Source organism: Halobacterium sp. DL1, from assembly GCA_000230955.3.
GTDB lineage: Archaea > Halobacteriota > Halobacteria > Halobacteriales > Halobacteriaceae > Halobacterium.
On sequence record CP007060.1, the window covers coordinates 56219 to 109693 of the forward strand.

Below are 53475 nucleotides of genomic sequence, written 5' to 3' on the forward strand. Positions count from 1 at the left end.
CGAACTTCTGGAGGTCGTCGTACCCCTGTCCGGTGCCCAGGAAGAGAATCGGCTTGCCGGTGACCTGCGCGACGGAGATGGCGGCGCCGCCCTGGCTGTCGGCGTCCGCCATCGTCAGAATCGTGCCGTCGACGGACGCCGCTTCGTCGAACTCGCGGGCGCGGTTGACCGCGTCCTGGCCCGCCACCGCCTCGTCGACGAACAGCGTGAGGTCGGGGTCGACGACGCGGCCGAGCTTCTCCAGCTGGCTCATCAGGTCGTTCGACGTGTGCAGGCGGCCCGCCGTGTCGCCGAGCACGACGTCGACGTCGTTGGCCTCGGCGTACTCCACGGCGTCGTAGATGACCGCCGTCGGGTCGCCGCCCTGCTCGTGGCGGATGAGCTTCAGCCCGAGGTTGTCGGCGTGTTCCTGTATCTGCTCGTTCGCGCCGGCGCGGTACGTGTCGCCGTTCGCCAGCACGGTCGAGTAGCCGCGGTCCTCGAGGTACTTCCCGAGTTTCGCGATGGAGGTCGTCTTCCCGACGCCGTTGACGCCCGTGAAGACGACGGTGACTGGTTTCTCGGCGGTCGCGATGGCCTCGTCGAAGTCGAAGTGCCCCACGTCGATGACCGACAGCAGGGCGTCACGGAGCGCATCCTCGACGAGTTCGTCGGTGCTCTCCGTGAACTTCCGCTCGGCGCCGACGAGGTCCTCGCGGATGGTCTCGACGATTTCGTCGGCGACGCTCATCTCCACGTCGCTCTCCAGGAGCGCGAACTCCAGTTCCCGGAGCGGTTCCTCGAGGTCGTCCTCGTGGATTTTGACGCGCCCCTTCGCGAACGAGGTGGCGGAACTCAAGAAGCCGCCGGAGTCGTCGTCGCTCTCTTCGGCATCGTCCGCAGGAGTGTCGTCCGACTCGCCCGCGTCCGCATCGGCTGCGGAGTCGGCGTCCGCGTCTGCGTCGGTGGACGCCTCGGGTTCGTCCGCTTCCGCGGTCGCCGCCGGCTCCTCGACGGATTCGTCGTCCGTGGTTCCCGGGGCCGCGTCGGTGTCCGCTGCGGCTGCCTCGGCGTCCTCCGGCGCTGCCGCTTCCTCGTCGTCGAGTTCTTCCGCGTTCTCCTCGGCGACCTCCTCTGCGTCCTCCCGGAAGTCCGAGAGTTTGTCCTTCAGACCGTCGAACATGCCCTTATTCGCCGTTCTGCTGCTGCTCCTGGGCCTGCATCTGCTGCTGCATCATCTGCTGCTGGGCCTGCTGAGCCTGCTGTTCGAGCGAGGACTGCTCCTCCTCGACCGTCGAAATCTCCTCGCGCACGTCGTCGATCTGGTCGTCGACGGCGTCCTTGCGCTCCTCGAGCACGTCGACGGCGTCGTCGCTGGACTGCTCCGCAGCGTAGCCGCCGCCGAGGCTGACAACGACCTCGTCGATGTCCTGGATCTCGGCGCGCACGTAGGCGTCGCCGCCGAGGGGGACCTGCACCGTCGACCCCGTCTCGAGGACGTCGAGGGCCTCCTTGGCCTCCTCGATTTCGGCCTTCTCGGCCTGGAGCGCTTCGATGTCGTTCTCAAGCTCCTCTTTCTCCTCCTCGAGGGCCTGAATTTCCTGGGACAACTGCTGCAACTGCTGTTGACCGCCGCCTCCAAGACTCATGGGGGAAAATCGGAGAGCGAGCGGGAAGTATCTTCCCTTCCCAGGACTCGTGTCGCCGCGCCGACGCCGGCAAACACTGACAACCCGGGACGACGAACGGCGGCAGTGTGCCCCCCGACGACGACCCCATCGCGGAGGACGCCTACGACGAACTCGCCGACGAGTACGACGAGGACGTGAAGTCGAACGCGTACAACGCCCACCTCGAGTTCCCGGCGACTAGTTCGCTCGTCCCGGACGTGGAGGGCAAACAGATCCTCGACGCTGGCTGTGGCACGGGCGTCTACACGGCGTGGCTGCTCGACCAGGGCGCCGACGTCGTCGGCGTCGACGTGAGCGAGGCGATGCTGGCCCGAGCCAGGGAGAACACCGGCGGCCGGGCGGACCTCCAGAGAGCCGACCTCGGAGCGCCGCTGCCGGTCGCCGAGGACTCCTTCGACGGCGTCCTCAGCGCGCTCGCCCTCGACTACGTCGAGCAGTGGGAGGCTCCGCTCTCGGAGTTCGCGCGGCTGGTGCGACCGGGTGCCTTTCTCGTCTTCTCGGTCGCCCACCCACTGGACGTCTTCGAGGAGGGCGGGGAGTCGAACTACTTCGCGGTCGAACGCCAGACGAAGGAGTGGGCGGTCGACGTGCCGTACTACCGCCGGCCGTTCTCGGCGGTCGTCGAGCCACTGCTCGACGCCGGGTTCGACCTGGAGCGCGTCGTCGAACCCCAGCCCACCGAGGCGTTCAGAGAACTGCGGCCGGAGCGCTACGAGAAGGAATCGCGGAATCCCGTCTTTCTCTGCGTTCGGGCGCGGCTGGCGGAGTGAGTGCCGGGAGAAACCGCTCCGTCAGTCGATGTAGCCGAGGGCGTCGTCGATGCGGCCGAGCTCCGGGCCGGTGGTGTCCTGCCCGACGACGTAGCCGTTCTCGTTGGCGACCAGACCGGAACCGACGAGCGGCGCGCCGTAGTTGATGGTGCCGATGTCCGCGTGGACGCCGAGGGCGTCCTCGATAGCGTCGAGTTCGTCGTCCGTGGACTTCGGGTGGCAGAGCACGCCGTCGTTCGTCGCGACGGCGGCGGTGCCGACGGTGTTGACGCCCGCGAGGCGGCCGCGGGTCACGGGCACGTCGAGGGCGTCTTCGACGGCCTCCACGGCGTCCCGGGTGAGTTCGGAGTGGACGTAGGCGCCGTTGTCGTTGGCGACGACGACGTTCCCGGCGGCGTTGACGCGGCCGGGGAGTTCGCCGACGGTCACGCCCACCTGGTCGTCGATGCGGTCGAGTTCGCGCTGCCGGACGCGGCCGCTGACGAGCAGTCCGTTGCCGTTACCGGCGACCAGTGAGCCGACGGTCGTCGACCCGCCGATGGTCGTCTCTACGGCGGGGACGCCGAGTTCGTCGGCCACGTCCGCGGTCAGGTCGTCGTCGAGGTCCTGTCTGAGGAGGACGCAGTCGTCGGTGGCGCGGGCGAACACACCGACGTACGGGGACCCGATGAAAGCAGCGCGTAGCAAACTTTACTCTTCGAGTTCGGCTTCGACGACCGTCTCGCCGTCCTCGACGAAGCGGGCGGCGTGGACGCGGAGCTTCCGCGGCGGGTTCTTCTGGCCCTTGTCCCAGACCGCCTCGTTGATGGAGGGGTCGAGGCGGACCTCGTCGTTCTCGACGGCGAAGTGCTTCGCGAGGTGCTCGCGCACGATGGTCATCGCCTGCCCGGCCTGCTCGTGCTTTGGCACCTTCGTCACGTCGCGGAGCGGTACGGTGACGATGCGCTCCTCGAAGTCGCTGGCACTCATTATTCGTCGGTGTCGTTACGCCGCCAGTTGCGGCGCTTCGGGTTTCGCTGGACCTCACGGTTCGTCTTCATCATGACCCACGCCGGCACGCGGCTGTTCTGCCGCTCGAGCTTCGCCAGGCGCTTCTTCTTCGCCTTCGACTTCTTGCCCATAGTACCCGCTTCTACCCTCGCCGACGTTAAAACCTTGTTCTTCTGTGGCCGGCTCAGAGACGCACTGCGCGCACCGTCTCGTAGTTCGGTCCGTCGGCTGTGAGCCTGCTCTCCGTGAGCCGGACCGCCGAGACGCGCACCGTCCCGACCGTAGGGTCGCGCTCGCGGACGACGTCCTGGACGAGTTCCTTCCCGCCGGCGTGCTCCATCCGCGCGAGCGTGACGTGTGGCGTGAACTCGTGGTCCTCCCGGCCGAAGCCGTGTTCCTGCACGAACTCCCGCTCGATGGCCTCGTGGAGCCGTGTCAGCTCTGCACTGCCGTCGCCGACGCCGAGCCACACCACGGAGATGTACTCCAGACTCGGGAAGACGCCCAGCCCCTCGAAGGTGGCCTCGAACGGCTCGACGTCCGCCCGTTCGACGGCAGTCTCCAGGGCGTCACCGACCGCCTCGACACGGGTGTCCGGGACGTCGCCGAGGAACTTCAGCGTGACGTGGGCCTGCTCGGGGTCCACGAAGTTCAGCCCGCTCGCACCCGCGAGTTCCTCTTGTACGTCTGCCACCGCGTCGGCGAGCGCGTCGGGCAGGTCGACGCTGACGAACAGCCGCATACCCCCACGTTCGGCGTGCGTTGCCCTTAACCACCCGCCTCTCGTATCCGCTCGCATGACCGACCGAGAGGACCACGACCACGACTTCTCCGAGGGGCAGGGGTTCGACGACCCCTACGAGGGGTTCGACCTCGACCCGCCGGAGCTCGAAGTCGACCCGTCGCAGGTCGACCCCGTCGACACGCGCGTCGTCACTGACTCGCTCGACGAACGCATCACGCAGAACGACGACGTCGACGCCGACGAACTCGTCGACGTCGGCCTCAGCTACCTCGGCATCAACCGCCACGAGCAGGCCGCCGACGCCTTCGAGCGCGCCGCCCGCTTCACCGACGACGAGGACCTCGAGCAGGAGGCGTGGGTGAACAAGGGCATCGCTCACGGCCAGATGGAGGAGTGGGACGACGCCGTCGGCGCCCACCGCGAGGCGCTGTTCGTCGCCGAGGACGGCGACTTCGAGGCCGAGGCCCACACGAACCTCGCGTACGCGCTCTGGGAACTCGGCGAGGACGAGCAGGCCTACGACCACGCCGAGAAGGCCGTCCGCGCGAACGAGCGCCTCCCGCAGGCGTGGTACAATCTCGGCTTCATCGAGAACGAGAGCGCCCGCCACGAGCAGGCCCTCGACGCCCTCGACAACGCCATTCGCCTGGGCTTCCAGCAGGCCGACGTCTACGAGGAGAAGACCCGCGCCCTCGAGGCGCTCGGCCGCGACGAGGAGGCCCAGCAGGTCGCCGAACACGCCGAGGAACTCCGCGAGGCCAAGGAGCGCGACCTCGTCCAGGAATGATCCTCACGGAGCGCCGGACCGACCGCGGACTGCTCGTCACCGTCTGCGACGCGGACGTGCTCGGCGAGACGTTCGAGAACGGCGAGGTCGAGTTCACGGTCAACGAGGAGTTCTACGGCGGCGACGAGGCAGACGAGGCAGCCGTCCGGGACTCACTCGCCCGCGCGAACGTAGCCAACCTCGTCGGCGGCGGCGTGGTGGACATCGCTATCGAGGAGGGGTACGTCGAGGAGGGCAACGTCCTCGACCTCGACGGCACCGTTCACGCGCAGTTCATGCGGCTGTAGTCGCTGTTCTTCTGGAGTCCTGAATCGGAGCCGACTACGTGTAGAAAGCCCCGACCGCCTCGACTCGGGGGACTTGCTGCGCGCTCTCCCTGCGGTCGAGTGCTTGCGTCGTCCGCCAGCGCCGAGGCGGTCGCCCCTTTCAGTCCCACCCTCTCGGACGTCGAGTGAGGCTGGAACGCGTCGGCTGCCGGGTCGCAGCGAGCGACGTCGTAGTTCGGGATAGGCTCCATCTTCCCCGGCACCGAAGGACAGTTGAAGCCACGCTCCCTACTTCCCGGCAATGAAAGCGAGCGAACAGGAGCCGCTCGACGTCGAGCGCATCCGCGAGGACTTCCCCATCCTCGAGCGCGAGGTATCCGACGGGAAGCAACTCGTCTACCTCGACAACGCGGCGACCGCGCAGACGCCCGACCAGGTCGTCGACGTCATCGCGGACTACTACCGGCGGTACAACGCGAACGTCCACCGCGGCATCCACCAGTTGAGCCAGGAGGCCTCCGTCGCCTACGAGGACGCCCACGACCGCCTCGCGGAGTTCGTCGGCGCCGACGGCCGCGAGGAGATGGTGTTCACGAAGAACACCACGGAGTGCGAGAACCTCGTCGCAGGCGCGTGGGGACTGAACGAACTCGGGCCCGGCGACGAGGTCGTGCTCACGGAGATGGAACACCACGCCTCCCTCGTCACGTGGCAGCAGGTCGCCAAGCGCACGGGCGCCGAGGTGAAGTACATCCCCGTCACCGACGAGGGCTACCTCGACATGGACGCGGCCGCGGAACTCATCACCGACGACACCCAGCTGGTCAACGCCGTCCACGTCTCGAACACCCTCGGGACCGTCAACCCGGTCGCCGACCTCGCGGACCTCGCCCACGACCACGACGCGCTGTTCTTCGTCGACGGCGCGCAGTCCGCTCCCACCCGCCCCGTCGACGTCAAGGAGATGGACGCGGACTTCTTCGCGTTCTCCGGCCACAAGATGCTCGGCCCGACCGGCATCGGCTGTCTGTACGGCAAGCGCCACCTCCTCGAGGAGATGGAGCCCCACCTCTACGGCGGCAGTATGATCGAACGCGTCACCTTCGAGGACTCGACGTGGGCGGACCTCCCGTGGAAGTTCGAGGCCGGCACGCCCGTCATCGCGCAGGGTATCGCGCTCTCGGCGGCCGTCGACTACCTCGACGACGTCGGCATGGAGCGCATCCAGGCCCACGAGGAGCGCCTGACGGGGTACGCCTACGACCAGCTGGACGCCCACGACGACGTCGACATCCTCGGCCCGCCGGGCGACGACCGCGGCGCCGTCGTCTCGTTCAACGTCGACGGCATCCACGCCCACGACCTCTCGACCATCCTCAACGACTACGGCGTCGCCATCCGCGCGGGCGACCACTGTACCCAGCCACTCCACCAGAAACTCGGCATCCCCGCGTCCACCCGTGCGTCGTTCTACCTCTACAACACGAAGTCGGAGGTGGACGCGCTCGTCGAGGGCGTCGACGCAGCCCGCGATATCTTTAACTGAGCACTTTTTCCAGCGCTCGCGGCCTCCGGCCGCTCGCTTGCAAAAACTTGCGGAAAAACCACTCCTCGCTCCCGTCGCGCCCTCCGGGCGCGCTGGTCACTCGTCGGCCCGCGCTCACTACGTTCGCGCGGTGAATCTCTTCGCTCGGGCTTTCCAAGCCGCTCGCTCGAGAATGCGAGACCAGTGGGCAGTCTCGGCCGCGCGGAACGCTTTTAGGGCGTTCTACCCTACCAGCAGTCAAGATGAGTATGGGCTCGGACATGTACCGGCAGCAGATTCTGGACCACTACCGCAACCCCCGGAATCACGGTGAACTCGGCGACCCGACGTTCAGCCACGAGGGGTACAACCCGTCCTGTGGCGACGAACTGGAGTTCGACGTGGAACTCACCGAGGACGGGGAGACCATCGAGCGCGTGGCGTTCCGCGGCGAGGGCTGTGCCATCAGCCAGGCCTCCGCGAGCATGCTCTCCCAGGAACTCCCGGGGATGACGCTCGACGAGGTCGCCGACCTCGACCGCGACGACGTCCTCGAGATGCTCGGCGTCGAGGTGACGCCGATGCGCATCAAGTGTGCGGTGCTCGCGGAGAAGGTCGTCCAGGACGGCGCGCGGATCTACGAGGGCGAGGCCGAGGTCGACCAGACGACCACCGAGGACGACGCGTAGCCCGACACCCACCCGAATTCTTTTGTCGAGCGGCTGTGATGTAGCACCCGTATGCCCTCCAGACGGCTCGCAGCGGCCCTCGTAGCGATGGTGCTGCTCTCCGGTTGTTCGATGCTTCCCGGTGGCGGCGGTGGTGACGCGCCCGCGGAACGGACCAGCCCGAACTACCACGAACTCGCGTTCTACTCGCACACGGACGGCGCGCCCTACGACGGCACGCTCACCGTGACGAAGGACGGCGAACCAGTCCACGAGACCACCCTCGACGGTGACGGAAACGGAACCTACCTAAACGTCACCAGGTTCGACGAACCCGGTCCGTACACTGTTGTCGTGGACACGTCGTTACCGGAGGCCGGCGGCGGCACGATGCACGAGGAGTTCACCGTGAACGGCACGCTCGGCAACGCCACCGTGGTCACGATGGACTACCAGACCGCCGAGGTCACGTCGTACGCGCTCGGCGGCGACGTCGACGGCGCACTCTACCTCGACAAGCGCCACACCGACCCGGTCCCGTACCCGATTCGGGTCGGGTTCGAGGGTGAGACTATCGTCGACACGACCGTCGAGGAGGAGGGGGCCACGCCGTTCGAGGTGGCGGCGCTCCGCGGGCCCGGCGTCTACCGGGTCGAGGCGCAGGGACTGAACGAGCGGTGGACGAACGAGACGATCGTCGTGACGGACTCTGGGGCAAAAATCGCGGTTCACGGCTCCACACCGCCCGAACTCGTGGCGTACGGTCCCGACGAGCAGGTGGTCGACGACCCGTAGCGGCGGACTAGCCGCTCACTCGGGCTTCAGGCCGCCGTCCTGGACGCGCATGACGGCTTCGCCGTCCGCCAGGTTCGGCGCGTCGACGAGCTTCACGATGCGCTTGTCGTTCTTGGACTTCCGCAGGTACATGCGGAACGTCGACTTGTGCCCGAGGATGTTCCCCCCGATGGGCTTCGTCGGGTCGCCGAAGAACGAGTCGGGGTTCGACTGCACCTGGTTCGTGACCACGACGGCGGCGTTGTAGAGGTTGCCGACCTTGTCGAGGTCGTGGAGGTGCTTGTTGAGCTTCTGCTGGCGGTCCGCGAGTTCGCCACGGCCGACGTACTCCGCGCGGAAGTGGGCGGTCAGCGAGTCGACGCAGAGCAGGCGGACGGGGTACTCGTCCTCCTCGAACTCGCCGGCGATCTCCTGGGCCTTCTCGGCGAGGAGCATCTGGTGGTTGGAGTTGAACCCCTTCGCGACGTGGATCTTGTCGAGGAAGCTCTCGACGAGCTCCTCCATCGTCTCCTCGTCGTCGAGGCTCCCCTCGATGCCGCGCTGCTCCATGGCGGCCTCGAGCTGTTCGTCGGAGAGGCCGCGCACCATGTCGTCGATGCGCTCCGGCCGGAACGTGTCCTCGGAGTCGATGAAGACCGCGCGGCCGTGGAGGCCGCCGTGCTCCTGGGGGAGCTGAATGTTCACGGAGAGCTGGTGGGTCACCTGGGACTTGCCGGCGCCGAACTTGCCGTACACCTCGGTGATCGACTGGGTCTCGACGCCGCCGCCAAGCATCTCGTCGATCTCGGGGACGTTCCAGGAGAGCTTCCCGATCTGTTCGCGGCGCTCGAGCACTGTCGCGCCGGTCTCGAAGCCGCCGACGTCGGCGGCCTCGCGGGCCGCCTGCACGACGTCCGCGGCGGTGCTGTCGCCGACGTCCGCGGCGTTCGCGAGTTCGCCGGACGACGCGACGGCTAGGCTCTGGAACGATTCGAATCCGTTCTCTCGGAGTTTCTCCGCGGTCGCGGGTCCGACACCGGGGAGTTCCTCGAGGTCTGCTTCGGGCATGTACTCCTGGCTTGGCCCCTCCACCGTATAAAGGCTCGTATACACCGGACTGAAAGTGAAACTGGGGCCTGACGTGGCAGCACACTTATTGTTCCAGTCCGGCTCGAATAGGGCGATGCCCTCCAGACGGCTCGCAGTGACTCTCGCAGCGATGGTACTGCTCTCCGGTTGCTCGATGCTCCCCGACAGTGGTGGCGGCGACCAGGCGGCCACACCTGAACCCCCGGACCACCACGAACTCGTGTTCGCGTCGGATACCGGCGGCCACGCGTACGAGGCGACGGTTAGCGTCGAACGGAACGGCGAGACGGTCTTCTCGGAGAACGTTACCTCCGACGGGGACGGCCACTACGCGAACCTCACGACGCTCGACGACCCCGGGCCGTACACGATAACGGTAAACACGACACTCCCCGACACCGGTGGCGGTACCAAGAGCGTGCGCTTCGAAACAGACGGCGACCCCGGGAACGCGACCGCGGTCCGCCTCAACTACCAGGGGGTCGAGCACGCGACGTTCGAGCTACCCCGCCGCGACCTCGAACACGAACTCGGGGTCTCCTCAGACCGCACGTCCATCGACGGGCCACAGCCCACGGACCTCCACCTTCGGGTGGCGTACCGCGGCGAGGTGGTGGCCGACAACACGACGACCGTGCAGGGCAGTGAACTCACGCGCTCGGTCGACCTCGCGCAGACCGGCGTCTACAACGTCGCGGTGCGCATCGACGGCGAGACGTGGGTGAACGACAGCGTCGTCGTCGCCACGCCCGCCCAGCACGTCGCGGTCACCGTCAACACTCACGGCGACGACGTGAGCATCGAGGTCCAGCGGCCGTTCCAGTGGAACTGAGGCCGCATCGCCCCGTCCCGTGACGCGTGACTTAACACGCTCGGCGGCCTACGCCGCGGTATGACCGACGCAGGGACCTCTTTCTGCCCGCGCTGTGGCGACCCCATCGCCGAAGACGGCGAGGGGGCGACCCGCCGCGAGCGCTCGCTCTGTGACGCCTGCTACTTCTCCGACTTCGACCTCGTGGACGCGCCCGACCGCATCGAGGTCCGGGTGTGCGCGCGCTGTGGCGCCGTCTACCGCGGCAACCGCTGGGTGGACGTCGGCGCGATGGACTACACCGACGTCGCCATCGAGGAGACCAGCGAGGCCCTCGGCGTCCACGTCGAGGCCGAGGACGTCGAGTGGGAGGTGCGCCCGGAGCAACTCGACGAGAACAGCATCCGGATGCACTGCCTGTTCTCGGGTGTCGTCCGGGGCACCGTCCAGACCGAGGAGGTCGTGGTGCCCGTGCGGGTGAGCCGCCAGACCTGCACGCGCTGTGGCCGCATCGCCGGCGACTACTACGCCTCGACGGTCCAGGTGCGCGCGAACGGCCGCGACCCGAACAGCGAGGAGACCGACCGGGCGCGAGAACTCGCCCACAGCATCGTCGCCGACATGGAGTCGACGGGCGACCGGAACGCCTTCGTCACGGAGATAACGGACGCCGAGTCAGGCATCGACATCAAGCTCTCGACGAACAAGATCGGGCTGAAGCTCTCCCGGAAACTCGTCGAGGAGTTCGGCGGCGGCTTCGAGGACCACGAGACGCTCGTCACGGAGGACGAGGACGGCAACGAGGTGTACCGGGTGACGTACGCGGTCCGCTTCCCCGAGTTCCAGTCCGGCGACGTCATCGACCTCGCGGACGACGACGGCGGCCCGGTGCTCGTGCGCTCCGTGCGCGGGAACCTGAAGGGCGTCCGGGTTACCACCGGCGACCCCTACGAGGCGAGCTACGAGGACGGCGACAGCCCCGAGGCCCGGAAACTCGGCGCCCGCGAGGACGCCGCCGACGCCACCGTCGTCACCGTCGAGGACGACAACTCCGTCCAGATTCTCGACCCCGAGACGTACGAGTCGAAGACCGTTCCGCGGCCGGACTACGTGGACGCTGACGCCAGCACCGTCCGCGCGCTGAAGTCCCGCGCCGGCCTCCACGTCCTCCCCGAAGCGTGACTGCGCCGACCGACCTCGCCGTCGTCGTCCCGAAACCCGACGCCGAGGACCGCATCGCCGCCCTGGAGAGCGAGGGCGTCTACGACGACACCCGGCAGGTCAGAGAACGCGACGCGGACCACGTCGAACTCCCCGTGACCGAGCGACCCACGGAGACGGCGTTCGACCACACCGTCGAGCAGGCCGACCCCGAACTGCGCTCCCCGGACCTCGACGCATTGCTCCGCGAGCGCGGGTGGACCGACGAAGAAATTGCGCGAGCGCCGTCCTCGTGGGCGGTAATCGGGACAGTCGTCCTCGCGTCGTTCGGTGACTGCCCGCGTCCGGAGGAAGTGGGCGAGGCGCTGCTCGAACTCCACGGCGAGGCCGACACGGTGCTCGACCGCCGCGGGGTCAGCGGGGAGCACCGCGAACCGGACGTGGCATTCGTCGCGGGCGCGGGCGACACCGAGACCATCCACACCGAGGACGGCACGCGGTACGCGATGGACCTCGCCCGCGTGATGTTCGCGCCCGGCAACGAGGCCGAGCGTGTGCGGATGGGAGGAGTGGTCGAGGCCGACGAGCGCGTCCTGGACATGTTCGCGGGCATCGGCTACTTCGCGCTCCCGATGGCGAGGGCGGGCGCCGACGTCACCGCCGTCGAGGCGAACCCCGAGGCGTTCCGCTTCCTCGCGGAGAACGCCCAGCTGAACGATGTCGCCGACCGCCTCAGTTGCGTGCTCGGTGACTGCCGGGACGTCGAGACGACGGCCGACCGCGTCGTGATGGGCTACTACGACGCGCTCGGCGGCGGCCCGGTCCACGGCGAGGGCGACGACCCGCGCTACCTCGCGGCGGCCCTCGACAACCTCGTCCCCGGCGGCACCCTCCACGTCCACGCGGTCGCACCGGAGGCTGAACTCCCAGACCGACCGGAGGCGGCGCTCCGGGAGGGCTGCGAGCGCGCGGGCCGCGACGTCGACATCGAGGCTGTGCGCCGCGTGAAGTCCCACAGCGAGGGCGTCTACCACGTCGTCCTCGACGCCCGCGTCGACTGACGACTTCGGGGCAGTCGCTCTCGACGCGCGCGTGGACTGACCAGCAGGTCTTTGGGCGGACAGTTCTACGTGCCGGGTATGACCCGGAAGCAGTTGCTGGCCATCTTCCTCGTGGTGCTGATGCTCGGCTCGTCGGTCGTGTACGGCCTCTCGTTCATCTAGGCCACCCTATTCGGTGTTCCAGACGTCCGCCATCGGGCCGGAGACCGACGGCTGGTCGTTCTTCTCGTCGTCACCGTCGCCGCTCTCTGCCGACGCGCCAGTCGCCGCTCTGCCGCCGCTCCCGGTCGCGTTGCCGCCCGAGGAAGACGGCGCCTCCACCTGGTCGACGCCACCGGTCGTGTCGCCGAGCGCGGCGTCCGCGTCCACCTCGGGCAGGTCGGGGACGCTCATTCGGTCGACCTGCTCGCGGAACCACGGCGGCATGTCGGTGCGGGCGCGCTCGAAGAGGTCGAGGATGCTCGTGTCCGCGACGTAGGTCGCGCCGCGGTCGTCGGGCGCGCGGACGACCCGACCGCAGGCCTGGATGACGGTCCGCAGGGCGGTCCGGTAGTACCACGCCCACTGGCCGTCGGCGAGGCGGGCGGCGACCCGGGAGTCGTTGGTGTTGAGGAACGGCGCCTTGCAGAGCACCTGCCAGCGCCCGAGGTCGTAGGCCAGGTCGAGAGCCTCCTCCATCTTCACGGCGATAAACACCTCGGGGTCGTCGCTGGCCTTCCAGCGCTCCAGTTCCGCGTCCCGGGTGTCGCTGTCGTGGGTGCGCACGCGGTCGCCGACGCCGAACTTCCGGAGGTGGCCCGCGAGATTCTCCGCGATGTCGTAGGAGTGGGCGTGGATGATGCCCTTCTCGTCGGGGTGGTTCGCCATCACGCGCACCACCGTCTCCGCGACCTTCGGGAGCGTCTCGTCGCGGTGCTCGTAGGTCATCTTCCCCTGGGTGACGTCGTACAGCGGCCGGTTCTCCACGGGGAACGTGTGCTCGACGTCGACGAGCGCGACGTTCGACGGGTCGAGGCCGACGCTCCGGCAGAACGCCTCCTTGTTGAGGATGGTCGCCGAGAGCAGCGCGTGCCTGTTCGCGCGGTCCCACACCGTGTGCTTGAGGTAGCGCTCGGGGTCCATCGGCTTCACCGTCACTCCCCTGTCGTCGGCGTCGACCACCCACGTCGTCGCGGACTCCGGGTCGTTGTAGTCCTCGACGAACCAGTTCAGCTCCGAGATGAGTTCCTGCAGGCGGTCGCGCTCCCCGGCCTCCTCGGCGGTGAGTTCGTCCTGGCCGAGCAACTCGTCCTTGGCGGCCTCGCAGACCCGCGTGAGGTGTTCGGCGAAGTTCACCGCGGCGTCAACGTCGCCGTCGAGGTCGGGCACCCGCACCTCTTCCCAGACGGGGACGGTGCGCTCGTTCAGGTCGATTGTGGCGTACATCTCTGCCCACTCCGCGAGGCCGTGGGCCTCGTCGATGACGCAGACGTCGCGGGTTCGGAACACCTCCGAGCCCGCCGTCCGCATGAAGTACGCTAGCGTCATCGCGGCGTAGTCCCGCGAGGAGGCGATGGCGCGGTCCGAGAAGTACGGGCAGCGGTGCTTGACCGCGCAGTCGTAGCCCCGCTCGCGGGCGCAGGGCGCGCGGTCGACTGGCGTCGTCTCCTCGTTCGGGAGGATGCAGCTGTAGTTCGACTTCCCGCGGATGAGTTTCAGGTCGTCCAGCAGGTCGTCCTCGGCCACGTCGTCTAGCTGGCTCACCTGCGGCGTGGTGTAGTAGGCGCCGGTGGCGTCCGTCGGGTCGGCCTCCTCGACGGTGCGGGCACAGCCCATGATGGCGCGGGCGACGAGGCTCTTCCCGCTGCCCGTCGGCGCGCGCACCAGCACCACGTCGTTGCCGTCCTCGAAGGCCGCGCGCACGTCCCGGAGCGCCTGTTCCTGCGCGCCGCGGAACTCCGGCGCGGGGAACTCCCCGACGATGCGACCTGGTTTCACTGTCCGACGGCACGCGGGCCGTCGGGTTAACCTCACCGCTCGACGGTGGCCGACCCACTCCGGATTGACCACCGAAGCCTGCCACAGTTTAACACGTTCGCGACCGTTGGTGGTGGTGGTATGTCCGAGGACGACTTCGAATCCGAACTGACGGGCAGTCGCGAGGAGATCGCAGCGGCACTGAGCGGCGTGACGGACGGGATTCTCGCCGGCTCGGTCCGGCTGGGCGAGGACGCGGACGCCGTCACCGTCGACGTGCCCGAGGAGGTTACACTGGAGGTCGAACTGGAGCACGAGGACGGCGAGTTGAGCCTCGAACTCGAGGTGGAGTGGGACGCGCCCGAGGGCGACTCGGGGGCGGCGCCCGTCGACGAACCGCCGGAAGCGGAGGAGACGGAGATACCCGGCGGTGAGGACGTCGCCGTCCCGGTGGCCGCGGCCGACGCCTCGCAGTCGCTGGCGCGCTTCGAGGTGTTCCGCGACCGGGCCAGCGAGTGGCGCTGGCGGCTCCGCCACCGCAACGGCAACGTCATCGCGACCAGCGGCGAGGGGTACACGCGCAAGCACAACGCCTGGAAGGGACTTCAGAGCGTGATGCAGAACGCGCCCGAGGCGGAGGTCCAGGAGGACTGACGCGGAGCGGGCCCTGCTTCCGGACCTGCAGGGGGTCGAACTGCGTCTAGCCGAACCGTTTTCCCCCGGACTCCCCCAGTCGGGACATGGACCTCTCTGTCGTCGACCTCTCTCCCGTCCCCGAGGGCGGCACTGCGGCCGACGCCTACGCGAACACGGTGGAGGCGGCCCAGCAGGCCGAGCGTCTCGGCTACTCGCGGTTCTGGGTCGCCGAACACCACGGGATGGCCGAGCGCATCGCGGGCACGACGCCCGAAGTCCTCCTCGGCCACCTCGCCGCCGAGACCGACTCGATGCGCCTCGGCTCGGGAGCGGTGTTGCTCAACCACTACAGCCCGTTCAAGGTCGCCGAGCAGTTCGGCGCGCTGGACGGCCTCGCGCCAGGGCGAATCGACGCTGGACTCGGACGAGCGAACGCGTCGCCGGCCAGCGACCGCGCGCTCGGCACGGAACGCCACGTCCAGAACCCCGACGAGGACCACGCCGAGAAGGTCGAGGCCGTCGTCAACCATCTCTACGACACCTACCCGGACGACCACCCCTACGCCGACCTGACGATTCCGCACTCCGGCGCCGAGACGCCGGTTCCGTGGGTGCTCGGGTCGAGTCCCTCCAGCGCGAAGATCGCGGCCGACCTCGGCCTGCGCTACTGCTTCGCGGCGTTCATCCGGCCCCAGTTCGCCGTCCACACGTTCGAGGAGTACCGCGAGCGGTTCCAGTCCTCGCGGCTCGCCGGTGGCACCGACGAGCCCGACGCGATGGTCGCGGTGAACGCGGTCTGCGCGGAGACGGACGAGCAAGCCGCGCGGCTGCGAGCGGTCGCAGAGGCGTCCTACAGGCGGATGAAACGCGGGGAGGTCGGAACCACGCCGTCGGTCGAGGAGGCCATCGACGAACTCGGCGGCGTCCCGGAGCCGACACCCGCCACCCTCGACGACGAGGAGTGGCCGCGCGCGATTTCGGGGAGTCCGGAGACGCTCGCCGGGCTGCTCGACCAGCTCGCCGACCGCGTCGGCGTCGACGAGGTGATGATACAGCACGTCGTCGCCGACCACGAGGACGCGCTCCGCTCCCACGAACTGCTGGCGGAAGGCGTCGGACTCGACTCTCGGTAACGGTCAGTCGCGGAGCGCCGCCACGTCGCTCGCTCCGGGGTCGTCCGGCAGCGCGTCGATGCAGTCGAAACAGAGGAAGAACTCGGTGTCGTCCGTGAACTCCAGGGTCATCCCGCCGGTGCGGGTCTGCTCGCTCGCCCAGATGCCCGCGATGCCGCCCGCGAGTCGGACCTCCCCGGCACACCCCTCGCACTGTTCGGCCATGGTTCTGGTACGTACGTCTCGCCCATACAGTTTCGGCTCTAGGCGGAGGTCCTGCCGGTTCGGACTGCAACGTGAACCCGACCTCGAAAGCCCCGGGTGGCTCGACTCGGGAGCCTCGCTGCGGTCCTCGGCCTACGGCCTGCGGTCCTTTCGTTGGCTGCCTTCGCCCCCAGTCTCGGGGCTTTCAAGGAGGAGTTACAGCGTGAGGCCCGCTTCTGACGATACTTAACTTGGCGCTACAAACAAATCCACGCGTCACGAACCACCGAACATGAAGGTGGACTGCGAGAACTGCGCCGGTTGCTGCGTGGACTGGCGTGCGCTCGCGGACGTCCCCGACCACGAGCGCCGCGGCCCGCAGGAACCGCTCGACGACACGTACAACCTCGTGCCGCTCACCCGCGAGGACGTGCGGGCGTTCCTCGACGCAGGGCTGGGGGACGCGATGACGCCGCGGCTCTGGCGCGCTCGCGACGGGCCGAGCGTCGATGTGGACGGCTACGAGGTCGCGGCGGTCGCGGGCAAGCCCGCGTTCTTCGTCGGCCTCCGGACGGTTCCGAAACCGGTCGGCCCGTTCGACACCGACCCGCGGTGGCTGCCGACCTGTGCGTTCCTCGACCCGGAGACGCTCCAGTGTCGTATCCACGACACCCCCGAGTACCCCACCGAGTGCGCGACCTACCCCGGCCACCACCTCGCGCTCGACGTCGAGACGGAGTGCGAGCGCGTCGAGGAACACGTCGGCGGCGACCGCCTGCTCGACGACGCGCCGCCCGAGGTGACGGATAGCCTGCTTTTTGGCCCGGAGGCGGTCGGCCAAACGGTGTTCGTCTACCCGGACCCCGACGACATCGAGGACGGCCTCCTCGACCGCCTCGTCGCGGGAACTCTGACCGACGCGGACCGCGCGCGGTTCGTCGCCGTCGCCGCAGCGAGCGCTCCCGGCACCACCGCGGTCGAACCGACGAAACGCGAGCGAGCGTACGAGGCGGCCGTCGAGGCGGACTCCTGGGTCGGGCGCGCGGCGGCGGACTGGGTGACTCGCGCCGAGAGCGAGGCCCCCGACCCGGCGCTGGGCGAGCGCGTAGAGGAAGCGAGAGGAGCGCCAGAGACGCCCGGGTGGGACGCGCTGCGCTCGGAGTGAGCGCCGTCAGTAGACCAGCGCCGCGTCGTTCTCCACGAGGTAGAGCGTGCGGGCAGCGACGTTGACCCCGTGGTCGGCCACGCGCTCGAGGTCGCGTATCGTGAGCAACAGCGTGGAGACGTCGTCGAGCACTTCCTCGGCGCTCCACGGGCCGTCGCCCGCCGCCTCACGCTCGATGAGGTCGCGGACGACGCGTTCGCTCGCGCGCTGGCAGAGCGCGTCGATGTCGTCGTCCCGTTCGGCGATTTCGTGGCACGCGGCGGCGTCCCCGGTCGCGTACGCGTCGAGGGCGTCTGCGACCAGTGCGCGGGCGTCGACTCCGATGTCGTGGACGTCCACGTCCCAGACGCGCCGGCCGTCCGCCGCGAGCGCGTAGCGCACGAGGTTCGCCGCGAGGTCGCCGACCCGTTCGAGGTCGGTGAGAATCTTGAACGACGCCGCGACGAACCGGAGGTCGCTCGCGACCGGCTGCTGGAGCGCGAACAGGTCGATGCAGTCCGCCTCGAGGTCGAGGTAAAGTCGGTTGACCGCGTCGTCGCCGTCGACGACCTGCTGTGCGACGGCTTCGTCGTCGTGTTCGAGCGCGTACAGCCCGCGGTCGAGGCGTTCCAGGACGAGGTCGCCCAGCTGCTGGACGTTTGCGCGGAGTTCGTCGAGGGAGGCCTGGTACTCGTTTCGTGGCATACTGTCACCCGAACTTGCCGGTGATGTAGTCCTCGACCCGCTGGCTCTGCGGGTGCTCGAATATCTGGTCGGTCTCGCCGTACTCGACGAGTTCGCCGCCCGTGAGGAAGACGGCGGTCTGGTCGCTGATTCGCGCGGCCTGCTGCATGTTGTGGGTGACGATGACGACGGTGTACTCCTCGGCGAGTTCCTCGATGAGGTCCTCGATCTTCGCGGTCGCGATGGGGTCGAGCGCGGAGGCGGGTTCGTCCATCAGGATGACCTCGGGGTCGACCGCGAGACAGCGCGCGATGCAGAGTCGCTGCTGCTGGCCGCCGGAGAGGCCGAGCGCGTTGTCGCCGAGGCGGTCGCTCACCTCCGCCCAGAGCGCGGCCTGCCGGAGCGAGCGCTCGACGAGTTCGGCCTCCGCGTCGCTGTCGTCGCGCCCGAGCAGGCGGGCGACGAGGCCAGTGTCCATGTCGCCGTGCTTGCGCGGGCCGTAGGCGATGTTGTCTCGGATGGACTTCGGGAACGGGTTGGGCGCCTGGAACACCATCCCGACGCGCTTGCGCAACTCGACGAGGTTCACGTCGCTGTCGTACAGTTCCTGGCCGTCGAGTTCGACCGACCCCTCGACGCGGGCGCTGTCGATGCGGTCGTTCATCCGGTTGAGACAGCGGAGAAACGTCGACTTCCCGCAGCCAGAGGGACCGATGAGCGCCGTCACGCTCTCCTCGGGGACGTCGATGGCGATGTCCCGAAGCGCGTGGTCGTCGCCGTAGTGGACGTTCAGGTCCTCGACGGAGAGTTTGGCGTCGCCCTCGAAGCCGTACTCCGTCCACTCCTCGCGGACGTCCTCTGCGGTCTCGCCGCTGGTCGTCGATGGCTGTGCGTGCTGAGTGGGGCCGTGGTTCGTCTGGGTGTTACTCATTGGTGTAATCTCCGCCGGAAGTAGAGGCGGCTGGCGACGCCGACGGCGTAGAGGCCGACGACGACGAGCAGGAGGACGAGCGCGGTCCCCCAGCCGAACTCGGCGTTGGTGAAGACGTCCTTCGGGAAGACGCCCGCCGTGATGGTCGAGTAGAGCTGGTAGGGGAGCGCGCTGGCGGGCGACAGCAGGACGTCGTTCGTGACGAACGGGGGCTGCGCGCTGAACTCGAAGGCGCCGATGACGTCGGGCGTGCTGTTCGGGTACGGGGCGCCGCCGAAGACGAGCAGCAGCGGCGCCGTCTCGCCGGCGATGCGGCCGACGCCGAGGATGACGCCCGTGATGGTGCCCGGCATCGCGGCCGGGACAACGACGCTGCGGATGGTCTCCCACTTCGTGACGCCGAGCGCGGCGCTGGCGCCGCGGTGGTCGTCCGGGACCGCGAGGATGGCCTCCCGGCTCGTGATGAGCACCAGCGGGAGCAGCATGAATCCGAGGACGAGCTGGCCGACGAAGATGGAGTTCCCGCCGCTGATACGGGGCACGAGGAACGCCAGACCGAACAGCCCGAAGACGATGCTCGGGGTGCTCCAGAGGCCGTTGGTCGCCACCTCGACGATCTGCGTGACCCGCTCGCGTTCGGCGTACTCCGTGAGGAAGACGGCCGTGCCGACGCCGAGCGGGACGGCGAAGAGGACCGCGCCGAACACCAGCCAGAGCGTCCCCACCACCGCGGGGAGGACGCCCGGAATCTCGACGAACAGCCCGCCCGTGTCGTTCAGGAGGAACGGGAACTCGACCCAGGGGAGCGTCACGCCGACCACGGGGACCGCGAGATGGCCGCCGAGGCCGGCGCCGGTGAGCATCGTGTCGACGCCGTTCACGACGATGAACCCGACGAGCAGCGCGAGCACGCCGAGCATCCCGAACACCATCGTGCGGACGAGGTAGAACGCGCCCGCCTGACGCCCCGTCGCGCCGAAGCCCGCCCTGGCTTTCGCCGCGCTCCACGCCCCGAGCAGCGACCCGAAGACGACGAGCAGGGGGACGAGTTCGCTGCCGGGGAACACCGCGGAGGACCACGCGGGCGCCCACGTCCAGCCGGCGTCGAGGCCGCCCACTCCGATGGCCGCGCCGAGCAGCCCCAGGACGACCGCGACGGGGACGGTGGAGCCGACGTCCTCGCGTGGCAACACCGACGCGAGCAGCCCGAGACCACCGAACACGACCGCCACCGGGAGCCACGCGAGCACGGCGTTCCCGAGCACGAGCGTGCCGAGGACGCCGCCGAGGACGGCCCACAGCAGTCCGAAGACGACGCCGACCGTCGCGCCGGCCGTCGCCGACGGCGTCGTGTCGACGTAGCCGAGCCGCGACCCGACGCCGACGCCCGCGACGCCGACGCCGAGGACGACGAGCACGCCGCCCAGCAGGTCCAGGACGCGAATGCCGACGTAGACCGCCGTCTCGTCGACCCACTGGAAGATGAGCAGCCACGACGCGACGAACGCGAGGAACGCGGCGCCGAGCACCGCCGTGGCGACCAGTTCGCCGGTGGCCGACGTGGCGGTGGACAGTTCGGAGCGTCGGACGTTGCTCACTGCTGGTCACCCCCGAGCTTGCGGTGCATCCGCCACTCGACGTACTGGGAGGCGACGCTCAACACCATCACCATCCCGAACAGCACGACGCCGCCCGCGAACAGCGCGCTCATGTGGATGCCGCTGGCGTTGCCACCCTCGAACGCGATGACGGTCGTGAGCGTCTCCCCGTAGTTGCTGAACACGTCGAAGACGGGCGACGGGAACCCCTTGGTGTGCGAGAGCATCACCGTCGCCGCCATCGTCTCGCCCATCGCGCGGCCGACGCCGAGCAGGACGCCCGCGGAGACCCCCGAGAGGCCCGCGGGGAGGGTGACGCTCTTGGTCGTCTGCCACTGCGTCGACCCCATCGCGAGCGACCCGCTCTTGATGGACTCGGGCACCGTGGACAGCGCGTCCTCGGCGACGGTGACGACCGTCGGCAGCGCCATCAGCCCGATGACCACGCCGGCCGAGAAGTACATCCCGATGGTCGGCGTCCGGAACTCGGCGTAGAAGTACTGGTTGATGATGGTGAGTCCGATGAACCCGTACGTGATCGAGGGGATGCCGGCCATCAACTCGATGCCGGGCTTGACGACCTCGCGGACGCGGTCGGAGGCGATTTCGCTGACGTAGACGGCGCCCGCGACGCCCAGCGGTGCGGCGATTGCGGTGGCGATGACCGTCGTCAGCGCGGTGCCGACCATCATCGGTGCGAGCGAGTAGACGCCGCCCTCGTTCGACGTCCACAGCGGCGCTTCGGTGCGCGTCAGCAGGTCGAGGCCCATGTGGCGCACGATGGGCTCCGAGCGGAACAGGAGGAAGGCGACGATCAGTGTGAGTATCGAAACGGTCGCGACGGTCGTGAGGAACGTCAGCGCCTTCGCGGCCTCCGCCTGGTGGCGGAGCCAGCCGACGGTCAGCGTCGCGAGGAATCCCAGGACGGGGACGACAGTCCACTGCGATCCGTCCAGGAACAGCGCGAACGTCGCGACGACGCAGACCGTGACGAGGGCGTGCATCGCGATGGCGCCGTCGGCAGTCCGCGACCGGTAGTCGCTGGCCCCCTGGGTCAGCCGCTCGCCGGAGTCCGCGACGCGTCCGCGGAGACGCCCCGGGAGTCCCTCCACTCGCCGCCGTAGTTGTCGAATCATGGTCGATTTGTGGTGGCCGAAAGTGTCGCGTCAGTCCGTGGCCCGGTCGAACTCACTCGTAGTTCGACGCGGCGACCTTCTCGCGCTGGGTCGCGAGGCGGTCGGCCGGGAGCTGGAAGTAGTTGTTCCCGGAGACGAACACCTCCTGGCCGAAGTCGCTCAGCAGGAAGTTGGTGAAGGCGGCCTCCTTCCGGGAGGTGCCCTCCCACGTGTACGCGTGGAGGTCCCGGGAGAGCGGGTAGTCCTGTGCGCCGAGGTTCTTCCCGTACTCGTAGCGGGTGCCGTCGATTTCGAGGCCGATGGGCGGCGTGGCGCCGTCGGCCTCGACGAACGCCAGCGCGATGTACGCGATGGCGTTGTCGGCCTGCCCGATGGCCTGCTGGAGCTGCTGGTTCTGGCCGAAGCGCTGCTCGGGGCTGATGGGCGCGTTCGGGTCGCCGAAGACGTTGTTGCGGAACGCGGTATCGGTGCCCGACCCCTCGGCGCGGCCGAGCGCGAGGATGTCACGGTCGGGTCCGCCGACTTCCGACCAGTTCGTGATCTCCTGGCGGTAGATGGCGCGCAGTTCCTCGATGGTGATGCTCTCGACGCCGGCGTCGGTGATTTCACGGCTGACGACGATGGGCTGGCCGTCGACGCCGACGACGTGGTCGGTGAACTTGTCGAGGGTCGCCTGGGAGACGTCGCTGCCGGCGAGTTCGGCCTCGGCTGGCGCACTGGAGTCGCCGATGTCGACGCGGCCCTCCATGACGCCCTCGACGCCCGTCCCGGAGTGGCTGAGCGCGATGCTCGCGCGGAACGGCGGGTTCGAGCGCTCGCCGGTCGGCTCGTAGCCGTACTGGCTCGCGAAGTAGTCCGCGAGGCGCATGTCGGTGCCGTACTCCTCGGCCCACTCGGTCGGCCAGTAGTCGCCGTCGCCGGCCTCCGGATTGGAGTTCCAGTAGCTCCCGCCGGTGTTCGTGATGGGGAACACCGTCGAGGAGCCGTCGGCCGTCAGGACGCTGGTGTCCATCTGGTTCGACTGCTCGCCCGCCGTCGTCTCCTGGTCGCTCCCGGAGTCGGTGGTCTGTGTGTCCGCGTCGCCGGACTCTTCGGTGGTGTCGTCGCCACCGCCGCTCGAACAGCCCGCGACTGCCGCAACCCCCGAGGCCCCCACCGTCGCGATGAATTTCCGCCGTGATACCAGGTCGGACAGACGCTCTGAGTCAGGCGTCATCGCCTGGAGAGGGGTGGTGAACTACTAAACTCGTTTATAATAGGGGTACGGTCGGCTCTGACGGCTACTGACCGTACCTTGGGGTTCAGAACGGTACCCGTCCAGCAGTACCTCTATATAGCACACACTCGCCGAGCGTCCCGACGCGAGGCCCGAGACTTAACCCCGCGTCGCCCGATGCGACGAGCGTGCACGTACTCGTCACGGGCGCGACGGGCTTCGTCGGCGGCCGTCTCGTCCCGGAACTCGTCGCGGCCGGCCACGACGTCCGGGCGCTCGTCCGCGACCCCTCGCGGTACGACCCGCCCGAGGGCGTGGAGGTCGTCCGGGGTGACCTGCTGGATTCGGCGTCGCTGGCCGGCGCTTTCGAGGGAGTCGACGCCGCCTACTACCTCGTCCACTCGATGGGCACCGGCGGGGACTTCGCCGAACGGGACCGCCGCGCCGCCCGGAACTTCGTCGACGCCGCGGACGGCACCGGAGTCGACCGTGTCGTCTACCTCGGCGGTCTCGGCGAGGATCGGGACGACCTCTCCCCGCACCTCCGCTCGCGCCGCGAAGTCGAGGCCGTCCTCGCCGACGCGGCGTTCGACCTGACGACGCTGCGCGCCGCGGTCATCGTCGGCGCCGGCAGCGCGAGCTTCGACCTGGTGATCCAGCTCATCGACCGCCTCCCCGTGATGGTGGCGCCGAAGTGGGTGCGAACGCCCTGTCAGCCGATAGCAGTGCGGGACGTGGTCGCCTACCTGGTCGGCGTCCTCGACGCGCCCGAGAGCGCCGGCGAGACGTACGAGGTCGGCGGCCCCGAGGTACTCTCCTACCAGGTGATGCTGGAGCGCACGGCGAAGCTAGCGGGCAGACGCCTCTTCGTCGTCCCGGTCCCCGTGCTCTCCCCGACGCTCTCGACGTACTGGGTCGACCTCGTCACGGACGTGCCCCGGAGCGTCGCCCACCCGCTCATCCACGGTCTGAAGAACCCTGTCGTCGTCTCCGACGACAGCATCCGGGACGTCGTCGACGTGGAGTTGACGCCGTTCGACGAGGCCGCGCGCGCAGCGCTCGACGGCTACGGGGTACCTGTCGATGACTGAGGCGGACGCCGGGCCGGCAGCGACCGCGTCCACGGGCGCTACGGTGTACGGCGAGGCGTGGGTGTACGAGAGCATCGTCGGCGCGGTTCCGGGCGTCGACGTCTCGGACCGGACGGCCGTCCTCCTGCAGTTCCTCGTCTTCGAGGTGGGCGTCCTCGCGCTCGCGGCCGTCTACGACCTCCCCGGTGCAGTGTTGCCGGGGACGGCCGCGGTGGTCGTGGCGGCCGCGGGGAGCGCGTTCATGCTCGACATCGGGGCCCGCGCCCGCGAGCCAGGCGTCCCCGAGCAGTATCGCCGTCTGCTGTTCTCCTCGAGCATCGAGGTGGTGCTCGGCGTCGTCTCCTACGTCGCGCTCCTCACCTACCTGTTCGTCTGGGACCCGCGGGACGGCGCGACGCTGTTCGTGGCGCTGCTCGGCGAGCGACCGCCGGTGTTGCCCGCGGCGCTCGCGCTGCTCGTGCTCTGGGACGTCTGTTACCGCATCGGCACGGGGTGGTGGGCGGCCATCGTCGCGCTCTGGCGGTCGGTCGTCGGCGACATCGACGAGGCGGCGGCCGCGTCGCTGGCGACGGTCGACCGCCGAACGCGGCAGTTCGGCCTGCTTCAGGCGGTGCTGGTACCGTTCGTCTGGGGACACGACCTGCTGGTCGTCGCCGTCGCGGGTCACGTAGTGGCGGTGGTTGTCGTCACTACCGCGTCGCAGTACGCGCTAAAACAGCCGGACTAGTTCTTCATCTGCTGGAACTTGTCGAGGAGTTCGTCCGCGGAGTCGCCGGAGTCGAACTCGACGGAGCCCTCGTAGGTCGTCCGGGTGTCGTCGTCGGCGACTTCGACGTTGTTGTTCTTCGCCTCGCGGCGTTCGTGCTCGTCATCATCATAGGCACCCATTGACATGGTACTTACCCACACGTTTGTAGCTGGTAACCATGAATGTAACGGACGTTCACACCCTGGCTGGTCAGAACGAGACCTGGTCGGGGCCGTCGACGCCCATCGGCGTGGGGTCGCGGTCGCTGTAGCCGACGCGCCCGACGGCGTCCTGGCCGACGGCGCCGTAGACGGCGAACGTCGCGTCGAGGGCGCTGTCGAACTCCCGGTCGCCGCTTCGCTCGATGACGTCGCGTAGCGTCTCGCCGCCGTCGGCCTCGTCGAGTTCGTGGTCGCCGCAGGCCGCGACGAGTTCGCTGGCAGTCAGCGGGTACGACTGGGAGGCGAGCAGGTCGGTGGTGTCTCTGAGCGTCATCATCCGTGCTGTGGGTGACGCCACACAAGTAGATTCTGGATGAACAATAATGAATGTTCTAGGGGCCTTAGTTCCGGGCCGGACCGGGCGGTTTAGGTGTCGCCGCGCCGCCAACCCGGTATGGTCTACGCGGACCTCCACGTCCACACCGACAACTCGGACGGCACGCTGGCGCTCGCGGAGGTACCAGCCGCCGCCCGCGAGGCCGGCGTCGAGGCAGTCGCCATCACCGACCACGACCGCCTCCACCCCGACCTCGACGACCCCGTTACCGAGCGCGACGGCGTCGAACTCGTCAACGGCATCGAGCTCCGCGTGGACGCCGGCGACCAGCGCCTCGACCTGCTGGGCTACGGCGTCACCGCGACCGACGCGCTCGCCGCCGAGACCGAACGCATCCAGCGCGACCGCGTCGAGCGCGGCCGCCGCATCATCGAGAACGTCGAGGCCGAACTCGGCGTCACCCTCGACGTCGAACCCCGGGAGGGACTCGGCCGCCCGCACGTCGCCCGCAGCGTCGTCGCCCACCCCGACACGGAGTACGACGAGATTGGCTCCGTCTTCGACGACCTCATCGGCGACGACGGCCCCTGCTTCGTCGCCCGCGACGTCCCCGACTTCGAGACGGGCGTCGACCTGCTCTCCGAGGCCTGCGGCCTCGTCGGCCTCGCACACCCCCTGCGCTACCCGGACCCGGAGGCCGCGCTCGCGCGCTGTGGCGTCCTCGACGCGGTCGAACTCCACTACCCCTACGACCGGCCGGTCGGGGGCGACCCCGCGGACGACGGCGCCGCGCTCGTCCGCGACGCCATCGAGGAACACGACCTGCTCGCCACCGGCGGCAGCGACGCCCACGAGCGCACGCTCGGCACGGCCGGCCTCGACCGCGAGGCGTACCGGGCAGTGCGGCGCCGCCTCCCGTGAGTTCCGCTGCCGTGAGGGTCATGTAGCCCGAGCCCCAACGACGCTGTATGCAGTGTCACTACTGCGACGGGAGTGCGGACGTCACTGTCGACAAGGACGGCGTGAAAGTCGGTGTCTGCGAGGACCACTTCCAGGACCGGCTCGACGAGCTGTCGGACAGTGAGACCCTCCAGCGACTCCGGGAGCAACTCGAGATAGAGCGGTCGTAACCGCACGTACAGCACGAATCAGTTCTTCTCGCGTCCGCTCGCGACCAGTCGCTACGTTCGGCCGGCGTCGACGTCGATGGCGTCGACGGGGCAGACGTCGACGCAGAGCATGCAGTCGATGCACTGGCTCTCGTTGGCGGGGTCGGCCTTGAGTTCGCTCTCCGGGTGGTCGGGGGAGTCGACCCACTCGAAGACGTCGACGGGGCAGTCCTCCAGGCAAGCGCCGTCGGCGAGACAGATGTCGAAGTCGACGGCGACGTGGGTGCCGTGGATGCCGAGTTTCTCGGGTTCCTCGACGGGGCCCCAGACGTCGTGCCCTTTGTGGGTGTCCACCTGCTCCCGGTTCTCCGTGAACTGCGGGTCGATAGCCATACTACGCCTCCGTCGTCCCGCGGTATCAACCCTACGGGTGGGTGGTCGGCGCTCGCGACGAGTAGGCTTATGCGCCAGCCCCGGCTTCGTTGCCCCATGCGGAAAGTACGCCTCGACGACCTCGACTCCCGGATGGGGCCCGCCGACCGGAGCCTCCCGCTGACCGACGCGCTCGGCGTCGCCGACGCGGCGCTCAACTTCTACGAACTGGCGCCCGGCGACAGCTTCGCGTACGGCTTCCACGCCCACGAGAACCAGGAGGAGATATTCTACGTCCTCGACGGCACGGTCACGTTCCGTACGCTCGACGACGACGTCGAGGTGACGGCCGGCGAAGTCGTACGCTTCGCCCCGGGCGAGTTCCAGCGCGGCGTCAACCGCGGCGAGGAGCGCGTCCGCGCGCTCGCCATCGGCGCCCCGCAGGACGCCGGCGACACCGAGATCCTCCGGGAGTGCGAGGAGTGCGGGGGCGAGACGACCCACGAACTGGAACTCGCCGACGACCGCTCGGAGATCCGTGCGGTCTGCGAGGAGTGCGGGACCGTCACCGGCCGCTTCGACTGACGATGCCCGACCACCCGCCCCGGGTCGTCTTCGACGACGACTGCGGCTTCTGCACCTGGTGTGCGAACTGGGCTGCCCGCCACGGCGACGTCGAGACCGTGGGCTTCCAGGAGCTCACGCCCGACCAGTTGGCCCGCCTCCCCAATGACTGGGAGACCTGCACCCACTTCCTCACGGACGACGCGGCGTACTCCTGCGGCGAGGCCGTCGAACGCGCGCTCGTCTACGACTTCCCGGCCCTCGGCCCCGTCTTCGCCGTCCTCTGCCTGATTCCCGGCTACGACTGGCTCCGCGAGCGGCTCTACCGCTTCGGCGCCGATCGCCGGGACTGGCTCGGGAAGGTCGTCCGCGACGACCCGCCAGCGCGGGACTGACTGTCGCCTACGTGGGCTCGAAGATACTCAGCGTGAACACGGTGTCCACGGCGAGGATGTACCTCGCGGTCTGGATGTACTCGCTCACGGGGCCGATGCCGTCGAGCGTCGCCGACCCGGACTCGGCGGCCGTCGTGAGCGCCTCGGCGACCTGGGCGGACGGCGCGCGGTCGTAGACGCTGACGACCTGGTCCTCGGAGCCGGGGCTCCCCTCCTCGAGGTCCAGCATGTGGTGGGCCGAGTGGTCGCTGACGGTCTGTTGGATGCGGTACGTCGTCCCGTCTGCCCGGAGGTAGCTCCCGGCCTCGAACGTCTCGGCGGCGGCCGGGAGCTCCTCGTGGTGGCCGACGCTGTAGGACCCGCTCTCGAGCATCTCGTCGGCGATGGCGCGCTCGCTGTCGGTGAGGCTCGCGTAGTCGAGGACGTCGCCGTCGCCGTCGCTCACCTCCTCGAGGCTGTACTGGTAGCTCGCCTCCCCCGCGAAGCTGGCGAACGACGCGGTCGCCTCGTACCTCGATATCTGGAACCTGACGTAGTCGAACTGGCCGAGTGCGAGCGTCGTCTCCGAATCGGCCGGACCCTCCGTGACCAGGTCGACGGGTCCGTCCGTCTCGGTGGCCTCGACGACTAGCTGGTGGAGTTCCGGCGAAGCGACGGCGACTCTGGCGCCGTCGGGGAGTTCGGTCGGGTCGACTCGCCTGGCCTCGATGTACGGCTTGCGTTCGTCGGTCGTGGTGGTGCCTCCGCTGGTGTTGTCCGTCGTGGAGCTGTCCGCCCCGGTCCGTTCAGTCGTCGACTCGTCGCCCGAACCGTCGCCACTCGTGCAGCCAGCGACGGCCGCGAGCAGCGTAGCACCACCGGCCCGGAGGACGTTCCTGCGAGAAGTCACACCCAACGGTTCCGGTCCGGCGGTAAGTGCTTTGCCTGATGCGGTTTCACCGTCCCGGCCTGTTCTCCCTTTAGCGTGCGGGGAACTCCGCGACGAGCGTCCACGAGTGCTGGAAAAAGCGCTACTCGTAGGCCGGGATGCCGGTGAGGTCCTCGCCGAGGATGAGGGTGTGGATGTCGTGGGTGCCCTCGTACGTGTAGACGGTCTCCATGTTCGCCATGTGGCGCATCGGCGGGTAGTCCGTGGTGATGCCGTTGCCGCCGAGCATCTCGCGGGCGACGCGGGCCTGGTCGCGGGCCATCCGGACGTTGTTGCGCTTGGCCATCGAGACGTGCTGCGGGCGGAGGTCGCCGCGCTCCTTGAGGTCCGCGAGGCGGTGGGCGAGCAGCTGGCTCGTCGTAATCTGGGTCGCCATCTCGGCGAGCTTCTGCTGTTGCATCTGGAAGCCGCCGATGGGCTTGCCGAACTGCTCGCGGTCGGTGGCGTACTGGCGCGCAGTCTCGAAGCAGTCACGGGCGGCGCCGACGGCGCCCCAGGCGATACCGTAGCGGGCCTGCGTGAGACAGGACAGCGGTCCCTTCATCCCCTCGACGCCCGGCAGACGGTTCTCCTGGGGGACGCGAACGTTCTGGAGGCTGATCTCGCCCGTGATGGAGGCCCGGAGGCTGAGCTTGTCGTCGATCTTGTTCGTCGTGACGCCGTCGCGGTCGGTCTCCACGAGGAAGCCCCGGACGGTGCCGTCCTCGGAGGCGTCCTTCGCCCAGACCACCGCGACGTCCGAGATGGGGGAGTTCGTAATCCACGTCTTCGAGCCGTTCAGGACGTACTCGTCGCCTGCGTGCCCACCGGCACGTTCGGCGCGGGTCTCCATCGCGGAGGGGTTCGAGCCGTGTTCGGGTTCGGTGAGGCCGAAGCAGCCGACGGCTTCGCCGGCGCCGAGGGCCGGCAGCCAGCGCTCCTTCTGCTCCTCGCTGCCGAAGGCGTGGATGGGGTACATGACGAGGGCGCCCTGCACGCTCGCCATCGAGCGCAGCCCCGAGTCGCAGGCTTCCAGTTCCTGCATCAGGAGGCCGTAGGCCTTCTCGCCGACGCCGGGCAGCCCGTAGCCGTCGAGGTTCGGCGCGTAGAAGCCGAGTTCGCCCATCTCGGGGATGAGTTCGGTCGGGAACGTCCCCTCGACGAAATGTTCGCCGACGTCCGGCTGAACGTTCTCCGCCACGAACTCGCGGGCGGTGTCGCGGATGAGCCGCTCTTCGGCGGTCAGGTCTGCCTCCAGACCCACGTAGTCGAGCATGTGGGCTAGTCGGCGAGCGGCGGGCAAAAAGCCTGCTAGTCGTTCTCGAACGCTCCGAGAATCGGCGGCGCCCGGGTCAGTCGGCCGCCTGCGGGCCGGTGACGTCGCGCGTGAAGTTCTCGAACAGCTGTTTGGCCTCGCAGGACGCTGCGTAGTTCTCCTCGTCGATGCCCGTGAGCACCTCGTCGATGCGCTCGTCGCTCAACTCGCTCTTCCGCCGGGTCACCCTCTCTGCGGTCTCGGTGTCGTACTCCGGGTGGAACTGGACGCCGACCGAGTCGCCGACGCGGAACGCGTGGACGCCGTAGTCGTTCTCCGCGAGCAGCTGCGCGCCGGGCGGGAGTTCTGCGACCGTGTCAGAGTGAGTCGTGAAGACGGTGAACGAGTCGCCGACGCCGTCGAACAGCGGGTCGTCCGTGGTCACCTCGACCTCGCGGTAGCCGATCTCGTACTCGCCCATCGTCGCCACGTCGCCACCCAGCGCGGCGGCGATGACCTGGTGGCCGAAGCAGACGCCCAGCAGGGGGACGCCGGCGTCGTGGACGTCAGCCACGTAGTCGACGAGCGGGTCGATCCACGCCTCGTCGTAGTAGACCGAGGCGCGGGAGCCCGACACCACGACGCCGTCGTAGTCCGTGTCCTCGGGGAGCTCCTCCGAGACGGCGTGGAACTCGACGAGTTCGGCGTCGAGCTCCCGGCGGAAGTTCCGGGTGGTGTGCGTGGAGTCGTGGGCGGCGTTCAGCAACGCGACGCGGGGCCGGGTCATTCAGACACGAGTAGTAGCTGCAGCTTAAAGGTCGTTTCGCCGGCGGGCGGTGGGTTCCGGGTCGCTGGGGTGGGGGTGAGAACCCGGTAATCCGCCCTTACCGGCGCGTAACCGGGGCGTACGGGCCCAACCGCTGGTCGCGGTGCGCTCCGAATCACCTTTGACGGAACGCCGTCACGTCCGAACGAATGCGCGCCATCAAGGACAGCGTCCACGACTACATCGAGGTCGCGGGCGTCGCCGAAGCGCTGCTGGACGCGCCCGCCGTCCAGCGGCTCCGGCACATCAAACAGCTGAGCACGATCCGGCTGGTCTACCCGTCGGCGAACCACACGCGCTTCGAGCACTCCCTGGGCGTCTACCACCTCGCCGACCGCGCGCTCGACCACCTCGACGTCACCGGCGCCCGCGCCGACACGGTGCGCGCCGCCGCGCTCCTCCACGACGTCGGGCACGGGCCGTACGGCCACCAGACGGAGGGCATCATCCAGCGCCGCCTCGGTCGCCACCACGACGAGGTCGGGGAGTTGCTCACCGGGGGCCGGGTCGGCGAGACGCTGCGCGACCACGGCCTCGACCCGGACCGCGTCGCCGCCACGGTGCGCGGCGACGGCAAACTCGGCCAGCTCGTCGCGGGCGAACTCGACGTCGACCGGATGGACTACCTCGTGCGGGACGCCCACCACACCGGCGTCCCCTACGGCACCATCGACCACGGGCGCCTGCTGCGCGCGCTCACGTTCCGCGACGGCGACCTCGTGCTCGCGGAGGGGAACGTCGCCACCGCCGAGAGCGTGCTCGTCGGCCGCGCGCTGATGAACGCCACCGTCTACCGCCACCACGTCTCCCGCATCGCGGGCACGATGCTGGAGCGCGCCAGCGAGCGCTTGCTCGACGGAACCGACCTCGACCCGGCGACGTTCGCGCGGATGACCGACGCCGAGTTGCTGGGCGCGCTCCGCGACCGCGACGCAACCGCGGACGCCGCGCGCCGCATCCACGACCGCGACCTGTTCAAGCGCGCGGTGTGGACCGAGCGCGCCGACGTTCCAGACGACGTGGTCGCGGCGGACTACCACGACGTCCGCGAGTTCGAACGGGACATCGCCGACGCCGCCGACGTCCCCGAGCGGTCCGTCGTCGTCGACAACCCCGGATCGCCGTCGATGCCGGAGTCCTCCGTGCGGGTCGCTGTCGGCGGCGACGTCCGCCCGCTCCACGAGCAGTCGCCGCTCGTCCGTGGGATGCAGGAGTCCCAGCGCGTGCAGTGGCGGTTCGGCGTCTACGCGCCCGAGGAGCAGACCGCCGAGGTCGCGGCGGCCGCCGAGCGGGTACTCGGACTCGGCGGCGTCGGCGACCCGACGGAGTAGGGAGCGAGACTGGCCGTCCCGTGGTCGGCGAAGACGTGCGCTCGACGCTAGCGTGCCACTTCTGCCGAAAGTTCTATGAGTACCCCCCGCCTATACCACACGAAAGATAATGACGTACGCTGGTGGTCGTCCGGGGGACTCCGGGCCCGACGCCGCGTCCGCCCCGGCGGACAGCCAGCCGTCGGTGGAGACGCTGCTGGCAGTACTCACGAACGCCCACCGCCGATATCTCCTCGCGTTCCTGCGCGAGCAGTCGGACGGGGCGTGCTCCTTCGACGCGGCGACGGACCACGTCGTCGCGGAAGCCCGGCGGAAGCGTGACGAGCGACTCGACCCCGACGCGGTCGAACTCGGACTCTGCCACCGCCACCTCCCTATGCTGGCGGACGCCGGTCTCGTGGAGCACGACGCCCGCAGCGAGACGATTCGCTACCGCTCGGACGCGCGCCTGGAGGCCCTCGCCGACCGACTACGGGAACTCGAGACGCAGTAGAACAGTCTGTTCTTGCCGCGGTCAGGCGCTCGCGACTTCGCGCAGCACGTCGGGCGCCGCGTCCAGCGCCGCCTCGAGTTTCGAGCCGTCGGGGCCGCCGCCCTGCGCGAAGTCCGCGGGGCCGCCACCGCCACCGCCGACCATCCCGGCGAGTTCGCCGACGACGTCGCCCGCGTTCACGGGCACGCCGTCCGGCACCGCGACGACGAACTGCGCGCCGTCCGCGCCGGAGCCGACGACCGCTATCTTGCCGTACTGGACGAGCGCGTTCGCCGTCGCGCGCAGTTCGCCCATGTCCGAGTCGATGCGCTGGACGACCGCCGTCGTCCCCGCGACGTCGACCTCCTCGCCGTCGGCGCCGCCAGAGGCGCGGGCCGCCGCGAGCTGCTCTTTCAGGTCCTCGATGGTCTTCGCGCGGTCCTTCCACTCCGTGAAGAACCGCTCGGCAGTCTCGGGCACCTCGTTGGGGGAGACGTCGAACGTCTCGGCGGCCGCGAGCAGGTCGTCCTCCGTCGACTGGACGTGCTCGATGGCAGCCGCGCCCGCGGCGAACGTCAGGCGCTCGACGCCGTCCTGGACGCGCTCGGCGTTCAGAATCTTGATGGTCCCGATTTCGCCGGTGCGGGCCACGTGCGTGCCACCGCAGGCCTGGACGTCCTCACCGACGTGGACGAGGCGGATGTTCTCCCCCGTCGGCACGCCGCCCTGGTAGAGGTCGAAGCCGTACTTCTCTTCGGCCTCGTGGCGGTGGGGCCACTCGCGCTGGACGGACGTGTTCTCGCGGACGACATCGTTGGCGACGCGCTCGATCTCCTTCACCGTCTCCCGGTCGAGGCGCTCGAAGTGCTGGACGTCGAGGCGGGAGCTGTCCGTCCCCTTCTGGGCGCCGGCCTGCCGGATGTGCTCGCCGAGCACCTGCCGGGCCGCGTAGCCGACGACGTGGGTCGCGGTGTGGTGGGTCATCAGGCGCTCGCGGCGCTCCATGTCGATCTGGCCGCGCACGAACCCGCCCTTCCCCGGATTCTTCTCCGTCCGATGGAGGACGACGTCGCCCTGCTTCTGGACGTCCACCACGTCGGCCGTGATGTCGTCCGTCGACAGCGTGCCGTGGTCGGCCGGCTGGCCGCCGCCCTCCGGGTAGAACATCGTCTGGTCGAGCACGACGTCGTAGGTGGTCTCGCCGTCGACCTCTCGCTCGAACACGTCGAGGACGACCGCCTCGAACTCCGAGCGGTAGGCGTCGTCGTGGTAGAGCGCCTCCGTCTCCGGGAGGTCGGCGAGGCGGTCGTCGCCCGCGTCGTCGCCCGCGACGGCGCCGTCGGTGTCGTGGCGCTCGGCGACCAGCGAGTAGAAGTTGTCCGGCGTCTCCACCTCGGCGCCGACGTCCTCGGCGATGTCCGCGACCATGTCGGGCTGGATGCCGTGGGAGTCGTACAGCTCGATCAGCTCCGACGTCGGGACGGCTTCGCCGCGCTCGGCGTACTCCTCGGCCAGCTGGCGCACCTTCCGGCCACCCCGGTCGAGCGTCTCGGCGTACTTCTCGAGTTCGCTGCGCACGACGCTCCGGATGGTGTCGCGGTTCTGGTAGCCGAGTCGCTCGGCCGCCATGTCGACGAGTTCGTCGAGCGGGACGTCCGCGCCGACGCTGTCGACGAGGCGCTTGGTGCGCCGCAGCACCATCCGCGCGAGGTAGCCCGTACCGACGTTCGAGGGGACGATGCCATCGCCGAACATGTACGCGAGCACTCGGGAGTGGTCCGCGATGGCGTAGATCTCCTCGAGCGGTTCGACGAGTTCGCTGAGGCGGGCCGTCTCCACGCCGAGTTTGTCGGCGATGTTGTCGCGGGCCGCCTGCACGTCCTCGACCTCGTCGATGTCGAGGTTCCCCGAGAGCTTCGCCGCGCGGTGGACGAGCTGCTCCTCCTCCTCGGAGTAGTCGAGCCCGGCCTGCTCCTTGAGGAACTCGATCATCTCGGGGTAGACCGCCTCGTAGACGGTCGGCGTCCCCTGACTCATCCACGTCCAGCGCTCGACGCCGTAGCCGGTGTCGACGACCCGGCGGTCCATCCGCGAGTAGCGGTTCCCGTCCTTCATCTTGTACTCCCCATCGGGGTCCTGTTCGAGGGACATGAAGACGAGCGTCGCCAGCTCCAGGCCGCGGTAGATGACCTCGAAGGCGGGCCCGGCGTTGCCGCCGCCGACCCACGGGTCCTCGATGAACGTCACGTCCTCGAGGGGGACGCCGACCGATTCGAGGAGTCCCTCGCAGTACTCGACGGTCTGGTCCTTCCAGTACACCTCGCCCTCGTAGGCGTAGTCGGTGTCCGGGTCGGCGTTGAACGCGTGGTGGCCGAGCATCTCGAAGGCCATCGTGTGCCGCCCCGTCTTCCCGACGTTGTCGATGTCCTGCATCCGGATGCAGGGCTGGGAGACGACCAGCGGGTTCGCGGGTGGCGGCGACGCCCCCGAGGTGACGTGGGGCTGGAAGTCGTAGATGGACGCCTGCGTGAGCAGCACGTCGTCGCGCCACCGGTTGGCCGCCACGGGGTACGGGTCGATTCGCTCGTGGCCCTCCGACTCGAAGTACGAGAGGATGTGCTCGCGCATCTCCGTCAGCGAGTACGACTCGTCGAAGCCGGGGTCGTCGATGAACTGGTAGTCCTCGCAGGGCGGTTCGCCGCAGGTCTCTCGGTCGTGGTCGCGGGTCCAGAAGTACACGCCACACTCCGTGCACTCCTTCCGCTCGAAGTCCTCCTCCTCGAAGTAGTCGAGGCGGTACTCCGACTCAAGCTCGCTCATTGCCAGTAGGTGGCCGACCGACGAGTAAAACAGTTCCGGGAGCGCGAGACGCCTGCTAGCACCGTTAACGCGGCATCTCGGGCCACGTGAGCGGTGAGCGACAGCCTTACGCCACGTCCATCCTAACCGTCCGGCCATGACACGACGCCGTCTCTCGCGGCGCGCCCTCCTCGCTGCGCTCGGTTCGACGGCGGCTGCCACCGCCGGCTGTACCGCACCCTCGCGGTCCCAGCGGACGACGGAGCGACCGTCTTCCGACAGCGAGGGCACGGACGACCCCGAAATCTCGCTCTCGGGCGACGACGCCTGGACCACCTACGGATACGACCCCGGCCACAGCGGCCACAACCCGAATGCCGCCGGTCCCGACGCGGACCCGACGCAGGTGTGGGGGTCGTACGTCGAGGGCATCTACACGCTCCGGGAACCCGCCGTCGCGGACGGCCGCGTCTACGTGGGCAGCGAGCAGTCGATGTGGGCGTTCGACGCCACGAACGGCGACCAGGCCTGGAAGACCGACCTCGGCTCGATGCCCCACCAGTACCCGCCGACGTACGCAGACGACACGCTCTACGTCGTCTCCAAGGAGTCCGGCGGCGTGAACAACACTGCCCCGGGCTACGTGCGGGCGCTAGACCCCGAGGACGGCGGGATACGGTGGTCCACGGGGCTCCCGGTCACGTCGACGGTGGCCCACGACGGCGAGACGCTCTACGTCGCCGCGAAGGAGTCCGGGACCGGTTACGTGCGTGCGCTCGACGCCGAGACCGGCGACCCCGGCTGGCGATTCGACGTCCCCGACGCCTCGCGGAGCTACGTCACGGGGACGCCCACGTACGCCGACGGCACGCTGTTCGTCGCCGCCACGCACGTCGCGGACGACGGCTCGAAGACCGGCGCGCTGTACGCCCTCGACCCCGAAGACGGCAGTGTGAACTGGTCGCGGGACGCCGACAGCGCGCTCCCCGTCGCGCCTGTCGTCGCGAACGACCGCGTCCACCTCGCCGCCCGCGGCGGCACCGTCCGCGCGTTCTCCCTCGACGGCGAGGCGGCGTGGACGGCGGACACGGGCGCGAGGGTGTACACCCGGCCGACGTACGCGGACGGGCGGCTGTTCGTGCTCACCACCTCGGACATCGTCGCCTACGACGACGCGGGCGATGAACTGTGGCGCGCCGGCAGCGAGCGGACCCAGATGACGGGGATGACCGTCGCGGAGGAGACGCTGTACGTCGGCGGCGAACCGCTGTTCGCCCTCGACGTGACCGACGGCTCCGTCACCTTCGACCTCGAGGTGGGCGTCTTCCACGGCTCCTTCGGCGCCCCCGTCGTCGTCGACGACGTGCTGTACGCGGGCATCTGCATCAAGGAGGCCGCCGGCGGGCAGTACGACAACTACGTCCGGGCGTACGTGTAGCGGGGGCTGCTCCCGCCCGCGTGCTCGTCCGCCACGACGGGGCGAGTGGGTCCGCCTCCCGCAGCGATAAACCGCGCGAACTCCTTGTTCGACGCATGGGACGCATGGTCGACGGCGAGTGGCGAACCGAGGAAGAACAGATCGACCACGACGACGAGGGTGAGTTCGAGCGCGACACCACCAGCTTCCGCGACTGGGTCGGCGAGGACTACCCCGCAGAGTCCGGCCGCTACCACCTCTACGTCTCCTACGCCTGCCCGTGGGCCCACCGCACGCTGCTCGTGCGGGCCCTGAAGGGCCTCGAGGACGCCATCTCCGTGAGCGTCGTCGACCCCGTGCGCTACGACCAGGGCTGGGAGTTCGACGCGGACGTACCAGGCGCCACTCCTGACCACCTGTTCGACTCGGAGTACCTTCGCGAGGTGTACGCCCGGGCCGACGAGAACTACACGGGCCGGGTGACGGTTCCAGTCCTCTACGACACCGAGGCGGACACCATCGTGAACAACGAGAGCGAGGAGATCATGCGGATGTTCGACGGCGCCTTCGACGAGCTCGCGACCCGGGACGTCGACCTCTACCCGGAGGGCTACCAGGACGAGATCGACTCTCGCATCGAGGATATCTACACCCCCATCAACAACGGCGTCTACCGCGCGGGCTTCGCGGGCGGCCAGCGCGCCTACACGAAGGCCGTCGAGGAGCTGTTCGCGGCGCTCGACGAGTACGACGACCTGCTCGCCGACCAGCGCTACCTCGCCGGCGACCGCCTCACGCTCGCGGACGTGGCGATGTTCACCACGCTGTACCGTTTCGACGAGGTCTACCACACGCACTTCAAGTGCAACCACAAGCAGATCGCGGACTACGACAACCTCTGGCCGTACCTCCGCGAACTCTGCCAGTTGGGCGCCGCCGAACGGAGTGAGGGGACGCCGAACAAACGAACGGGGAGCGAAGCGACTCGCGAGTCGACGGGCGTCGAGGACACTCTCCACATGGACCACGTGAAGAACCACTACTACCGGAGCCACGCCCAGTTGAACCCCAAGCGCATCGTGCCCGTCGGGCCGGACCCCGACTTCTTCGCTCCCCACGACCGCGACGAACTCCCCGGCGGCCCGCCCGAGGCGCTGGGGCAGTGAACTAATTTACGGCGGGCCGTCGTCGTCCCCGTATGGACCTCTCACGCGACGACCTCCCCGGTCTCGTCGTCGCCATCGTCATCTGCGAGGTGGTCGGCGCCGCGCCCGCGCTCGTCACCGCGACCGGCTCGGGGACGTGGTACGACACGCTCTTGCGGCCCGCGCTCGCCCCGCCGAACTGGGTGTTCGGACCGGTCTGGACGACGCTGTTCGCGCTGCTCGGCGTCGCCGTCTACCTCGTGTTGCGTGACGCCAGCGGCCGCCAGCGAGCGGTCGCGTTCGGTCTGTTCGTCGCGCAGTACGTGCTCAACGTCTCGTGGACGCTCGTCTTCTTCGGGGGCCAGGACATCGGCGGCGGTCTCGCCGTCATCGCCGCGCTCTGGGCGCTCATCGTCGCGACGCTCGCGGCGTTCTGGCGGGTGCGGCCCGCAGCGGGCGCGCTGCTCGTGCCCTATCTCGCCTGGGTCACGTTCGCCGCCTACCTCAACTACGCGTTCTGGGCGCTGAACTGACGGTCAGGCGTCCTCGTCGTCGCTCTCGGTGCTGTCGCGGTGTTCGGCGTTCACGCCGATTCCCTGCTGGTCCCACTCGCGGAGCTGGTCGTCGATGGAGCGCAGGATGTCGTTCGTGTCGGTGTCCATCCCGTCGGCAATCTGCATGACGTAGCCGGCGATGAGGCTGACGTGCGGCGAGAAGTCGCTCCGGTCGCGGGGGTCGTTCTGGATGAACAGCTCCGGCCCGGTGGGCGCGTGGTAGAGCACCGCCATCGGTATCTCGTCGAGTTCCGTGACTGCCTCGATGGTCTTCTGCTGGAATTCGTTGAGGTCTGCCATACCTCCACGGTGCCGACGCGCCGGGAAGAATCCTGCTGTTCGACGGGTCGCGCCAGAGCGACCGTCTGTCAGTCCTGCGCTCGGAGCGCGACCGACGCCAGCAGTGCCTCTAGCTGGACGCGCTCGTTGGCGCCCTCCGCGATGCGGAAGTCGGCCTCGCCGAGGCGGTCGAGCAGGCGGACCGCGGCCTCCTCCTCGACATCGAACGACCAGACCGAGCGGTGGATCTGGTCGATGATGTCGCCGCCCGCGAGGCCGCGGTTCGTCAGCAGGTCGTCGAGCGTCGAGCGAGCGGCCGTGAAGTCGCCGTCCAGCGCCTCGGTCACCATCCCCTCGATCTCCTCGGGGCGGGCGGTCGCGGTGATGGCGTAGACGACCTCCTCGTCGACGGCGTCGCCGGTCGCGGAGGCCGCCTGCAGGGCGTTGATGGCGCGGCGCATGTCGCCGTCGGCGGCGTAGACGAGCGCGTCGATGCCGGCCTCCGTGTACTCCAGGTCCTCGCGGCCCGCGATGTCCCGGAGGTGGGCGGCGACCGCGTCGTCGTCGATCTGGGAGAACCGGAAGACGGCACAGCGGGACTGGATGGGGTCGATGATCTTCGAGGAGTAGTTGCAGGAGAGGATGAACCGCGTGTTGTTCGAGAACTGCTCCATCGTGCGGCGGAGCGCGGACTGGGCGTCGTCGGTGAGCGCGTCGGCCTCGTCGAGGAAGATGACGCGGTAGTCGTAGCCGCCGAAGGAGGCCCGCGCGAAGTTCTTGATGCGGTCCCGGACCACGTCGATGCCGCGCTGGTCGCTGGCGTTCAACTCGAGGAAGTTCTCCTGCCAGTCGTCGCCGTATATCTCCTTGGCGATAGAGACGGCGGATGCGGTCTTCCCGGTGCCGGCGGGGCCCGCGAACAGCAGGTGCGGGAGGTCGTCCCGGTCGACGTAGCTCTGGAGGCGCTCCGTGATGTCGGGGTGGCCGACGACGTCCTCGAGTCGCTCCGGCCGGTACTTCTCGACCCAGATTTCCTGCCGTCCGCCGGCGGCGTCTGCCATGTGGTCTGCGTGGCACTACCCGGACTTAAACTCCGCGAGACGGGCGGCGGCCACGCGGACGAACGAAGTAAGGCCGCGGTTTGAACGAGCGGCGACTACGGAGCCGCAAGCCGCGCGGTCGACCAACGGGAGGCCGCGGTTCGAACGAGCGGTGAGCGAAGCGACCCGCGAGGCACGCGGACGCGGCCCCACGCTGCGGATACGCTTATGTGCATCACTGTTGATAGGTTCGCCATGGACACGTCCTCAACTGGACCCCGGAGAGCGCTCGCCCTCGCAGTCCTCGTCGTGCTCTCGATGCCCCTGCTCGCGGGCGTCGCGGCGGCCGACGAGCGGGCGGGCGGCACCATCGTCGTCGAGGAGGGCGAGACGGTCACCGGCGGACTGCAGGCGACGGGTGGCACCGTGGTCGTGCGCGGCACCGTGGAGGGCGACCTCCAGGCGTTCGCCGGTAACGTCGAGATAGCCGAGACCGGCACCGTCACCGGCGACCTCCAGGGTGCGGCCGGGTCGGTGCGCATCGCGGGCACCGTCGAAGAGGACGTGGAGGTCGCGGCCGGGAGCTTCACCATCGCCCAGTCCGGCACCGTCGGCGGTGACGTGGAGGCCGCCGCCGGGTCGTTCCTGCTGGACGGCACTGTCGAGGGGTCAGTGCAGGTCGGCGCCGGCAGCATCACGCTCGCCGACGGCGCGGTCGTCGGGGGCGACTTCGTCTACGACGGCGAACTCACCCGCGCGGGCGGCGCGACCGTCGACGGGGAACTCCGAGAGGACCCCGACCTCGCCCTCGACGTCTTCCCGGGGATTCCGGCCTTCGTCGGCTGGCTGGCGACGCTGTTCAGCATCCTGCTGACGCTGGTCGTCGGCGCGCTGCTGCTCGCCGTGTTCCCCGGCACCTCCGCGGCCATCGCGGAGCGCGCCATCTCCTCGACGCTGCGCACGCTCGGAGTCGGCTTCCTCGCGCTGCTCGCCGGCCCGCTGCTGTTCGTCCTGCTGCTGGTGACGATCGTCGGCATCCCGCTGGCGGTCCTCTGGTTGCTCCTGTACGTCGTGGTGCTGTTGCTGTCGTTCGTCTGGGGCGAGTACGCGGTGGGCGCGGCGCTGCTCTCGTTGGGGGACTACGACAACCGCTGGGCCGCGCTCGTGGTCGGCGTGCTCGTGGTGTTCGTGCTCGGCCGCGTGCCCATCCTCGGCGGTATCGTTGAGTTCGTCGTCCTCCTGCTCGGTCTCGGGGGGCTCTCGCTCTCCCTCGTCGGCTGGGGGCGTCGCCGACGCCGGCGCCGAGACACCGAGGCGACGATGCGCACCGACGAGTCCTGACCGCACGGCTGAAGGTTGCCCGCCGGCTACCCCGGTGCATGCAGGTGACCGTCGAGGTGGTCGGCGAGGACACCCACGAGTTCGACGTGACCGACGAGACGTACGCCGACCTCCTCGAAGCAGTCGAGTTGAGTCCGCACGAGGTCTCCGTGATGGTCGACGGCCGCCCCGTCCCGGAGGACCAGCCGGTCGAGGCCGACCACGTGCGGGTGCTGCGACTCATCCGTGGCGGGTAGCGTGCAGGTTCGAGATGCGTCGACCCGCGACCACCTCGGCGTGATGCGGGTGCTCGACGGCGCGAACCTCGAACTCTCCGCGGCGACGGCCGAGAACCGCATCGAGGCCGGCACCGTCCTCGTCGCGGACGACGACAACCGCATCGTCGGCGCGCTCGTGGCAATGCTCAGGGACGAGGGCGCCCACGTCGAGGCCGTCGCGGTCCGCCGAAAGCGCCGCGCGAGCGGTATCGGTTCCGCGCTCGTCGAGGCCGCGGCCGACCGGTGGACGCCGCTCACCGCGGACTTCGACCCGCCAGTCAAACCGTTCTACGACGCGCTCGGCTTCGACTGCGAGAGAAGAGGCGACCGCTACCGCGGCGTCCGCGACTGAGCCTCAGACGAGCGGTTCGACGAGGTCGACGCCCGCGTCGAGCAGTTCGTCGACTCGGTCGCCGCTGTCGCCCTCCGCGTAGACACGCATCTTCGGCTCCGTGCCGGAAGGTCGCACGAGCAGCCACGTGCCGTCCGCGAGCAGGATCTTGAACCCGTCCGTGTCGTTGACGCGCTCGACGGCGACACCCGCCACCTCCTCTGGCAGCCGGCTCTCCAGGTCCGCGAGCACCGCGGCCTTCCGGTCGTCGGGGCAGTCGACGCTGCGCTTGTCCTGGTGGATCTCGCCGTGCTCGGCCGCGATGGCGTCGAGGCGGTCGTCGAGGTCACGCTCGCTGGCGGCGGCGCTCGCGACGAGCGCCATCAGCACGCCGTCCTTCTCGCGGACGTGGCCGCGCATCGTGTAGCCGCCGGACTCCTCGCCGCCGAACAGCGCGTCGTGTTCGCCCATCGCCGCCGCGACCCACTTGAAGCCGACCGGCGTCTCGACGACGTCGCAGCCGTGGGCCTCCGCGATGCGGTCGACGAGGAACGTCGTGGAGACGGTGCGGATGGCCGCCCCGGTGTCCGATTCGAGGAGGTAGTCGTAGACGAGCGCGAAGAAGCGGTTGCCGTCGAGGACGCCGCGCTCGGGCGTGACGACGGCGACGCGGTCGGCGTCCCCGTCGTTGGCGACACCGAAGTCTGCGTCGTGCTCCCCGACGGCGTCCGCGAGTCCCGCCAGGTTCTCCGCGTCGGGTTCCGGTGGGGTGCCACCGAACTCGGGGTCGCGCTCGCAGCGCCGGCGGACGACATCCGCGCCAGCCCGCTCCAGCAGCGCGTCGGTGACGTCCCGGCCGCTCCCGTGCATCGCGTCGTAGACGACCGTGAGCCCCGAGAGGTCCGCATCCACGAGGTCCAGACAGTGCTCGGCGTGCGAGGAGACTAAGTCGACGTCCCGCACCTCGCCCGTGCGCTCGCCGGTCTCGGGTTCGCGGAGGTTCGCTTCGATGGCCTCCGTCACCTCGGGGAGCGCGGGCACGCCGTCCTCCGGGAGGAACTTCACGCCGTTGTACTCCGGCGGGTTGTGCGAGGCGGTGACCACGAGCGCGCCAGCCAGGTCGCGCTCGACGATGGCGTGGGAGACCAGCGGCGTCGGGCAGTCCCGCTCGGGCAGCAGGACGTCGAAGCCGTTCGTCGCCAGCACGTCCGCGATGTCCTCGGCGAACCCGCGCGACGTCTCGCGGGCGTCGTAGCCGACGGCGACCGTCCCGCCCGCGTGGCCCTCGCTCTCGAGGTAGTCCGCTGTGGCCTGCGCGACCACACGGACGCGCTCGCTGGTGAACACGTCCAGCGTGGCGCGCCAGCCGTCCGTGCCGAAGGAGATGGCGTCCATGGTCCCAACGTCGCTGTGTCGCGTGAAAATCCCTGCGGTCGGCCGGACGTATCAGCGCACGTACGGAAATCGACTTCCGGTGATTTCCCACAGTGACCGCCGCGGGTTTAACCGGCAATCCCCAACGGTACGGTAATGACTGGGCCCCCACTCGTCGTCGGCGTCTCCGGGAGCCGCCGCGCCGGCAGTTACACGCGACAGGCCATCGAACACGCGCTCGCAGTCGCCGAGCGGGCGGGCGCGGAGACTGACCACATCGACCTCGGGGCCGTCGACCTGCCGCTCTACCACCCCGACCGGTCCGTCGAGGAGTCGGGGGAGGCCGCGGACCTGCTCGCTCGCGTCCGGCGGGCCGACGCCGTCATCATCGGCTCCCCGAACTACCACGGGAGCTACTCCTCGACGTTCCGGAACTTCCACGACTACTGCGGCTGGGACGAGTACGAGGACACCGTCGTCGGCCTGCTCGTGGTTGCCGGCGGCGGCACCATCGCGTCCCCGCTGGACCACATGCGGGTGACGATGCGGGGCGTCCACGCCGACGTCGTGCCCGAGCAGGTCGGCATCCTCGACGCCTCCTCGAAGTTCGAGGACGGCGTGCTCGTCGACGACGCCATCGCCGACCGCATCGAGGACATGGTGGACGGAGTTCTCGCGGCCACATGCCGCCGGTTGCTCGCGGGCGAACGGGCCGCGGAACTGGAGACCGAGGCCGACGACTGAGAGGCTGAACGCGACGGTGACCGCTACAACAACTGCTCCTTCTCGGGCCGCGAGAGCTGTTTGATCTCGTACTCGCGGCTCATGGCCGCCGCTCTCGTCTCGTAGGACTCGACGTGCCGGAGTTCCACCGGCGTCCGGCCACGGGTGTACTTCGCGCCCTCGCCGGCGTCGTGTTCGTCGACGCGGCGGTCCACGTCGGTCGTGTAGCCCGTGTAGTACGTGCCGTCGCTACACTCGAGGACGTAGACGTAGTGCACGGCAGAAGCGTTGCAGTGGGGCGTAACCTGTGTTTCGGTCAGGCCTTTCGCCCCCGGTCGCGGGACACTTCGGCGATTCCGACGTTCGCCGAGCAGTTCGGGCAGGCCATGAGCCGTCCGTCTTCGTCCGCGAACACGCGGGCGAAGTCCTCGGACACGTGGCTCTCACAGTGGTCACAGCGGGGCATAGGGGGGTGTGCCGACGGGTCGCCGGCACTGTGTGAATACGCCACACGCGATTAAAGGAGTTTTCCCAAATTGGAACATAATTTCCCCCAACCCGAACTTCGGTTCGTGTGTGCCGGCACGTCGGTCGAGGGCCGATGGAGTGGCTGTCGCGGGCGAGTGGTCGACCCCGACAGCGGCCCCAGAGACAGTTCCTTCCAGAGGGCACCCCCGTTGGTCCTTCCCGATATCGGTGTGAACAGGGCCCAATGGAGGGATGAGGCCGCCGATTATGGGAAGCCTTATAAGGAGGGCAGGAAAAAACCCGATTGTATGGCAGACCTCATCGTCAAGGCCGCTGTGAAGGAAGAACTCAACGACAAGAACGTTGCCTCCGACTTCTACCAGGCACTCGACGAGGAAGTTTCGGAACTCCTCGAAGACGCCGCCGACCGCGCGGAATCCAACGGTCGAAAGACCGTCCAGCCGCGCGACCTGTAACTCGGTTCAATCCTTCTCGATATTTTTGCGCCGCGTAGCGCTCGCGCCGTCGACAGCACGGGAGCGAGACCCATAGCTACGGTTCCGTGACGCGGACGCCGTCCGCCGTGCCCACGTAGACGGCGTCCGCCATGCCGACGAACAGGCCGTGGTCGAGGACGCCCGGGAGCGCCGACAGCGACGCCGCGAGCGCCGCAGGGCTCCCAATCTGTCCGAACGCGCAGTCCAGCACGACGTTGCCGTTGTCCGTCACGACCGGTCCGTCCTTCTGCCCGGCGTCTCTAAGGTCGGGGTCGCCGCCCAGGTCGCGGACGCGCCCGGCGACCACCGTGTAGGCGTCCGGCAGCACCTCGACGGGAACTGGGTGGTCGAGCACGTCGGCCTCCTTGGACGGGTCGGCGACGACGACGAAGCGGTCCGCGCTCGCGTCGACGAGTTTCTCCCGGGCGTGGGCCGCGCCGCCGCCCTTCACGAGGTGCCCGCCCGCCACCTGGTCGGCGCCGTCGATGGCGATGTCCACGGACGCCTCCTCGAGGGTCGTCAGCGGAATCCCCGCCTCGATGGCGCGCTGCCGGGACTGAAAGGAGGTCGGGACACCCTCGATAGCGAGGTCCGCGTCCCCGAGGGCGCGGATGGCGTGCGCCGCCGTGCTCCCCGTCCCGAGGCCGACCACCATCCCGTCGGCCACCTCCTCGGCGGCGGCCTCCCCCGCCCGCCGCTTCGCCGCCTCGCTGCCGCCCGTGTTCTTCATGGCGGAGTGTGGCACGCGCCCGACCAAAAACCCACGCGCTCGACGGATGGCGACCACTCGACGGCCCCGAAACCACTGTCTGAACGGATTTACCAGGTGGTTAACTAAGGTGGTTAGGCGCCGCAAGACGAACGAATGACACGCGCAACTCGCCCGGGGGAGGCGAGCGAGCGCTCGGACGACGGTGCTCTCGCGTTGCTCTCCACGTCGGGCGTCGAGAACGGCGAGGGCGCCTGCTGTGCGCGCCTCGCAGACGCGGACGCCGCCTTCGTCGTCGCGCTCCGACAGTCGCCGGGGGGCTGGCTCGACGACCGCCCGGCGGACCTGCCGCCCACGCGGTTCGTCGCCACCTACCCCCACCCAGACTGCGTCCGCACCGTCTCCGACCCCGGCGACCTGACCGGCATCGCCATCGCCGTCTCCGAGTTCCTCGACGCGCTCCCGGCGGAGGCCACGCCAGCCGTCTGCCTGGACTCGCTCACCACGCTCCTGCAGTACACTGGGCCGACGCGCGTCTACCGCTTCCTGAAGGTGTGCGTCGGCCGCGTCCGCGCCGCCGGCGGGACGCTCCACTGCCACGTCGACCCTGGCGCGCACGGCGACGACGTGATGACGACGCTCGAGGACGTCTTCGACGTCGTTCTCGAATCCTCGTCGCACTGACTGGCGTTCGAGGACCGTTCGCAAAGTAATTCTCTGGCATCCGCGAGTGAGCGGTCGGAGTCCTCGCGAGCACAGCGAGCGCGGGCCGAGGAGCGACCACCGCCGCCGCCGGAGGCGGCGACGGGAGTGACGCTGTGCTTCTTCCGCAAGTTTCTGCAAAGGAGGGAGCCGCTGGTGCCCTCTCGCTGGAAAACGTGCGTCTAGAGCTGCTCCCTGACTGTCTCGGGGTCGTGGGCGAGTCGGAGCGTCCGCGAGCGGCCGCGGCCCTCCAGCTGCTCGTACTCGGCCTCGATGAGCCCGAGCTTGTCGAGTTTGTTGACGATCTCCGTGTACCGCGTGTAGCCGAGGTCCGTGCGCTCGCGGAACTCCTCGTACACCTCGCCGGCCTGCTCGCCGTCGAAGTTCGCGACCGTCTCGACGAGCGCGCGCTCCTGGTCGGAGAGCGCGCGGAGGTTCCGCGAGAGGTGGATGTGCCGGGCCTGCTCGTAGACCGCGTCGACGTCCTGCGGTTCGACGGTCTTGCTCGCGCGGGACTCGGCGTGGAGGCCCGCGCGCCGGAGCACGTCGATGCCGACCCGGAGGTCGCCCGCGTCGTCGGTAAGTTCGCTCACCTTGTCCAGCACCGTCGTCGGCACCGCGCCCTCGCGGAAGCCGACCTCGATGCGGTCCCGGAGGATGTCCGTGATCTCGCCGCGGTCGTAGGAGGGGAAGTACGCCTCCTCGGGCCGGAAGACGGACTGCACGCGGCTGTCGAGGTTCTCGATGACGTCGAGGTCGAGGTCCGAGGACACGACGATGACGCCGACACGCGCCCCGGAGTGGGTCTCGTGGGCGCGCAGCAGCGAGTACAGCGTGTCGGAGGCCTCGCCCTCGTAGAACAGGTAGTTCACGTCGTCGAGCGCGACGACGAGCACCTCGTCCTCCTCGGCGATGCGCTCGGCGACCTGCCCGAACAGCTTCTTGAAGGAGATGCCCGACGAGGGCGGTTCGTACTCGAATATCTCCTCGAAGACGCGGGAGAAGACGGCGTACCGCGTGGAGTCGACCTGGCAGTTGACCCGCACCGTCCGCACGCCGCGCTGGCCGCCGAGTTCGCCGAACAGCTTCTGTACGGCGGTCGTCTTCCCGGTGCCCGGCGGGCCGCGGACCATCACGTTCAGCGGCCGCGACCCCCGGACGGCCGGTCGGAGCGCGTACTGGAGGGTCTGTAGCTGGGATTCGCGGTGGCGGAACACCTCGGGGACGTAGTCTATCTCGAGGACGTGTTCGTCCCGGAAGACCGTCTCGTCCCAGCCCAGCATCCCCTCTTCGGGGTCGTCGTCCATCACTTTCACCACGCTCTCACAGCTACTTAACGCTTCGCCACGAGGCCGTAACGAGGGGCGTTACCGCCTGTTCACGGCGATTTCCTCGGGAGGCGTCGCCACTCGCCAGCCGAACTCGAAGCAGTCTCGGCCCCACGCTAGCGCGGGGTCCGTTCGCGCGAGCAGGAACGACCGGTCGTCGAAGCTGCCGTCGAGGACTTCGCGGACTACGAGACGTGGACGAACGGCGTCGGCACCGACGGCCTCGGGAAGGGCGCGTTCGCCACCTGGCGCTCACAGAACGTCGACACGCCGATTCCGGTCCAGATCGTCCGCAGCACGCGCATCGAGCAGGCCGCTGGGGGCGACGACGAGGCCGCAGCGTGGCTCGCCGAGAGCACCGCCGAGGGGTTCATGGCGGTGCTGAACAAGTGCACGCACTACTGCTGCACGCCGAAGTTCAAGTCGCCACAGGGCGTGAAGTTCGACGCCGAAGACGAGGCGTACTGCCCCTGCCACCAGTCCGCTTACGACCCGTTCAGCATCGTGAAGCGCTCGTTCACCGCGCTCCCGCGACCGGAGTAGTCGCGTCCGTGGAGCGCCGACGACTCGGGCTGGCGGCCGCGACGGACGCCTCCGCCTGCCGCCTAGAACTTCTCGAGCAGGCGGCCGTAGAAGTCGCTGCCGCCGTTCTCTGCGAGTTTCTCCACGATGAGCTCCGGCGTCGAGCGCGCGAGGTGGTCCTTCACGGGCGAGCGCTCGACGACGAGTTCGCCGTCCTCCAGTCCCCTCGCGCGGATGCCGTCGACGGTCACGTCGAAGCCGCACTGCTCGGCAATCTCACCCGCGAGGTGGGAGACGAAGACGCCGGAAGCGCCCGCCTCGTGGAGTTCCTCGAGGATGCCCGCGACGATCTTCGCCGACGCGCCGGGCTCCGTAATCGATTCGAGTTCGTCGACGAGCACGAGTTTCTTCGCTGCGCCCTCCGTGAGTCCCGCGAAGTCCCGGAGCGTCGCCTCGAAGGCGCCCGCGTCCAGGGTCCCCTGGGACTTCGCGTAGTAGTGGAGTTCCTCCACGTCGGGGACGCGGGCGGACTCCGCGGGCACCGGGAGGCCCATGTGCGCGAGCACGACGACGACCGCTACGAGGTCCAGCGTGCTCGTCTTCCCGCCGGAGTTCACGCCCGACAGCAGGGAGACGCCGTCGACGCCGTAGTCCACGGGTTCGACTTCCTCGAAGTCGACGTCGAGGATGGGTGAGCGCCCGCCGTCGATGTCGAAGCCGCGGCCGCCGCGCTCGGCGAGCACGCAGTCGAAGTCGTCGGCGAACCGCGCCACCGCCAGTTCGACGTCCAGTTCGAGCGCGCGGTCGACGAGCGCTCGCGTCGGCTCCCGGAGGTCCGCGAGGGTCGCTGCGAGGTCCCGTTTGCGCTCGGCGGCGCGCCGGTCCCGGGCCGCGGTGAGGTCCTCGCGGAGCCGCGTGACGGCCTCCTCGTCGTGGGCCACGGGGAACGTCGGGTCGTCGCCGAACGCCCGACGCGCCACCTCCGCCTCCCCGTCCCGCAGTTCGAGGGCGTCCACGAGGTTGTCGCGGGCGGCGTCGACGGCCGCGGCGTACTCGTCGGCGAGCTCGCGGGAGAGCAGGCTGTCGACGCCCGCGCCGCGCTCCACGAGCGAGAGGAGGTCCGCGCCCTCGATGGTCACATCCTGCTCCTGAATCGCCTCCCGGAGTCGGTCGTTCGCCACGGACTCGGAGGTCGAGACGGCAGCGTCGAGGTCGTCGACGGCCGTCGACAGGCGGTCGAGTTCCTCGTCGCCCGCGACGCTCCCGTCGGATTCGAGCTGTTCGAGCGCCGCGTCGAGTTCGCCCAGGTCGACGTCCGCCTCCAGCCCCGCGGCCTGGTGGACGGCGACGGCCGCCCGGATGCGGTCGCGGTTCGTCGCGAAGAAGGAGAGCACGCGCTCCGGGACGACCTCCTCCGGTCGGTCGAGAGCGTCGGGTTCGACGCGCACGTCGCCGTCCACCTCGACGCCGACGAACGCCTCGTCGAGCGCGACCACCGTCGAGTAGCCCCGCGCCAGGTCCGCGAGCCCCCGGGCGTCCTCCACGACTTCGACGGACAGCTCGGGGAACGTCTCGCGGGCCGCGCTATACCGCTCCGCGTCGGTCGTGGCGAGACAGCGGTCCCGGACCGCGAGGCTGTCCGGCCGCGACAGCGGTTCGACCTCCTGCAGTGCGTCCAGTACCGCGGGGTCCGGGTCGCGGGCCATCGCGCGCTCGGCGAACTCGTTGGCCTCCGCGATGCGCGAGTCGGCGGCGCTCGGGTAGAACGTCCGGAGGCGCTGGCCCGCGTACGTCGTCACCGCGCGCTCCTGGAGCAGTTCCAGGACTACCTCGTACACCTCCCGCGCCCGGTCGGTGGCGAGGAAGCCGCTGTCGTCGTCGTGGCGCGCGCGAATCGCCCCGCGGACGATGCGCGCGGCCCGCCCCTCGCTGACGCCCGGCGCGGCCGCGACGGCCGCCACGTCACCGCGCTCCAGGGCGTCCTCGGGGTCGTCTAGCGACCTGAGAGCGTCAGCGGTCTTCGCGCCGACGCCGGGAATCGCCTCCAGTTCCATCGCCCGGCCCTACGTGCCCCGCGCCAAAGGTCTTACGAGGGTTCGTGTTAGGAAGCTCTTACTTCGCGGCTGGCAACTACTCGGCTGGAAAGCCCTCGGGCGTCTGCACTCCCGCGACTCGCTGCGCCCTTCGTTCGCTGCGCTCACTCCAGTGCTTGCATCGTCGGGGTTCGTGCAGACGCCCGAGGGCTTTCAATCCACCAGGCTACCGGCTGGTCAATCGTGTTCGGGCGAACTGGACGCCTAGTGCCGCTACGAGTTTTGATTTGACTTGTCGTTCAGAAACGAGAGACGCCGATACGAGCATCCGCGAGCGAGCGGTCCAACGGACCCGAGCGAAGCGGTTCACCGAGCGCGGAGCGCTCGGGCCGACGACCGACCACCGGGAGCGAGGAGTGCTTTTTCCCCAAGTTTTTGGTCGTGTCGCAAAGCGGTCTAGACTTTGCCGCTGGTACTCTCAATTGAGAGGTCACAGTTGATTGCTGTTTTGGTCGAACGCTGGAGCAGTTCGTCGAGGAACGCTTGGTAGTACTCGGGGTCGGTGTACTTCACCAACCGAAGTTGGAGTATCGCTTCCAATCCCTCTGCTGTCCAGCGCATCCACTGGTTCTTGCACCGCTTGCTGACCTCGCCCATCAGTCGTTCGACGGGGTTCGAGGTCCACGGAACCTCGAACCCCTCGACAGCGTGCTCGGCGAACGTCACAATCGACGGCAGCCACCGCCGAAGATACCCTGCAGCCTTCGCTGACCCGAACTGCTCCAGTTGCCACGCTGTCTTCTCCAATCGCTCTCTCGTTCGCGCGATCCGCGAGCGGATCGCCTCGAACTCCTCTTCTGGATGGTGTTTCACCACCGAGTTCTTCAGATGGGATACCTCGTCGATCACCTCCGAAACGATCTCCTTCCGGCGGTCCAAGGAGAAGACGCCATCGTCCCAGAGGGTGTAGCCCAGCGTTCGGCCGACGTGAACGAGATCGAGTTGGTGGTCACGGGCTTCGTCGGTAAAGGCCGTGACGATGCCGCTATCAGCGTCACTGACGACCGTCGCGTCGTCAGTGACTGCGCCGATATCATCGAGTTCGGCGGCAGTTTCGTCCCAGTCAGCGTTGACCGACAGATCCAGGAGGGAGCGTGACTCTTCGGCGGTGTCTTCGCCGAGCGTTGCTTGGACGGAGTGGGACGAGCGGTCGTCGTCTTGGCTGTGGCATTTTGTCCCGTCAGGAATGACGGTGTCAGCGTCTGTGTCAGCGACACAGTCTGGGAGGAACTGCTTGAGCTTGTGGCCGTATTTCTTGGCACGGCGGTTGATGGTGGTCGGCGACGGCATCGAGACGAAGCCGTCGCCGTGATCGGCAGCGTCACGATAGCTGAGCGAGGTAGCGAGATCGACGCTTTTGGCGGCGATGTCCTGCTGATAGCGGTTCTGTCCGTCGAAGCTAAGAACGTCTTCGACGGGGCGGAAATAGCTGGATTCGTCGTTATCAGCGGCTGTATCTTCGATGTAGTGGAGAGAGAACTCGTGTTCCCCGGCGGTTGTGACAGCTGTGCGGGTATCGGTGCCGGCGCGTTGGAAGCGTTGGTCACCGTTGCCGTGGGCGTGTTTGTCGCCACAGAGCGCCTCGACGCTGGCGGCGTCGAGGCTCTCGACCAGCGATTCAAGGAGTACTGCTTCGAGGTTCTGGTCAGTGACGGCCTCGGCAAGCGTGGCGAGCGGTAGCGTTTTGTTGTCGTCGATACTCAGTTCAAACCGCACGTCGATTGTGGCGTGCATGGGTCACCTCTTGGGTGGATACCAGAGGCGACCCGTTCCTCACGGGAGCCAGTTACTACTGAACTCTAGAGGACTTTGCGACACGACCAAGTTTTTGCCGAACGGGGGCGCCAGCGGCGCCCCCGTGCAGCGCAAAAAGTGGGTTCTAGTTACCCGTCCACCGCAACACCGCGAGGGTCCCCTCGAACAGCGCAATCATCGTGATGGCGACGATGATGGGGACGACGCCGGTCGGGTCGATGGCGCCGAACGTGAACGAGATGCCCGCGAACGCCGCCCAGAACAGCAGGCGGCGCCCCTCCAGCCAGCGCCGCGTGACGACGCCGAGCATGATGGCGAGCATGATGAACAGGGGAATCTGGAAGACGACGGCGAGATACCCCATCACCATCAGGATGAGGTTGAACGTGGTGCCGAGCGCGAACGCGACGTCCGCGGTGCCCTGCGTGTACCCCTGGAAGTAGTCCATCGTGTACGGGAGCACGAGGAGGTACGCGAACAGGACCCCGAGGACGGCGAGCACGAGGCTCATCGGGACGGACGCGAGGTAGTAGCGGCGCTCGTGCTTGTACAGCCCCGGGCGCATGAACGCGTAGGACTCGTAGACGAAGACGGGGAGCGCGACGACGAGGCCAGCGAGGCTGGCGACCTTCACCTGCGTGATGATGAGTTCCAGGGGATGGTAGACGCGGGGGTCGACGGCCTCACCGCCGGGGAGGACGTAGTTCCAGATGGTCGTGATGAGGTTCTCGGTGAGCGGGAAGACGATGACGCTGGCGAGCCCCGCGATGGCGATGACGATGGCGAGGCGCTTGATCATCTCCTCGATGTGGACCGCGAGCGGCTGCTCGGCGTCGGTCTCGGGTGCGTTCGCCACCAGGCCCTCGTCGCCGGGCGTCTCCTCCGGTTCGATGACGGACGCCTCTGCGTCGTCGGCCTGGTGTTCCTCGTCGGCGAGCAACTGGGGGTTGGTCGCCGCCGACTCGCCCTCGGTTTCGGGGGTGTGGAAGTCCTCGACGGTCCATTCGTCGTCGCCGCCCGACTGCCGCCGAATCGCTGGCGTGAGGTCACTCCAGTCGCCGAGTCGGCCGCCTGGCTCGATGGTCCTGACGGCGGGCGTGAGCTCCTCCCAGGCGACACGAACCGGCGGGTCTTCTTCGATTCGACGGACCGCTGGCGCGAGGTCGCTCCAGTCGACGCGTGGGGCACGCTCGTCGTGCACGTCGCGCCTGCCATCCGGGTCCTCGGCCATTACTGGTCGCCACTTGGCGGCGGGTCCGTTATAGGCTTTCTTTTGGCGTTCGACGGGAAGATTGATAATTGCGAGCGGGTAAGCCGGTCCCAATGAGTGGCTCCGGCTCGGACATCGTGGATCCGGACACGGCGCGCGCCATCGGCTCCGGCCGGGAAACCGTCGGTGTGCTGTTGCGCTCGATGCAAAAGCGCCTCCAGCACGTCTTCATCGCGTTCGCTCTCGGTCTGGTCGGCGGCATCTTCGCGATGCGGCTCTACGTCTGGCCCGAGCTCCGCGAAGACCTGCTCGTCGAGAGCGCCCAGATTATCGCCCAGACGCCGTTCGACGTCATCCTGATGCAGGTGAAGATCGGGCTGTTCACCGGCGTCGCGTTCATCATCCCGGTGGTCCTCTACCACGCCCGCG

The 53475-nt window shown here is 68.9% G+C and carries 63 protein-coding genes (2 of these 63 only partly in view); 31 read left to right on the forward strand and 32 right to left on the reverse strand.

The features are described from left to right. Positions 1–1162 carry the 5' portion of a cell division protein FtsY gene (locus HALDL1_01780; GenBank protein AHG02502.1) on the reverse strand. The gene continues 38 nt to the left of window position 1, outside the view, so the window shows 1162 of its 1200 coding nt (coding positions 1–1162); the start codon lies at positions 1160–1162; the stop codon falls past the left edge of the window. 4 nt (positions 1163–1166) lie between these two features. Then, positions 1167–1628 (reverse strand): prefoldin subunit alpha, encoded by a 462-nt coding sequence (locus HALDL1_01785; GenBank protein AHG02503.1) that lies wholly within the window; start codon positions 1626–1628, stop codon positions 1167–1169. A 107-nt stretch (positions 1629–1735) separates the two neighbouring features. On the opposite strand from HALDL1_01785, the gene HALDL1_01790 reads away from it, so the two are divergent. Continuing rightward, positions 1736–2440, forward strand: coding sequence for a methyltransferase type 11 (locus tag HALDL1_01790; protein AHG02504.1), 705 nt, complete (start codon positions 1736–1738; stop codon positions 2438–2440). A 21-nt stretch (positions 2441–2461) separates the two neighbouring features. Here HALDL1_01790 and HALDL1_01795 read toward each other — a convergent pair whose 3' ends face one another. The 4 genes from HALDL1_01795 to HALDL1_01810 are packed head-to-tail and all read right to left on the reverse strand — an operon-like array spanning position 2462 to position 4172. After that, positions 2462–3127, reverse strand: coding sequence for a translation initiation factor IF-6 (locus HALDL1_01795; protein AHG02505.1), 666 nt, complete (start codon positions 3125–3127; stop codon positions 2462–2464). A gap of 3 nt (positions 3128–3130) precedes the next feature. Continuing rightward, positions 3131–3409, reverse strand: a complete 279-nt coding sequence (locus HALDL1_01800; GenBank protein AHG02506.1) for a 50S ribosomal protein L31 — start codon at positions 3407–3409, stop codon at positions 3131–3133. Next, positions 3409–3561: a 50S ribosomal protein L39 gene (locus HALDL1_01805; GenBank protein ID AHG02507.1), complete on the reverse strand. Its 153-nt coding sequence runs from the start codon at positions 3559–3561 to the stop codon at positions 3409–3411. Before HALDL1_01805 ends, HALDL1_01800 begins: the two co-directional genes overlap by 1 nt. Positions 3562–3614: 53 nt before the next feature. After that, positions 3615–4172 (reverse strand): 2'-5' RNA ligase, encoded by a 558-nt coding sequence (locus HALDL1_01810; GenBank protein ID AHG02508.1) that lies wholly within the window; start codon positions 4170–4172, stop codon positions 3615–3617. A gap of 55 nt (positions 4173–4227) precedes the next feature. Between HALDL1_01810 and HALDL1_01815 the strand changes: the two genes are divergently transcribed. The 5 genes from HALDL1_01815 (at position 4228) to HALDL1_01835 (ending at position 8216) form a co-directional block, all read left to right on the forward strand. Next, complete coding sequence (locus HALDL1_01815) at positions 4228–4962, forward strand: hypothetical protein (protein ID AHG02509.1); 735 nt, start codon at positions 4228–4230, stop codon at positions 4960–4962. Then, on the forward strand, positions 4959–5249 hold the full coding sequence (locus HALDL1_01820) for a hypothetical protein (protein ID AHG02510.1): 291 nt from the start codon (positions 4959–4961) through the stop codon (positions 5247–5249). The genes HALDL1_01815 and HALDL1_01820 overlap by 4 nt, the downstream gene beginning before the upstream one ends. Before the next feature lie 280 nt (positions 5250–5529). Then, positions 5530–6774 (forward strand): cysteine desulfurase, encoded by a 1245-nt coding sequence (locus HALDL1_01825; protein AHG02511.1) that lies wholly within the window; start codon positions 5530–5532, stop codon positions 6772–6774. A gap of 242 nt (positions 6775–7016) precedes the next feature. Continuing rightward, on the forward strand, positions 7017–7442 hold the full coding sequence (locus tag HALDL1_01830; protein ID AHG02512.1) for an iron-sulfur cluster assembly protein: 426 nt from the start codon (positions 7017–7019) through the stop codon (positions 7440–7442). Positions 7443–7493: 51 nt separating this feature from the next. After that, positions 7494–8216, forward strand: a complete 723-nt coding sequence (locus tag HALDL1_01835) for a hypothetical protein (GenBank protein ID AHG05073.1) — start codon at positions 7494–7496, stop codon at positions 8214–8216. Positions 8217–8231: 15 nt separating this feature from the next. Here HALDL1_01835 and radA read toward each other — a convergent pair whose 3' ends face one another. After that, positions 8232–9263, reverse strand: a complete 1032-nt coding sequence (radA, locus tag HALDL1_01840) for a DNA repair and recombination protein RadA (GenBank protein AHG02513.1) — start codon at positions 9261–9263, stop codon at positions 8232–8234. Positions 9264–9378: 115 nt separating this feature from the next. Between radA and HALDL1_01845 the strand changes: the two genes are divergently transcribed. The 3 genes from HALDL1_01845 to HALDL1_01855 are packed head-to-tail and all read left to right on the forward strand — an operon-like array spanning position 9379 to position 12317. Continuing rightward, positions 9379–10116, forward strand: coding sequence for a hypothetical protein (locus HALDL1_01845; GenBank protein ID AHG05074.1), 738 nt, complete (start codon positions 9379–9381; stop codon positions 10114–10116). A 60-nt stretch (positions 10117–10176) separates the two neighbouring features. Next, entirely contained in the window at positions 10177–11277 is a 1101-nt protein-coding gene (locus HALDL1_01850) for a hypothetical protein (protein ID AHG02514.1), read from the forward strand. Continuing rightward, positions 11274–12317 (forward strand): methyltransferase, encoded by a 1044-nt coding sequence (locus HALDL1_01855; GenBank protein ID AHG02515.1) that lies wholly within the window; start codon positions 11274–11276, stop codon positions 12315–12317. The genes HALDL1_01850 and HALDL1_01855 overlap by 4 nt, the downstream gene beginning before the upstream one ends. Positions 12318–12485: 168 nt before the next feature. Here the strand turns inward: HALDL1_01855 and HALDL1_01865 are convergent, their stop codons facing one another. Beyond that, positions 12486–14294: a helicase gene (locus tag HALDL1_01865; protein ID AHG02516.1), complete on the reverse strand. Its 1809-nt coding sequence runs from the start codon at positions 14292–14294 to the stop codon at positions 12486–12488. Between the two features lie 120 nt (positions 14295–14414). Between HALDL1_01865 and HALDL1_01870 the strand changes: the two genes are divergently transcribed. Continuing rightward, positions 14415–14927 carry a hypothetical protein gene (locus tag HALDL1_01870; GenBank protein ID AHG02517.1) on the forward strand — a complete coding sequence of 171 codons (513 nt, stop codon included), beginning with the start codon at positions 14415–14417 and terminating at the stop codon, positions 14925–14927. A gap of 86 nt (positions 14928–15013) precedes the next feature. Then, a complete protein-coding gene (locus HALDL1_01875) occupies positions 15014–16042 on the forward strand; it encodes an alkane monooxygenase (GenBank protein AHG02518.1) in 1029 nt (342 codons plus the stop codon). A gap of 3 nt (positions 16043–16045) precedes the next feature. On the opposite strand, the gene HALDL1_01880 is transcribed toward HALDL1_01875, so the two are convergent. Continuing rightward, positions 16046–16246, reverse strand: coding sequence for a hypothetical protein (locus tag HALDL1_01880; protein AHG02519.1), 201 nt, complete (start codon positions 16244–16246; stop codon positions 16046–16048). Positions 16247–16517: 271 nt separating this feature from the next. On the opposite strand from HALDL1_01880, the gene HALDL1_01885 reads away from it, so the two are divergent. Next, positions 16518–17390, forward strand: coding sequence for a hypothetical protein (locus tag HALDL1_01885; GenBank protein AHG02520.1), 873 nt, complete (start codon positions 16518–16520; stop codon positions 17388–17390). Positions 17391–17396: 6 nt separating this feature from the next. Here the strand turns inward: HALDL1_01885 and HALDL1_01890 are convergent, their stop codons facing one another. Genes HALDL1_01890 through HALDL1_01910 form a run of 5 tightly spaced genes read right to left on the reverse strand, consistent with a single transcriptional unit; the run spans position 17397 to position 22934 of the window. Continuing rightward, the gene (locus HALDL1_01890) at positions 17397–18074 is read right to left on the reverse strand and encodes a transcriptional regulator (protein ID AHG02521.1); all 678 of its coding nucleotides are present in this window, start codon (positions 18072–18074) and stop codon (positions 17397–17399) included. Positions 18075–18078: 4 nt separating this feature from the next. Continuing rightward, complete coding sequence (locus HALDL1_01895) at positions 18079–18984, reverse strand: phosphate ABC transporter ATP-binding protein (protein AHG02522.1); 906 nt, start codon at positions 18982–18984, stop codon at positions 18079–18081. Beyond that, positions 18981–20582 (reverse strand): phosphate ABC transporter permease, encoded by a 1602-nt coding sequence (locus HALDL1_01900; protein ID AHG02523.1) that lies wholly within the window; start codon positions 20580–20582, stop codon positions 18981–18983. The genes HALDL1_01895 and HALDL1_01900 overlap by 4 nt, the downstream gene beginning before the upstream one ends. Beyond that, positions 20579–21718, reverse strand: coding sequence for a phosphate ABC transporter permease (locus tag HALDL1_01905; protein ID AHG02524.1), 1140 nt, complete (start codon positions 21716–21718; stop codon positions 20579–20581). The genes HALDL1_01900 and HALDL1_01905 overlap by 4 nt, the downstream gene beginning before the upstream one ends. 52 nt (positions 21719–21770) lie before the next feature. Then, complete coding sequence (locus HALDL1_01910; GenBank protein ID AHG02525.1) at positions 21771–22934, reverse strand: phosphate ABC transporter substrate-binding protein; 1164 nt, start codon at positions 22932–22934, stop codon at positions 21771–21773. Positions 22935–23122: 188 nt separating this feature from the next. On the opposite strand from HALDL1_01910, the gene HALDL1_01915 reads away from it, so the two are divergent. Together HALDL1_01915 and HALDL1_01920 are read left to right on the forward strand one after the other, a co-directional pair. Further along, entirely contained in the window at positions 23123–24025 is a 903-nt protein-coding gene (locus tag HALDL1_01915) for an NADH-binding protein (GenBank protein AHG02526.1), read from the forward strand. After that, positions 24018–24752, forward strand: coding sequence for a hypothetical protein (locus HALDL1_01920; GenBank protein ID AHG02527.1), 735 nt, complete (start codon positions 24018–24020; stop codon positions 24750–24752). Before HALDL1_01915 ends, HALDL1_01920 begins: the two co-directional genes overlap by 8 nt. On the opposite strand, the gene HALDL1_01925 is transcribed toward HALDL1_01920, so the two are convergent. Beyond that, on the reverse strand, positions 24749–24919 hold the full coding sequence (locus HALDL1_01925; protein ID AHG02528.1) for a hypothetical protein: 171 nt from the start codon (positions 24917–24919) through the stop codon (positions 24749–24751). The two genes, HALDL1_01920 and HALDL1_01925, sit on opposite strands and share 4 nt — an antisense overlap. A 64-nt stretch (positions 24920–24983) precedes the next feature. After that, positions 24984–25268, reverse strand: a complete 285-nt coding sequence (locus tag HALDL1_01930) for a hypothetical protein (protein AHG02529.1) — start codon at positions 25266–25268, stop codon at positions 24984–24986. A gap of 120 nt (positions 25269–25388) precedes the next feature. Between HALDL1_01930 and HALDL1_01935 the strand changes: the two genes are divergently transcribed. Together HALDL1_01935 and HALDL1_01940 are read left to right on the forward strand one after the other, a co-directional pair. Continuing rightward, positions 25389–26192, forward strand: a complete 804-nt coding sequence (locus HALDL1_01935) for a histidinol phosphatase (GenBank protein ID AHG02530.1) — start codon at positions 25389–25391, stop codon at positions 26190–26192. A gap of 47 nt (positions 26193–26239) precedes the next feature. Continuing rightward, positions 26240–26401, forward strand: coding sequence for a hypothetical protein (locus tag HALDL1_01940; protein ID AHG02531.1), 162 nt, complete (start codon positions 26240–26242; stop codon positions 26399–26401). Between the two features lie 51 nt (positions 26402–26452). Here the strand turns inward: HALDL1_01940 and HALDL1_01945 are convergent, their stop codons facing one another. Then, positions 26453–26773 carry a ferredoxin gene (locus HALDL1_01945; GenBank protein ID AHG02532.1) on the reverse strand — a complete coding sequence of 107 codons (321 nt, stop codon included), beginning with the start codon at positions 26771–26773 and terminating at the stop codon, positions 26453–26455. A 96-nt stretch (positions 26774–26869) separates the two neighbouring features. Between HALDL1_01945 and HALDL1_01950 the strand changes: the two genes are divergently transcribed. Beyond that, positions 26870–27337, forward strand: coding sequence for a cupin (locus HALDL1_01950; protein AHG02533.1), 468 nt, complete (start codon positions 26870–26872; stop codon positions 27335–27337). A gap of 2 nt (positions 27338–27339) precedes the next feature. Beyond that, positions 27340–27711, forward strand: a complete 372-nt coding sequence (locus HALDL1_01955) for a thiol-disulfide oxidoreductase (GenBank protein AHG02534.1) — start codon at positions 27340–27342, stop codon at positions 27709–27711. Positions 27712–27718: 7 nt separating this feature from the next. Here HALDL1_01955 and HALDL1_01960 read toward each other — a convergent pair whose 3' ends face one another. From HALDL1_01960 to HALDL1_01970, 3 genes are all read right to left on the reverse strand, one after another. After that, positions 27719–28600, reverse strand: coding sequence for a hypothetical protein (locus tag HALDL1_01960; GenBank protein AHG05075.1), 882 nt, complete (start codon positions 28598–28600; stop codon positions 27719–27721). A gap of 121 nt (positions 28601–28721) precedes the next feature. Continuing rightward, positions 28722–29894, reverse strand: coding sequence for an acyl-CoA dehydrogenase (locus HALDL1_01965; protein AHG02535.1), 1173 nt, complete (start codon positions 29892–29894; stop codon positions 28722–28724). Positions 29895–29970: 76 nt separating this feature from the next. Further along, positions 29971–30660 carry a glutamine amidotransferase gene (locus tag HALDL1_01970; protein AHG02536.1) on the reverse strand — a complete coding sequence of 230 codons (690 nt, stop codon included), beginning with the start codon at positions 30658–30660 and terminating at the stop codon, positions 29971–29973. A 188-nt stretch (positions 30661–30848) separates the two neighbouring features. Between HALDL1_01970 and HALDL1_01975 the strand changes: the two genes are divergently transcribed. Further along, the gene (locus HALDL1_01975; GenBank protein AHG02537.1) at positions 30849–32030 is read left to right on the forward strand and encodes a phosphohydrolase; all 1182 of its coding nucleotides are present in this window, start codon (positions 30849–30851) and stop codon (positions 32028–32030) included. A 109-nt stretch (positions 32031–32139) separates the two neighbouring features. Further along, on the forward strand, positions 32140–32523 hold the full coding sequence (locus HALDL1_01980; protein ID AHG02538.1) for a hypothetical protein: 384 nt from the start codon (positions 32140–32142) through the stop codon (positions 32521–32523). 21 nt (positions 32524–32544) lie between these two features. On the opposite strand, the gene alaS is transcribed toward HALDL1_01980, so the two are convergent. Next, on the reverse strand, positions 32545–35322 hold the full coding sequence (gene alaS / locus HALDL1_01985; protein AHG02539.1) for an alanyl-tRNA synthetase: 2778 nt from the start codon (positions 35320–35322) through the stop codon (positions 32545–32547). A 136-nt stretch (positions 35323–35458) separates the two neighbouring features. On the opposite strand from alaS, the gene HALDL1_01990 reads away from it, so the two are divergent. From HALDL1_01990 to HALDL1_02000, 3 genes are all read left to right on the forward strand, one after another. Beyond that, entirely contained in the window at positions 35459–36739 is a 1281-nt protein-coding gene (locus tag HALDL1_01990; GenBank protein ID AHG05076.1) for a hypothetical protein, read from the forward strand. 95 nt (positions 36740–36834) lie between these two features. Then, positions 36835–37884 carry a glutathione S-transferase gene (locus HALDL1_01995; GenBank protein ID AHG02540.1) on the forward strand — a complete coding sequence of 350 codons (1050 nt, stop codon included), beginning with the start codon at positions 36835–36837 and terminating at the stop codon, positions 37882–37884. Positions 37885–37916: 32 nt separating this feature from the next. After that, complete coding sequence (locus HALDL1_02000; GenBank protein ID AHG02541.1) at positions 37917–38396, forward strand: TspO and MBR; 480 nt, start codon at positions 37917–37919, stop codon at positions 38394–38396. 3 nt (positions 38397–38399) lie between these two features. Here HALDL1_02000 and HALDL1_02005 read toward each other — a convergent pair whose 3' ends face one another. Beyond that, complete coding sequence (locus tag HALDL1_02005) at positions 38400–38717, reverse strand: hypothetical protein (protein AHG05077.1); 318 nt, start codon at positions 38715–38717, stop codon at positions 38400–38402. A gap of 68 nt (positions 38718–38785) precedes the next feature. Further along, positions 38786–39757: an ATPase AAA gene (gene rfc, locus HALDL1_02010; GenBank protein AHG02542.1), complete on the reverse strand. Its 972-nt coding sequence runs from the start codon at positions 39755–39757 to the stop codon at positions 38786–38788. A gap of 234 nt (positions 39758–39991) precedes the next feature. Here rfc and HALDL1_02015 point away from each other — a divergent pair, with 234 nt between their 5' ends. From HALDL1_02015 to HALDL1_02025, 3 genes are read left to right on the forward strand one after another with little or no spacing between them, the layout of a single operon-like run. Next, positions 39992–41077 (forward strand): hypothetical protein, encoded by a 1086-nt coding sequence (locus tag HALDL1_02015; protein ID AHG02543.1) that lies wholly within the window; start codon positions 39992–39994, stop codon positions 41075–41077. Positions 41078–41115: 38 nt separating this feature from the next. Then, positions 41116–41313, forward strand: coding sequence for a hypothetical protein (locus HALDL1_02020; protein ID AHG02544.1), 198 nt, complete (start codon positions 41116–41118; stop codon positions 41311–41313). Between the two features lie 43 nt (positions 41314–41356). Next, positions 41357–41686: an acetyltransferase gene (locus HALDL1_02025; protein ID AHG02545.1), complete on the forward strand. Its 330-nt coding sequence runs from the start codon at positions 41357–41359 to the stop codon at positions 41684–41686. A gap of 3 nt (positions 41687–41689) precedes the next feature. Here HALDL1_02025 and HALDL1_02030 read toward each other — a convergent pair whose 3' ends face one another. Next, positions 41690–43060, reverse strand: a complete 1371-nt coding sequence (locus tag HALDL1_02030; GenBank protein AHG02546.1) for a phosphoglucomutase — start codon at positions 43058–43060, stop codon at positions 41690–41692. Between the two features lie 135 nt (positions 43061–43195). On the opposite strand from HALDL1_02030, the gene HALDL1_02035 reads away from it, so the two are divergent. After that, on the forward strand, positions 43196–43783 hold the full coding sequence (locus tag HALDL1_02035; protein ID AHG02547.1) for an FMN reductase: 588 nt from the start codon (positions 43196–43198) through the stop codon (positions 43781–43783). 23 nt (positions 43784–43806) lie between these two features. Here the strand turns inward: HALDL1_02035 and HALDL1_02040 are convergent, their stop codons facing one another. Together HALDL1_02040 and HALDL1_02045 are read right to left on the reverse strand one after the other, a co-directional pair. Continuing rightward, entirely contained in the window at positions 43807–44040 is a 234-nt protein-coding gene (locus tag HALDL1_02040; GenBank protein ID AHG02548.1) for a hypothetical protein, read from the reverse strand. Between the two features lie 38 nt (positions 44041–44078). After that, the gene (locus tag HALDL1_02045; protein AHG02549.1) at positions 44079–44228 is read right to left on the reverse strand and encodes a hypothetical protein; all 150 of its coding nucleotides are present in this window, start codon (positions 44226–44228) and stop codon (positions 44079–44081) included. 310 nt (positions 44229–44538) lie between these two features. Here HALDL1_02045 and HALDL1_02050 point away from each other — a divergent pair, with 310 nt between their 5' ends. Continuing rightward, a complete protein-coding gene (locus HALDL1_02050; GenBank protein AHG02550.1) occupies positions 44539–44706 on the forward strand; it encodes a DNA-binding protein in 168 nt (55 codons plus the stop codon). A gap of 76 nt (positions 44707–44782) precedes the next feature. On the opposite strand, the gene HALDL1_02055 is transcribed toward HALDL1_02050, so the two are convergent. Then, positions 44783–45457: a ribose 5-phosphate isomerase gene (locus tag HALDL1_02055; GenBank protein AHG02551.1), complete on the reverse strand. Its 675-nt coding sequence runs from the start codon at positions 45455–45457 to the stop codon at positions 44783–44785. Positions 45458–45592: 135 nt separating this feature from the next. On the opposite strand from HALDL1_02055, the gene HALDL1_02060 reads away from it, so the two are divergent. Continuing rightward, positions 45593–46120 carry a hypothetical protein gene (locus tag HALDL1_02060; protein AHG02552.1) on the forward strand — a complete coding sequence of 176 codons (528 nt, stop codon included), beginning with the start codon at positions 45593–45595 and terminating at the stop codon, positions 46118–46120. A 200-nt stretch (positions 46121–46320) separates the two neighbouring features. Here the strand turns inward: HALDL1_02060 and cdc6 are convergent, their stop codons facing one another. After that, a complete protein-coding gene (gene cdc6, locus HALDL1_02065; protein ID AHG02553.1) occupies positions 46321–47445 on the reverse strand; it encodes an ATPase AAA in 1125 nt (374 codons plus the stop codon). 206 nt (positions 47446–47651) lie between these two features. Beyond that, complete coding sequence (locus HALDL1_02070; protein ID AHG05078.1) at positions 47652–47840, reverse strand: hypothetical protein; 189 nt, start codon at positions 47838–47840, stop codon at positions 47652–47654. Here HALDL1_02070 and HALDL1_02075 point away from each other — a divergent pair. Next, entirely contained in the window at positions 47839–48009 is a 171-nt protein-coding gene (locus HALDL1_02075) for a hypothetical protein (protein AHG05079.1), read from the forward strand. The genes HALDL1_02070 and HALDL1_02075 overlap by 2 nt on opposite strands. A 62-nt stretch (positions 48010–48071) precedes the next feature. Here HALDL1_02075 and HALDL1_02080 read toward each other — a convergent pair whose 3' ends face one another. The 3 genes from HALDL1_02080 to HALDL1_02090 all read right to left on the reverse strand — a co-directional run bounded on the left by HALDL1_02080 (position 48072) and on the right by HALDL1_02090 (position 53067). Then, a complete protein-coding gene (locus tag HALDL1_02080; protein ID AHG02554.1) occupies positions 48072–50042 on the reverse strand; it encodes a DNA mismatch repair protein mutS in 1971 nt (656 codons plus the stop codon). Between the two features lie 435 nt (positions 50043–50477). Then, positions 50478–51815, reverse strand: coding sequence for a transposase (locus tag HALDL1_02085; protein AHG02555.1), 1338 nt, complete (start codon positions 51813–51815; stop codon positions 50478–50480). 145 nt (positions 51816–51960) lie between these two features. Then, positions 51961–53067, reverse strand: coding sequence for a protein export (locus HALDL1_02090; GenBank protein ID AHG02556.1), 1107 nt, complete (start codon positions 53065–53067; stop codon positions 51961–51963). 92 nt (positions 53068–53159) lie between these two features. Here HALDL1_02090 and HALDL1_02095 point away from each other — a divergent pair, with 92 nt between their 5' ends. Continuing rightward, positions 53160–53475, forward strand: partial view of a protein export gene (locus HALDL1_02095; protein ID AHG02557.1) — the beginning only. Its footprint extends 1853 nt past the window's final position; the window shows 316 of its 2169 coding nt (coding positions 1–316); its start codon is at positions 53160–53162; its stop codon lies beyond the right edge, outside the window.

Bases quoted from the DNA above. Each gene is read 5' to 3' on its own strand.
- HALDL1_01980 (AHG02538.1), top strand. From the start codon at position 32,140: ATGACGTACGCTGGTGGTCGTCCGGGGGACTCCGGGCCCGACGCCGCG.
- HALDL1_01970 (AHG02536.1), bottom strand. From the start codon at position 30,660: ATGACCCGGCCCCGCGTCGCGTTGCTGAACGCCGCCCACGACTCCACG.
- HALDL1_01995 (AHG02540.1), top strand. From the start codon at position 36,835: ATGGGACGCATGGTCGACGGCGAGTGGCGAACCGAGGAAGAACAGATC.
- HALDL1_02015 (AHG02543.1), top strand. From the start codon at position 39,992: ATGGACACGTCCTCAACTGGACCCCGGAGAGCGCTCGCCCTCGCAGTC.
- HALDL1_01800 (AHG02506.1), bottom strand. From the start codon at position 3,409: ATGAGTGCCAGCGACTTCGAGGAGCGCATCGTCACCGTACCGCTCCGC.
- HALDL1_01805 (AHG02507.1), bottom strand. From the start codon at position 3,561: ATGGGCAAGAAGTCGAAGGCGAAGAAGAAGCGCCTGGCGAAGCTCGAG.
- HALDL1_01940 (AHG02531.1), top strand. From the start codon at position 26,240: ATGCAGTGTCACTACTGCGACGGGAGTGCGGACGTCACTGTCGACAAG.
- HALDL1_02085 (AHG02555.1), bottom strand. From the start codon at position 51,815: ATGCACGCCACAATCGACGTGCGGTTTGAACTGAGTATCGACGACAAC.
- HALDL1_01875 (AHG02518.1), top strand. From the start codon at position 15,014: ATGGACCTCTCTGTCGTCGACCTCTCTCCCGTCCCCGAGGGCGGCACT.
- HALDL1_01785 (AHG02503.1), bottom strand. From the start codon at position 1,628: ATGAGTCTTGGAGGCGGCGGTCAACAGCAGTTGCAGCAGTTGTCCCAG.
- HALDL1_01950 (AHG02533.1), top strand. From the start codon at position 26,870: ATGCGGAAAGTACGCCTCGACGACCTCGACTCCCGGATGGGGCCCGCC.
- HALDL1_02000 (AHG02541.1), top strand. From the start codon at position 37,917: ATGGACCTCTCACGCGACGACCTCCCCGGTCTCGTCGTCGCCATCGTC.
- HALDL1_02005 (AHG05077.1), bottom strand. From the start codon at position 38,717: ATGGCAGACCTCAACGAATTCCAGCAGAAGACCATCGAGGCAGTCACG.
- HALDL1_01920 (AHG02527.1), top strand. From the start codon at position 24,018: ATGACTGAGGCGGACGCCGGGCCGGCAGCGACCGCGTCCACGGGCGCT.
- HALDL1_01910 (AHG02525.1), bottom strand. From the start codon at position 22,934: ATGACGCCTGACTCAGAGCGTCTGTCCGACCTGGTATCACGGCGGAAA.
- HALDL1_01825 (AHG02511.1), top strand. From the start codon at position 5,530: ATGAAAGCGAGCGAACAGGAGCCGCTCGACGTCGAGCGCATCCGCGAG.
- HALDL1_02020 (AHG02544.1), top strand. From the start codon at position 41,116: ATGCAGGTGACCGTCGAGGTGGTCGGCGAGGACACCCACGAGTTCGAC.
- HALDL1_01990 (AHG05076.1), top strand. From the start codon at position 35,459: ATGACACGACGCCGTCTCTCGCGGCGCGCCCTCCTCGCTGCGCTCGGT.
- HALDL1_02050 (AHG02550.1), top strand. From the start codon at position 44,539: ATGGCAGACCTCATCGTCAAGGCCGCTGTGAAGGAAGAACTCAACGAC.
- HALDL1_02055 (AHG02551.1), bottom strand. From the start codon at position 45,457: ATGAAGAACACGGGCGGCAGCGAGGCGGCGAAGCGGCGGGCGGGGGAG.
- radA (AHG02513.1), bottom strand. From the start codon at position 9,263: ATGCCCGAAGCAGACCTCGAGGAACTCCCCGGTGTCGGACCCGCGACC.
- HALDL1_01830 (AHG02512.1), top strand. From the start codon at position 7,017: ATGAGTATGGGCTCGGACATGTACCGGCAGCAGATTCTGGACCACTAC.
- HALDL1_01850 (AHG02514.1), top strand. From the start codon at position 10,177: ATGACCGACGCAGGGACCTCTTTCTGCCCGCGCTGTGGCGACCCCATC.
- HALDL1_01975 (AHG02537.1), top strand. From the start codon at position 30,849: ATGCGCGCCATCAAGGACAGCGTCCACGACTACATCGAGGTCGCGGGC.
- HALDL1_01965 (AHG02535.1), bottom strand. From the start codon at position 29,894: ATGCTCGACTACGTGGGTCTGGAGGCAGACCTGACCGCCGAAGAGCGG.
- HALDL1_02060 (AHG02552.1), top strand. From the start codon at position 45,593: ATGACACGCGCAACTCGCCCGGGGGAGGCGAGCGAGCGCTCGGACGAC.
- HALDL1_01880 (AHG02519.1), bottom strand. From the start codon at position 16,246: ATGGCCGAACAGTGCGAGGGGTGTGCCGGGGAGGTCCGACTCGCGGGC.
- alaS (AHG02539.1), bottom strand. From the start codon at position 35,322: ATGAGCGAGCTTGAGTCGGAGTACCGCCTCGACTACTTCGAGGAGGAG.
- HALDL1_01845 (AHG05074.1), top strand. From the start codon at position 9,379: ATGCCCTCCAGACGGCTCGCAGTGACTCTCGCAGCGATGGTACTGCTC.
- HALDL1_01930 (AHG02529.1), bottom strand. From the start codon at position 25,268: ATGACGCTCAGAGACACCACCGACCTGCTCGCCTCCCAGTCGTACCCG.
- HALDL1_02090 (AHG02556.1), bottom strand. From the start codon at position 53,067: ATGGCCGAGGACCCGGATGGCAGGCGCGACGTGCACGACGAGCGTGCC.
- HALDL1_02035 (AHG02547.1), top strand. From the start codon at position 43,196: ATGACTGGGCCCCCACTCGTCGTCGGCGTCTCCGGGAGCCGCCGCGCC.
- HALDL1_01820 (AHG02510.1), top strand. From the start codon at position 4,959: ATGATCCTCACGGAGCGCCGGACCGACCGCGGACTGCTCGTCACCGTC.
- HALDL1_01945 (AHG02532.1), bottom strand. From the start codon at position 26,773: ATGGCTATCGACCCGCAGTTCACGGAGAACCGGGAGCAGGTGGACACC.
- rfc (AHG02542.1), bottom strand. From the start codon at position 39,757: ATGGCAGACGCCGCCGGCGGACGGCAGGAAATCTGGGTCGAGAAGTAC.
- HALDL1_02025 (AHG02545.1), top strand. From the start codon at position 41,357: ATGCGGGTGCTCGACGGCGCGAACCTCGAACTCTCCGCGGCGACGGCC.
- HALDL1_02030 (AHG02546.1), bottom strand. From the start codon at position 43,060: ATGGACGCCATCTCCTTCGGCACGGACGGCTGGCGCGCCACGCTGGAC.
- HALDL1_01835 (AHG05073.1), top strand. From the start codon at position 7,494: ATGCCCTCCAGACGGCTCGCAGCGGCCCTCGTAGCGATGGTGCTGCTC.
- HALDL1_02045 (AHG02549.1), bottom strand. From the start codon at position 44,228: ATGCCCCGCTGTGACCACTGTGAGAGCCACGTGTCCGAGGACTTCGCC.
- cdc6 (AHG02553.1), bottom strand. From the start codon at position 47,445: ATGGACGACGACCCCGAAGAGGGGATGCTGGGCTGGGACGAGACGGTC.
- HALDL1_02080 (AHG02554.1), bottom strand. From the start codon at position 50,042: ATGGAACTGGAGGCGATTCCCGGCGTCGGCGCGAAGACCGCTGACGCT.
- HALDL1_01935 (AHG02530.1), top strand. From the start codon at position 25,389: ATGGTCTACGCGGACCTCCACGTCCACACCGACAACTCGGACGGCACG.
- HALDL1_01815 (AHG02509.1), top strand. From the start codon at position 4,228: ATGACCGACCGAGAGGACCACGACCACGACTTCTCCGAGGGGCAGGGG.
- HALDL1_01810 (AHG02508.1), bottom strand. From the start codon at position 4,172: ATGCGGCTGTTCGTCAGCGTCGACCTGCCCGACGCGCTCGCCGACGCG.
- HALDL1_02075 (AHG05079.1), top strand. From the start codon at position 47,839: ATGGCGGTGCTGAACAAGTGCACGCACTACTGCTGCACGCCGAAGTTC.
- HALDL1_01925 (AHG02528.1), bottom strand. From the start codon at position 24,919: ATGTCAATGGGTGCCTATGATGATGACGAGCACGAACGCCGCGAGGCG.
- HALDL1_02070 (AHG05078.1), bottom strand. From the start codon at position 47,840: ATGAACCCCTCGGCGGTGCTCTCGGCGAGCCACGCTGCGGCCTCGTCG.
- HALDL1_01955 (AHG02534.1), top strand. From the start codon at position 27,340: ATGCCCGACCACCCGCCCCGGGTCGTCTTCGACGACGACTGCGGCTTC.
- HALDL1_01885 (AHG02520.1), top strand. From the start codon at position 16,518: ATGAAGGTGGACTGCGAGAACTGCGCCGGTTGCTGCGTGGACTGGCGT.
- HALDL1_01890 (AHG02521.1), bottom strand. From the start codon at position 18,074: ATGCCACGAAACGAGTACCAGGCCTCCCTCGACGAACTCCGCGCAAAC.
- HALDL1_01905 (AHG02524.1), bottom strand. From the start codon at position 21,718: ATGATTCGACAACTACGGCGGCGAGTGGAGGGACTCCCGGGGCGTCTC.
- HALDL1_01895 (AHG02522.1), bottom strand. From the start codon at position 18,984: ATGAGTAACACCCAGACGAACCACGGCCCCACTCAGCACGCACAGCCA.
- HALDL1_01870 (AHG02517.1), top strand. From the start codon at position 14,415: ATGTCCGAGGACGACTTCGAATCCGAACTGACGGGCAGTCGCGAGGAG.